The organism is Novosphingobium pokkalii (genome assembly GCF_014652855.1).
Lineage (GTDB): Bacteria > Pseudomonadota > Alphaproteobacteria > Sphingomonadales > Sphingomonadaceae > Novosphingobium > Novosphingobium pokkalii.
The window spans coordinates 145,140-201,805 of record NZ_BMZP01000001.1 but is presented as its reverse complement, the minus strand read 5'-3'; the positions used below and the strand labels follow the sequence as shown (position 1 = coordinate 201,805).

General features: G+C 67.0%; 50 protein-coding genes and 1 tRNA gene (1 of these 51 only partly in view). 14 read left to right on the top strand and 37 right to left on the bottom strand.

Annotated elements, in window-relative coordinates:
* A protein-coding gene (locus tag IE191_RS00935) for a bifunctional 2-C-methyl-D-erythritol 4-phosphate cytidylyltransferase/2-C-methyl-D-erythritol 2,4-cyclodiphosphate synthase (RefSeq protein ID WP_191322463.1) crosses the window boundary here: on the bottom strand, positions 1-946 show its 5' portion. Its footprint begins 245 nt before the window's first position; 946 of the gene's 1,191 nt are visible here — the first part of the coding sequence; its start codon is at positions 944-946; its stop codon lies off the left edge, out of view.
* 129 nt (positions 947-1,075) lie between these two features.
* Between IE191_RS00935 and dusB the strand changes: the two genes are divergently transcribed.
* From dusB to hflX, 7 genes are all read left to right on the top strand, one after another.
* Complete coding sequence (gene dusB / locus IE191_RS00930) at positions 1,076-2,092, top strand: tRNA dihydrouridine synthase DusB (RefSeq protein ID WP_191322462.1); 1,017 nt, start codon at positions 1,076-1,078, stop codon at positions 2,090-2,092.
* On the top strand, positions 2,089-3,207 hold the full coding sequence (locus IE191_RS00925; RefSeq protein WP_229815009.1) for a two-component system sensor histidine kinase NtrB: 1,119 nt from the start codon (positions 2,089-2,091) through the stop codon (positions 3,205-3,207). Before dusB ends, IE191_RS00925 begins: the two co-directional genes overlap by 4 nt.
* Before the next feature lie 4 nt (positions 3,208-3,211).
* Complete coding sequence (locus tag IE191_RS00920) at positions 3,212-4,657, top strand: sigma-54-dependent transcriptional regulator (RefSeq protein ID WP_191322461.1); 1,446 nt, start codon at positions 3,212-3,214, stop codon at positions 4,655-4,657.
* A 117-nt stretch (positions 4,658-4,774) separates the two neighbouring features.
* Positions 4,775-7,009: a sensor histidine kinase gene (locus IE191_RS00915; protein ID WP_229815008.1), complete on the top strand. Its 2,235-nt coding sequence runs from the start codon at positions 4,775-4,777 to the stop codon at positions 7,007-7,009.
* Positions 7,010-7,078: 69 nt separating this feature from the next.
* Positions 7,079-8,464, top strand: coding sequence for a nitrogen assimilation response regulator NtrX (gene ntrX, locus IE191_RS00910; protein WP_191322459.1), 1,386 nt, complete (start codon positions 7,079-7,081; stop codon positions 8,462-8,464).
* A 195-nt stretch (positions 8,465-8,659) separates the two neighbouring features.
* Complete coding sequence (gene hfq / locus IE191_RS00905; protein ID WP_191322458.1) at positions 8,660-9,244, top strand: RNA chaperone Hfq; 585 nt, start codon at positions 8,660-8,662, stop codon at positions 9,242-9,244.
* Positions 9,241-10,578, top strand: coding sequence for a GTPase HflX (gene hflX / locus IE191_RS00900; protein WP_191322675.1), 1,338 nt, complete (start codon positions 9,241-9,243; stop codon positions 10,576-10,578). The genes hfq and hflX overlap by 4 nt, the downstream gene beginning before the upstream one ends.
* Here hflX and mazG read toward each other — a convergent pair.
* On the bottom strand, positions 10,540-11,358 hold the full coding sequence (mazG, locus tag IE191_RS00895; protein ID WP_191322457.1) for a nucleoside triphosphate pyrophosphohydrolase: 819 nt from the start codon (positions 11,356-11,358) through the stop codon (positions 10,540-10,542). The two genes, hflX and mazG, sit on opposite strands and share 39 nt — an antisense overlap.
* A gap of 483 nt (positions 11,359-11,841) precedes the next feature.
* Between mazG and IE191_RS21230 the strand changes: the two genes are divergently transcribed.
* A complete protein-coding gene (locus tag IE191_RS21230) occupies positions 11,842-11,976 on the top strand; it encodes a hypothetical protein (RefSeq protein ID WP_268249406.1) in 135 nt (44 codons plus the stop codon).
* A 278-nt stretch (positions 11,977-12,254) separates the two neighbouring features.
* On the opposite strand, the gene IE191_RS00890 is transcribed toward IE191_RS21230, so the two are convergent.
* From IE191_RS00890 to IE191_RS00850, 9 genes are read right to left on the bottom strand one after another with little or no spacing between them, the layout of a single operon-like run.
* Positions 12,255-12,431: a hypothetical protein gene (locus tag IE191_RS00890; RefSeq protein ID WP_191322456.1), complete on the bottom strand. Its 177-nt coding sequence runs from the start codon at positions 12,429-12,431 to the stop codon at positions 12,255-12,257.
* A 24-nt stretch (positions 12,432-12,455) separates the two neighbouring features.
* A complete protein-coding gene (locus IE191_RS00885) occupies positions 12,456-13,223 on the bottom strand; it encodes an MBL fold metallo-hydrolase (protein WP_191322455.1) in 768 nt (255 codons plus the stop codon).
* Positions 13,220-14,005, bottom strand: coding sequence for a TatD family hydrolase (locus tag IE191_RS00880; protein WP_191322454.1), 786 nt, complete (start codon positions 14,003-14,005; stop codon positions 13,220-13,222). The genes IE191_RS00885 and IE191_RS00880 overlap by 4 nt, the downstream gene beginning before the upstream one ends.
* Positions 14,005-15,573, bottom strand: coding sequence for a methionine--tRNA ligase (metG, locus tag IE191_RS00875; RefSeq protein ID WP_191322453.1), 1,569 nt, complete (start codon positions 15,571-15,573; stop codon positions 14,005-14,007). The genes IE191_RS00880 and metG overlap by 1 nt, the downstream gene beginning before the upstream one ends.
* A 17-nt stretch (positions 15,574-15,590) precedes the next feature.
* Positions 15,591-16,556, bottom strand: coding sequence for a DNA polymerase III delta subunit-related protein (locus IE191_RS00870; RefSeq protein WP_191322452.1), 966 nt, complete (start codon positions 16,554-16,556; stop codon positions 15,591-15,593).
* Positions 16,550-17,188 (bottom strand): dTMP kinase, encoded by a 639-nt coding sequence (gene tmk / locus IE191_RS00865; RefSeq protein WP_191322674.1) that lies wholly within the window; start codon positions 17,186-17,188, stop codon positions 16,550-16,552. Before tmk ends, IE191_RS00870 begins: the two co-directional genes overlap by 7 nt.
* A gap of 8 nt (positions 17,189-17,196) precedes the next feature.
* Complete coding sequence (locus IE191_RS00860) at positions 17,197-18,375, bottom strand: D-alanyl-D-alanine carboxypeptidase family protein (RefSeq protein WP_229815007.1); 1,179 nt, start codon at positions 18,373-18,375, stop codon at positions 17,197-17,199.
* Positions 18,376-18,427: 52 nt separating this feature from the next.
* Positions 18,428-19,471: an SPOR domain-containing protein gene (locus IE191_RS00855; protein ID WP_191322451.1), complete on the bottom strand. Its 1,044-nt coding sequence runs from the start codon at positions 19,469-19,471 to the stop codon at positions 18,428-18,430.
* Positions 19,455-20,474 (bottom strand): lytic murein transglycosylase, encoded by a 1,020-nt coding sequence (locus IE191_RS00850; protein WP_191322450.1) that lies wholly within the window; start codon positions 20,472-20,474, stop codon positions 19,455-19,457. Before IE191_RS00850 ends, IE191_RS00855 begins: the two co-directional genes overlap by 17 nt.
* Positions 20,475-20,725: 251 nt before the next feature.
* Between IE191_RS00850 and IE191_RS00845 the strand changes: the two genes are divergently transcribed.
* Positions 20,726-20,815: transfer RNA gene (locus tag IE191_RS00845), tRNA-Ser, on the top strand.
* A 1-nt stretch (position 20,816) separates the two neighbouring features.
* Here the strand turns inward: IE191_RS00845 and IE191_RS00840 are convergent.
* The 7 genes from IE191_RS00840 to IE191_RS00810 form a co-directional block, all read right to left on the bottom strand.
* Positions 20,817-21,863 (bottom strand): Rieske 2Fe-2S domain-containing protein, encoded by a 1,047-nt coding sequence (locus IE191_RS00840; RefSeq protein WP_191322449.1) that lies wholly within the window; start codon positions 21,861-21,863, stop codon positions 20,817-20,819.
* Between the two features lie 116 nt (positions 21,864-21,979).
* The gene (locus tag IE191_RS00835) at positions 21,980-23,353 is read right to left on the bottom strand and encodes a uracil-xanthine permease family protein (RefSeq protein ID WP_191322448.1); all 1,374 of its coding nucleotides are present in this window, start codon (positions 23,351-23,353) and stop codon (positions 21,980-21,982) included.
* Positions 23,354-23,382: 29 nt separating this feature from the next.
* The gene (locus tag IE191_RS00830) at positions 23,383-24,735 is read right to left on the bottom strand and encodes an 8-oxoguanine deaminase (RefSeq protein ID WP_191322447.1); all 1,353 of its coding nucleotides are present in this window, start codon (positions 24,733-24,735) and stop codon (positions 23,383-23,385) included.
* Positions 24,732-25,856 carry a purine nucleoside permease gene (locus IE191_RS00825; protein ID WP_229815006.1) on the bottom strand — a complete coding sequence of 375 codons (1,125 nt, stop codon included), beginning with the start codon at positions 25,854-25,856 and terminating at the stop codon, positions 24,732-24,734. Before IE191_RS00825 ends, IE191_RS00830 begins: the two co-directional genes overlap by 4 nt.
* A 54-nt stretch (positions 25,857-25,910) precedes the next feature.
* Positions 25,911-28,343: a TonB-dependent siderophore receptor gene (locus IE191_RS00820; protein ID WP_229815005.1), complete on the bottom strand. Its 2,433-nt coding sequence runs from the start codon at positions 28,341-28,343 to the stop codon at positions 25,911-25,913.
* 161 nt (positions 28,344-28,504) lie between these two features.
* Positions 28,505-30,061, bottom strand: a complete 1,557-nt coding sequence (locus IE191_RS00815; protein ID WP_191322445.1) for an adenosine deaminase family protein — start codon at positions 30,059-30,061, stop codon at positions 28,505-28,507.
* Positions 30,058-31,134: a purine-nucleoside phosphorylase gene (locus tag IE191_RS00810; protein ID WP_229815004.1), complete on the bottom strand. Its 1,077-nt coding sequence runs from the start codon at positions 31,132-31,134 to the stop codon at positions 30,058-30,060. The genes IE191_RS00815 and IE191_RS00810 overlap by 4 nt, the downstream gene beginning before the upstream one ends.
* On the opposite strand from IE191_RS00810, the gene IE191_RS00805 reads away from it, so the two are divergent.
* The 3 genes from IE191_RS00805 to IE191_RS00795 all read left to right on the top strand — a co-directional run bounded on the left by IE191_RS00805 (position 31,133) and on the right by IE191_RS00795 (position 32,884).
* Positions 31,133-31,327, top strand: a complete 195-nt coding sequence (locus IE191_RS00805; protein WP_191322443.1) for a hypothetical protein — start codon at positions 31,133-31,135, stop codon at positions 31,325-31,327. The two genes, IE191_RS00810 and IE191_RS00805, sit on opposite strands and share 2 nt — an antisense overlap.
* A 15-nt stretch (positions 31,328-31,342) precedes the next feature.
* Positions 31,343-32,260 (top strand): LysR family transcriptional regulator, encoded by a 918-nt coding sequence (locus IE191_RS00800; RefSeq protein WP_191322442.1) that lies wholly within the window; start codon positions 31,343-31,345, stop codon positions 32,258-32,260.
* Positions 32,261-32,362: 102 nt separating this feature from the next.
* Positions 32,363-32,884, top strand: a complete 522-nt coding sequence (locus IE191_RS00795) for a phosphoribosyltransferase (protein ID WP_191322441.1) — start codon at positions 32,363-32,365, stop codon at positions 32,882-32,884.
* Positions 32,885-32,908: 24 nt separating this feature from the next.
* Here IE191_RS00795 and IE191_RS00790 read toward each other — a convergent pair whose 3' ends face one another.
* From IE191_RS00790 to IE191_RS00700, 19 genes are all read right to left on the bottom strand, one after another.
* Positions 32,909-34,006, bottom strand: a complete 1,098-nt coding sequence (locus tag IE191_RS00790; protein WP_229815003.1) for a nucleoside hydrolase — start codon at positions 34,004-34,006, stop codon at positions 32,909-32,911.
* On the bottom strand, positions 33,990-35,006 hold the full coding sequence (locus IE191_RS00785; RefSeq protein WP_373299212.1) for an adenosine deaminase: 1,017 nt from the start codon (positions 35,004-35,006) through the stop codon (positions 33,990-33,992). The genes IE191_RS00790 and IE191_RS00785 overlap by 17 nt, the downstream gene beginning before the upstream one ends.
* Positions 34,996-36,339, bottom strand: coding sequence for a guanine deaminase (gene guaD / locus IE191_RS00780; RefSeq protein WP_191322438.1), 1,344 nt, complete (start codon positions 36,337-36,339; stop codon positions 34,996-34,998). Before guaD ends, IE191_RS00785 begins: the two co-directional genes overlap by 11 nt.
* Positions 36,299-37,267: a xanthine dehydrogenase accessory protein XdhC gene (xdhC, locus tag IE191_RS00775; RefSeq protein WP_191322437.1), complete on the bottom strand. Its 969-nt coding sequence runs from the start codon at positions 37,265-37,267 to the stop codon at positions 36,299-36,301. The genes guaD and xdhC overlap by 41 nt, the downstream gene beginning before the upstream one ends.
* Positions 37,264-39,570: a xanthine dehydrogenase molybdopterin binding subunit gene (gene xdhB / locus IE191_RS00770; protein ID WP_191322436.1), complete on the bottom strand. Its 2,307-nt coding sequence runs from the start codon at positions 39,568-39,570 to the stop codon at positions 37,264-37,266. The genes xdhC and xdhB overlap by 4 nt, the downstream gene beginning before the upstream one ends.
* Positions 39,563-40,999, bottom strand: a complete 1,437-nt coding sequence (xdhA, locus tag IE191_RS00765; protein WP_191322435.1) for a xanthine dehydrogenase small subunit — start codon at positions 40,997-40,999, stop codon at positions 39,563-39,565. Before xdhA ends, xdhB begins: the two co-directional genes overlap by 8 nt.
* Before the next feature lies 1 nt (position 41,000).
* A complete protein-coding gene (gene uraH, locus IE191_RS00760) occupies positions 41,001-41,327 on the bottom strand; it encodes a hydroxyisourate hydrolase (protein ID WP_229815002.1) in 327 nt (108 codons plus the stop codon).
* Positions 41,324-42,772, bottom strand: a complete 1,449-nt coding sequence (locus IE191_RS00755; protein ID WP_191322433.1) for an NAD(P)-binding domain-containing protein — start codon at positions 42,770-42,772, stop codon at positions 41,324-41,326. Before IE191_RS00755 ends, uraH begins: the two co-directional genes overlap by 4 nt.
* Complete coding sequence (gene uraD / locus IE191_RS00750; RefSeq protein ID WP_191322432.1) at positions 42,769-43,209, bottom strand: 2-oxo-4-hydroxy-4-carboxy-5-ureidoimidazoline decarboxylase; 441 nt, start codon at positions 43,207-43,209, stop codon at positions 42,769-42,771. Before uraD ends, IE191_RS00755 begins: the two co-directional genes overlap by 4 nt.
* The gene (gene hpxZ, locus IE191_RS00745) at positions 43,206-43,586 is read right to left on the bottom strand and encodes an oxalurate catabolism protein HpxZ (protein WP_191322431.1); all 381 of its coding nucleotides are present in this window, start codon (positions 43,584-43,586) and stop codon (positions 43,206-43,208) included. The genes uraD and hpxZ overlap by 4 nt, the downstream gene beginning before the upstream one ends.
* Positions 43,583-44,479: an allantoinase PuuE gene (puuE, locus tag IE191_RS00740; protein ID WP_191322430.1), complete on the bottom strand. Its 897-nt coding sequence runs from the start codon at positions 44,477-44,479 to the stop codon at positions 43,583-43,585. The genes hpxZ and puuE overlap by 4 nt, the downstream gene beginning before the upstream one ends.
* Entirely contained in the window at positions 44,476-45,669 is a 1,194-nt protein-coding gene (locus IE191_RS00735) for a pyridoxal-phosphate-dependent aminotransferase family protein (RefSeq protein ID WP_191322671.1), read from the bottom strand. Before IE191_RS00735 ends, puuE begins: the two co-directional genes overlap by 4 nt.
* Before the next feature lie 43 nt (positions 45,670-45,712).
* Positions 45,713-46,945 (bottom strand): allantoate amidohydrolase, encoded by a 1,233-nt coding sequence (locus IE191_RS00730; protein ID WP_191322429.1) that lies wholly within the window; start codon positions 46,943-46,945, stop codon positions 45,713-45,715.
* Entirely contained in the window at positions 46,939-48,528 is a 1,590-nt protein-coding gene (locus IE191_RS00725) for a gamma-glutamyltransferase family protein (protein ID WP_191322428.1), read from the bottom strand. Before IE191_RS00725 ends, IE191_RS00730 begins: the two co-directional genes overlap by 7 nt.
* A 7-nt stretch (positions 48,529-48,535) precedes the next feature.
* Positions 48,536-49,471 carry a 5'-methylthioadenosine/S-adenosylhomocysteine nucleosidase gene (locus IE191_RS00720; protein WP_191322670.1) on the bottom strand — a complete coding sequence of 312 codons (936 nt, stop codon included), beginning with the start codon at positions 49,469-49,471 and terminating at the stop codon, positions 48,536-48,538.
* A gap of 8 nt (positions 49,472-49,479) precedes the next feature.
* Positions 49,480-50,805: an NCS2 family permease gene (locus IE191_RS00715; protein WP_191322427.1), complete on the bottom strand. Its 1,326-nt coding sequence runs from the start codon at positions 50,803-50,805 to the stop codon at positions 49,480-49,482.
* On the bottom strand, positions 50,802-52,139 hold the full coding sequence (locus IE191_RS00710; RefSeq protein WP_191322426.1) for an AtzE family amidohydrolase: 1,338 nt from the start codon (positions 52,137-52,139) through the stop codon (positions 50,802-50,804). The genes IE191_RS00715 and IE191_RS00710 overlap by 4 nt, the downstream gene beginning before the upstream one ends.
* Positions 52,136-52,324: a hypothetical protein gene (locus IE191_RS00705; protein ID WP_191322425.1), complete on the bottom strand. Its 189-nt coding sequence runs from the start codon at positions 52,322-52,324 to the stop codon at positions 52,136-52,138. The genes IE191_RS00710 and IE191_RS00705 overlap by 4 nt, the downstream gene beginning before the upstream one ends.
* Before the next feature lie 69 nt (positions 52,325-52,393).
* Positions 52,394-53,635, bottom strand: coding sequence for a dipeptidase (locus tag IE191_RS00700; RefSeq protein ID WP_191322424.1), 1,242 nt, complete (start codon positions 53,633-53,635; stop codon positions 52,394-52,396).
* Between the two features lie 54 nt (positions 53,636-53,689).
* Here IE191_RS00700 and IE191_RS00695 point away from each other — a divergent pair, with 54 nt between their 5' ends.
* Positions 53,690-55,327: an NAD(P)/FAD-dependent oxidoreductase gene (locus IE191_RS00695; protein ID WP_191322423.1), complete on the top strand. Its 1,638-nt coding sequence runs from the start codon at positions 53,690-53,692 to the stop codon at positions 55,325-55,327.
* 451 nt (positions 55,328-55,778) lie between these two features.
* On the top strand, positions 55,779-56,630 hold the full coding sequence (locus tag IE191_RS00690) for a bifunctional 5,10-methylenetetrahydrofolate dehydrogenase/5,10-methenyltetrahydrofolate cyclohydrolase (RefSeq protein WP_191322422.1): 852 nt from the start codon (positions 55,779-55,781) through the stop codon (positions 56,628-56,630).
* The last annotated feature ends 36 nt before the right edge of the window (positions 56,631-56,666 follow it).

Genomic DNA, 56,666 nt, shown 5'->3' with positions numbered 1-56,666 from the left:
GGAAGCGATCGGACGAGGCGCCTTTCCACTGCGGATCGGAGGGCGAGAAATGATCACCGATATCGCCGGCGGCAATCGCACCAAGCAGCGCGTCGACCAGCGCATGGATCGCCACGTCGGCATCGCTGTGCCCGGCCAGGCCCTTGCTGTGGTCGATCTTCACGCCGCACAGCCACAGCTCCTCTCCGGCCACCAGGCGGTGCACGTCAAACCCCATGCCGGTGCGAGGAAAGGTCGAAACAGGCATCGCGGCAGTCTCCAGATCGCTGGCAAAGGTCACCTTGCGCAAGGCCTCGTCGCCCGGCACCAGCGTCACGGGCAGGCCCGCTGCTTCGGCCACCTGGGCATCGTCACCCGCTTCGGCGCCGCCGGTCCAGCCCCTGTGGGCAGCAAGAATGGCGGCATAGTCAAAGGCCTGCGGGGTCTGCACGCGATAGAGACCGTCGCGCTCCACCGCGGCCCGGCGCAGGCCATCGCTGCCGCGCACCACGCTGTCCACCACCGGCAGCACCGGGATCGCGCCCGGCGCGGTTTCCAGCGCAGCCACCAGTCCCTCGATCACCGCGCGCGGCAGGATCGGGCGGGCGGCATCGTGAATCAGCACGTGCGCGGGGGCATCCTCGGCCAGTGCTTCCAGCGCCAGCGCTACCGATTCCCGCCGCGTCGCCCCGCCATGCACAAAGACGATGCCCGGCAGTTCCTGCAAGGCCGCCGCCGCCACCGTTTCCCAGCCTTGCGGAATGGCCACGACGATGGGTGCGATACCGGCGGAAATCAGCGATTCCACGCTATGGCGCACCAGCGGCTTGCCATGCCACAAGGCAAATTGCTTGGGCACCGTGCCGCCTGCGCGCAGGCCCTTGCCAGCGGCCACCACGATGGCGGCGACCGGAGTGTTGGCCGGAGGCTGGGCAGGATCGCAGGAAAGGGGAAGGGTGGGGGTCATTCGGGGTGCGCCTCTACCAGCAGGGCACGGGGAAGCCAAGCGGCGCCTTTTGGCAGGGCGACGGGCGGCTTGCTCCACCCGCGCGTTTGGACTAAGGGCTGCCTGTTTTTTAGGCAGTTTCACGCGATCATGACCCAGGTTCCCGTTCCCCCCGTTCTCGCCCCGCTCGACGTCGGCCCCGTGCGCATCGGCTGCCCGGTGGTTCTGGCGCCGATGACCGGCGTGTCCGATCTGCCGTTCCGCCTGATGGTACGGCGCTTTGGTTCGGGCCTCAACGTGACCGAGATGATCGCCAGCCCGGCCGCGATCCGCGAAACGCGCCAGTCGATCCAGAAGTGGGCCTGGCACCCCACCGAAGAGCCGGTGTCGATGCAGCTTGTCGGCTGCGACCCCGAACAGATGGGTGAAGCGGCCAAGCTTTCGGAAGATCGCGGCGCCGCAATCATCGACATCAACATGGGCTGCCCGGTGCGCAAGGTGGTCAACGGCTACGCCGGCTCGGCCCTGATGCGCGAAGTGCCGCTGGCCGCCCGCCTGATCGAAGCGACGGTCAAGGCGGTCAAGGTGCCGGTCACGGTCAAGATGCGCATGGGCTGGTGCCATGACAGTCTCAACGCCCCCGAACTGGCGCGGATCGCCCAGGATATCGGCGCGCAGATGATCACCGTGCACGGCCGCACCCGCAACCAGATGTACAAGGGCAGCGCCGACTGGGCGTTCGTCCGCAAGGTCAAGGATGCTGTCTCCATCCCCGTGATCGTCAACGGCGATATCTGCGGGATCGAGGACGTGGCCCAGGCCGTGGCGCAAAGCGGCGCCGATGGCGTGATGATTGGGCGCGGCGCGTATGGCCGGCCCTGGCTGCTGGGGCAGGTGATGCACTGGCTGCAAACTGGCGAGGTCCGCCCCGATCCCACGATCGAGGAGCAGTACCGCCTGATCGTGGAGCACTATCACGCCATGCTCGAACACTATGGGCCGGTTACCGGCGTCAACATGGCGCGCAAGCATCTGGGTTGGTACACCAAGGGCCTGCCCGGTTCGGCCGAATTCCGCAACCGCGTCAACTTCATCGACGATGCCGCCACGGTGCTCGACAATCTCGAAGCGTTCTACGCACCGCTGCACCACCGCGAAGCGGCATGACCCAAGGGCTGGACCGCGCCCGCGCCGAGCATCTGGTGCGGCCCGATCCCAAGCGCATGATTGCCAGCTTTCCGCTGGCGGTGCTGCTGCTGGCGCCCGACATGACCATTTCTGCCGTCAATCCGGCGGCCGAGCAATTGCTCGGCCAGGGTGCCCGGCGCCTGGTCGGCAAGACGCTGACCGATGTGCTCGCCTTTGAAGAGCCCTTGATCATGAGCCGCCTGGCCGATGCCGAAACGCATCTGGTGGCGCGGCGCGTGCGCGTGGCGCTGCCGGGCCGCAATGCCCGCGCGCTCGATGTGATGACTGCGCCGGTGCAGCATCATCCGGGCTGGCAGATGCTGGTGCTGCACGAAATGAGCGGGGTCGAGGGGCTCAGCGACGATGTGCCCGGCGCCGGGGCGGGCGAAACCGGCGCCCTGCGCGCGCCCGAAGTGCTGGCGCACGAGATCAAGAATCCGCTCGCCGGCATTCGCGGCGCCGCGCAACTGCTCGATCGCAAGCTGGGTGAGGCGGACCGCGCGCTCACCGGCCTGATCACGGCGGAAGTGGATCGCATTGCCAAGCTGATCGATCACATGCAGTCGCTCTCCCGCCGCATTCGCGAGCCGGCCTTGCCCTGCAACCTGCACGAGGCGGTGCGCCGCGCCCAGGCGGTGATCGCCGCCAGCGATCCGGGCGGGGTCATGGTGCGGGAGGAATTCGATCCCTCGCTGCCGCCGGTCACCGCCAATCCCGACGCGCTGGTTCAAGTGCTGCTCAACCTGATGACCAACGCGCGCGAGGCCTGCGAAGGGCAGGGCGACCGCCGCATCGTGGTGCGCACCCGCTTCGCCAGCGGTATCCAGGTCCATTCGCGCGCGGGCAAGCCGCTGCGTCTGCCGATCGAAGTGCGGGTCAGTGATAATGGCCCTGGCATCGATCCCGCCTTGCGCGACCACATTTTTGAACCGTTCGTCACCGCCAAGAAGAACGGGCAGGGGCTGGGCCTGGCATTGGTGCAGAAACTGGTGCGCGAAATGAACGGGCGCATCACCCACGATCGCGACGAGGCCGGGGGCTGGACGCATTTCCGCCTGCACCTGCCCGTGGCGGGCACGGTCCAGAACGATTGACGCCATGAAAGACTCCATTCTCCTCGTCGAGGACGATTCCTCGATCGCCATCGTCATCACAGCCGCGCTGGAGGCCGAAGGTTTCCACGTCGATCGTTGTGACAGCATCGCCGGGCGCGATTGCCTGCTGGCGTCCAAGGCCTATGGCCTGATGCTCACCGACGTGATGCTGACCGACGGCGATGGCATCGAGACTCTGCCGCCCGTGCGCGCGGCCTTTCCGCGCATGCAGGTGATCATCCTTTCGGCGCAGAACACGCTCGATACCGCCGTGCGGGCCAGCGACACCGGCGCTTTCGAATATTTCCCCAAGCCGTTCGATCTGGAAGAACTGGTGCGCACCGTGCGCCAGGCCGTGGGCAGCAGCGAAGGCAGCGACTTGCCCGACGCTGCCGAAGACCTGGGGCAGGGCCTGCCACTGGTTGGCCGCAGCCCGGCGATGCAGGCGGTCTACCGCATGATCACGCGCGTGTTGCGCAACGATCTGACCGTGCTGATCCTGGGCGAATCCGGCACCGGCAAGGAACTGGTGGCCGAAGCGATCCACCAGCTCGGCAACCGGCGCGAGGGTCCGTTCGTGGCGGTCAACACCGCCGCCATCCCGCACGAGCTGATCGAAAGCGAGCTGTTCGGCCACGAGAAAGGCGCTTTCACCGGCGCCGTGGCGCGCCAGATCGGCAAGTTCGAACAGGCCGCGCGCGGCACCCTGTTTCTCGACGAAATCGGCGACATGCCGCTCGAGGCGCAAACCCGCCTGCTGCGCGCGCTGCAATCAGGGCGTATCCGCCGCGTCGGCGGGACCGAGGAAATCGCGCTCGATTGCCGGATCATCGCGGCCACCAACCGCGATCTGGTGCCGATGATCGCCGCCGGTACGTTCCGCGAAGACCTCTATTACCGCCTCGCCGTGGTGCCGATCGAACTGCCGCCGCTGCGCGACCGGGCCGACGACGTGGAAGCGCTCTCGCGCCACTTCCTCGCCCGCGCCGCCACCGAGGGGCTTCCGCGCCGCCAGTTGTCGGCTTCCGGCGCGGCGCTGCTCGCGCGCCAGCCCTGGCGCGGCAACGTGCGCGAATTGCGCAATTTCATCTTCCGCCTGGCCCTGCTCGCGCGCGACGACGTGATCGACGAGGCCACGATCGAGCCGCTGCTGGCCGGCGACGGCGCCGGGCAGCGCCCCAGCGAAAGCGATGTCGGTGCAGCAGCGCCCATGCCGGCGGACTTCGCCTCTGCGCTTGAGGCGTTCCTGGCGCAGGCGCGGCCCGAGCCGGGCACGCTCTATGACGCTGCCCTGGCGGCGTTCGAGCGACCGCTGTTCCTCCATGCCCTGGCCCAGACCGGGGGCAACCAGCTTCGCGCCGCGCAAGTGCTGGGCATCAACCGCAACACCTTGCGCAAGCGCCTGGTCGAACTGGGCATCGCGCCAGAGGATGCGCTGGGTGCGCGCTAGCGGCTGCGGGGCGGCGAAAGCGTGCCCCGGTTTGTCATAAAAGCACTTGCAATTCTGCAACAGCGGCGTTGTAAAGGTGCCACGATGGTCGCAAATGCAACACGTTCGGGCAAGCGAATGCCCCGCTGGTGGCGGCGGCTGCTGGTGGCCCTGCGTCGCGCCAATGTGTTCCTGCTGCTGGAAATGACCGCCGGCACGGCGCTGATCACCATGCTCGCGGTGTCGTGGCAGACGGTGAGTGCCAACAGCGCCGCCAACCAGTTGCTGCCCGCGCGGCTCACCTCGGTGCTGCTGATCGGCTCGCTGGTTCCGGCCATGGCGCTGATCGTGCTGGCCGGGCGCCGCCTCGCCCTGGCCCGCGCCGCGCGCAGTGGCCTGGGCACCAGCGGGCGGCTGCATGTGCGCCTCGTCTGGCTGTTCTCGCTGATCGCGGCGATCCCCACGCTGCTGGTGGTGATCTTTGCCTCGCTGCTGTTCCAGTCCGGCGTGGAATTCTGGTTTTCCAACGATTCCCGTGGCATGCTGGAAAACGCCAGCAGCCTGGCGCGCGGCTATTATGCCGACAAGCTGCGCGATGTCGGCCGCGAAAGCGTCGCCATGGCCGGCGACGTGCGCGGCTATTTCGACCAGGCGCCGATCACCAGCCAGGATTTCCTCGCCGGCTATTCCTGGCAGGTCTACAGCCGCAAGATGGACGAGAGCGCGATCATCGAACGCGCCCGCGACGGCACCTTGCGCACGGCCGCCATCGTCGATCCCAACGTCAAGGACGATCGCGAGCGGATCACGCCCGACGAGTTGAAGAAGCTCGACGCCGGCGAACAGGTCGTGGTCAAGGCTTCGGCCGAGCGGATCGAGGCGGTTACCAGCATCGACCACCAGCGCGGCATCTATCTCTATGTCGCGCGCAATTCCGACAAGCTCGCGCTCAGCCAGTTCGAGCGGGCCAAGAGCGTGCTCTCGGCCTATGACGTGCTCAGCCGCAGCGCGCGCGCGATCCAGTTGCGCTTCAACATCGCGCTGTTCATCATCAGCCTGGCCTTGGTCGTGCTCGCCGTCTGGGTCGCGCTGCGCTTTGCCGATCGGCAGGTTGCGCCGCTGGCCGAACTGGTCAAGGCCGCGCGCAGCGTGGGCAGCGGCAACTTTGCCATGCGCGTGGCGCCGGTCAAGAACATCGACGAAGTCGGCATGCTGACCCGCGCGTTCAACCGCATGACCGCCCAGCTTGAAGGGCAGACCCAGGCGCTGGTCAATGCCAATGCCCAGCTCGACGTGCGCCGCGTGTTCATCGAAACCGTGCTGGAATCGATCACCGCCGGCATCGTCTCGGTCGGGCCGGACGGCACGATCCAGTTGATGAACTCGTCGGCGCAAAAGCTGCTGCTCGAAGACCCCGGCGTCTCCGCCGACGGGCGCACATTGGCGGAAATCGCGCCGCAGATTGCACAACTCGTCGCCAGCGGGGAAAGCAGCGGCATCGTGCAATATGCCCGCCAGGGCGAGTTGCTGACGCTTGCGGTCAAGGCCCGCGCCGATCGCCATGGCCACGTGATTACTTTCGAGGATATCACCCGCCAGTTGATCACCCAGCGCCGCGCCGCCTGGTCCGACGTCGCCCGCCGCATCGCGCACGAGATCAAGAATCCGCTCACCCCGATCCAGCTTGCCACCGAACGGCTCAAGCGGCGCTATCGCCGCCAGATTCTCACCGATCCCGAACTGTTTGAGGAACTGACCGCCACGATCATTCGCCAGGTGGGCGATCTGCGCAAGATGGTCGACGAATTCTCGTCATTCGCGCGCCTGCCCAAGCCGGTATTCCGCAGCGAGGATGCCAACGACCTGGTACGCCAGGCGCTGTTCCTCCAGGAAGTGGCACATTCCGATGTCAGCTTCAGCTTCACCAGCGAAGCGCCGTCGTTGCCGTTCCAGTGCGATCGCCATCAGTTCGGCCAGGTGATGACCAACGTGCTCAAGAACGCGGTCGAAGCGATCGAGCAGCAGCGCGCCAAGGTGTCCGACCTCGATTATCGCGGTCGCATCGCCGTGCTGCTGGAAGCCGATGCCGCCGTGGTGACGGTGACCGTGATCGACAATGGCGTGGGGCTGCCCGCAGACCGCGAGCGCATTCTCGAACCCTATGTCACCACGCGCGAAAAGGGTACCGGCCTGGGGCTCGCGATCGTCAACAAGATCGTCGAGGAACATGGTGGCGACATGGCTTTCGCCGGCGAGCCCGATGGCGGCACCCGCGTGACCATGCGCTTTGCCCGCGATCCCATCGCCCAGGCCGGTTTGGGCGTGCCTGCGATCACCCCGGCCAGCGAAAGCGTGATCGCGGTTCCGCATTGACATGCCCGATTGATCCCCAGTCACCCCACAGGATTCCACCAGGTTTTTCCACAGGACGCACACTCTCCCATGGCTCTCGATATCCTGATCGTCGACGATGAACGTGACATCCGCGAACTCGTTGCGGGCGTGCTCAGCGACGAAGGCTATGGCTGCCGCCTGGCCGCCGACAGCACTTCGGCCCTGGCCGCCGTGGACGAGCGACGGCCCAGCCTGGTGCTGCTCGATGTCTGGCTCCACGGCAGCCCGATGGATGGCCTGGAAGTGCTGGACGAGATCAAGAAGCGCGAACCGGAACTTCCGGTGATCATCTTCTCGGGCCACGGCAACATCGATACGGCGGTTTCGGCAATCAGCCGCGGCGCCATGGATTTCCTGGAAAAGCCGTTCGAGGCCGAGCGCCTGCTGCTGCTGGTCGAACGCGCGACCGAAACCGAGCGCCTGCGTCGCGAGAACCAGCGCCTGCGTCAGGGCTTTGTCGCTTCGGAAGAGTTCACCGGCAATTCCGCCGCGATCAACCAGGTGCGCGCCACGCTCAAGCGCGTGGCCAACACCGGCAGCCGCCTGCTGATCACCGGGCCGGCCGGATCGGGCAAGGAAGTGGCCGCGCGCCTGCTGCACAGTTGGAGCCCGCGCGCCCAGAACGCCTTCATCACCGTCAATTCCGCGCGTATCACCCCGGAACGGTTCGAGCAGGAACTGTTCGGCGAGGAAGCCGATGGCAAACTGGTGCGCGCCGGCCTTCTGGAAATGGCCGACGGCGGCACGCTGTTCCTCGATGAAGTGGCCGACATGCCGCCATCAAGCCAGGCCCGCATCCTGCGCGTGTTGACCGAGCAGGCCTTTGTGCGCGTGGGCGGCCATCGTCAGATCCGCGTCGATGTGCGGGTCGTCTCGTCCTCGTCGCGCCCGCTCGAAAAGGAAATCGCCGAGCGCCGCTTCCGCGAAGACCTGTTCTATCGCCTCAACGTGGTGCCCGTGGCGATCCCGCCGCTGACCGACCGGCGCGACGACATTCCCGCCCTCGCCGACCATTTCTTTGCCCGCCACGCCAGCGAGCAGGGCATCCCGCCGCCGGGCATCACGCCCGAAGCGATGGCCGCGCTGCAAAGCTATGACTGGCCGGGCAACGTGCGCCAGTTGCGCAACGTGGTCGAACGCACGATCATCCTGACCCCGCGCGAACGCCTCGCGCGTATCGAGGCGGACATGCTCCCGGCCGAGATCGTCTCCACCCGCCTGGGCGCGGACACCGGCACATCGGCGCTGATGGGCGTCCCCCTGCGCGAGGCGCGCGAGAATTTCGAGCGGGAATACCTCAAGGTGCAGATCCGCCGGTTCTCCGGCAACATTTCCAAGACCGCCAGCTTCATCGGCATGGAACGCTCGGCCCTCCATCGCAAACTCAAGCTGCTCGGCATGGCCGAACGGCGCGAGGACGAGGACGAGGACTGATCGCCCATTCGCCGGCTCTTTTGCGCAGACGCGAAGGTTTGCGACAAAAACCCGGTTTACGCGGAGGCGAAGCAGCCATAAGACAGGCTTTGAAGCCGGCCCATGGCCATCGCGGTGTCATCTTGCACCGCAATGATCGTGGGCCAGATCGCGCCGCCCCACCACGGGGGGCGCCAATACAACGGAGTCACGCGAATGACCGGAAAGACTTTGTCCGCCCGCCCTCGGGCCAAGGCTGAAACCGCCGCCCCTGTAGAGGCGGCTGCACCTGCTGCCACGCCGGCCCCCACGGGCGGAGCGGTGAAGGGCCAGAACCTTCAGGACGTGTTCCTTAACCACCTGCGCAAGAACAAGATTCCCGTCACCATGTTCCTGGTGAAGGGCGTCAAGTTGCAGGGCATCGTCACCTGGTTCGACAACTTCTCGATCCTGCTGCGTCGCGACGGCCAGTCGCAGCTTGTCTACAAGCATGCGATCTCCACGATCATGCCCGGCCAGCAGCTTTCGGTTGCGCATTTCCAGGGCGGCGGGGACGACAACGGCAAGAAGCGCCTGTTGCAGGAAGTGTTCTTGTCGAGCGTGCGCGATGCCGGCGTGCAGGTTACCATGTTCCTGGTCAACGGCGTGATGTTGCAGGGCAAGGTTGCGGCCTATGATCTTTTCTGCATGCTGCTGGAACGCGAAGGCTATGTGCAGCTTGCCTACAAGCATGCCGTGTCGACGATCCAGCCTGCGGGCCATGTCGACCTGACCGGCGATTGGGAAGGCGAAGCGAACTGAGCACGTTTGAATTCGGCCGCAACGCGGGTGACATCGAAGGCGAAGTCACCCGTGGCGCGCGCGCCATTGTCGTATTGCCCGATATTCGCCAGCGCGGTGGCCTGGGCGAAGACGCAGAAGCGCGCCTGGAAGAAGGGCAGGGCCTGGCCCGCGCCATCGGTATCGAGGTGGTCGATGCGTTCATCGTCCCGATCCGGGCGGTGCGGCCGGGCACACTGTTCGGTGAAGGCCAGGTGGAGCGCCTGGCCGTCAGCGCCACGCAGAACGAGGCCGAACTGGTCATCGTCGATGGTTCGCTGTCCGCGATCCAGCAGCGCAATCTGGAAGACAAGCTCAAGCGCAAGGTGATCGACCGCACCGGGCTGATCCTCGAAATTTTCGGGGAACGCGCGGCGACGGCCGAAGGGCGGCTCCAGGTCGAACTCGCCCATCTCGATTACCAGGCCGGGCGCCTGGTCCGCTCGTGGACCCACCTCGAGCGCCAGCGCGGCGGCTTCGGCTTCCTCGGCGGCCCGGGGGAAACCCAGATCGAGGCCGACCGGCGGATGATCCGCAACCGCATGGGCCGCCTGCGCCGCGAACTGGAGCAAGTGCGCCGCACGCGCGGGCTGCACCGTGAGCGGCGCCAGCGCGCGCCCTGGCCGGTGATTGCCTTGGTCGGCTATACCAACGCCGGCAAATCCACCCTGTTCAACCGCCTGACCGGCGCCGGCGTGATGGCCGAAGACCTGCTTTTCGCCACGCTCGATCCCACGATGCGCGCGATCCGCCTGCCCAGCGTGGAAAAGGCGATCCTGTCCGACACGGTGGGCTTCATTTCCGACCTGCCGACGCAACTCGTCGCTGCCTTCCGTGCCACGCTGGAGGAAGTGACCGCCGCCGACGTGATCGTCCACGTGCGCGACATTTCCAACCCCGCCACCACCCAGCAAAAGACCGAGGTGGAGGAAATCCTCGCCGATCTCGGCGTGATCGGGGAAGGGGGCAGCGCGATCCCCATCGTCGAGGCGTGGAACAAGTGGGATCTGCTGTCTGCCGAAGACCGCGCAATGCGCGAAGCGATGATCGCGCAAGGCGTGCCCGAGGAGAAAGTCGTGCCGATCTCGGCCATGACCGGGGAGGGCACCGACACGCTGCTCAACCTGCTCAACGACATTCTGACCGGCGGCGCGCAGATTCTTGAACTCACCGTGCCGGTCAGCGATGGCCAACGCCTTGCCTGGCTTCACGCCCATGGCGAAGTGCTGCGCGAGGAACCCAGCGACGACGGCGCTGCGCTGCGGCTCAGCGTGCGGTTAAGCCTTGCCGATATCGGCCGTTTCACCACGCTCTGACCGCTTCACCGCCTGCCACAGCGCTTCCTGGCTAGCGAGGTCGAGCGAGGCGAAAGCCCCGCCGGCCAGTGCTTCCATAGCGCGAAAGCGGCGCTCGAACTTGGCATTGCCGTGGCGCAGCGCGTCTTCCGGGGCGATGCCATAGGCCCGTACGGCATTGACGGCGGCGAACAGCAGGTCGCCCGCTTCGTCGAGCCGGGCGGCGGCATCGTCGGCCCTGGCCAGCTCGTCCAGTTCCTCGATCACTTTGGCGACCGGCCCGGCGGTGTCGGGCCAATCGAAGCCGACGCGCGCGGCGCGCTTCTGTAGCTTTTCCGCGCGCATCAACGCGGGCAGGGCGAGCGCCACCCCGTCCAGCGCGCTCTGTGCGCCCTTCGCGGTCCGCTCGGCCTCCTTGCGGTTTTCCCAGCGCTCCTCGCGTGACTGGCCGTGGTCATCCTCGCCGCCAAAGATATGCGGATGGCGATCCTCCATCTTGTCGGCAATCGCGGCGGCCACGTCGTCGAACGCAAAATGCCCGGCTTCCTCGGCCATGCGGCTGTGGAACACCACCTGTAGCAGCAGATCGCCCAGTTCCTCGCGCAAAGCGGCCAGGTCGTTACGCTCGATCGCATCGGCCACTTCATAGGCTTCCTCGATGGTATAGGGCGCGATCGAGGCGAAATCCTGTGCCAGATCCCATTCGCAGCCACCGTGCGGATCGCGCAGGCGGGCCATGATCGCCAGCAGGCGGGCAAGGGATGGCGATGAGGCGGCGAGGGCGGTGTTCTGCTCGGTCATTCTGCCGATCTAGGCGGCAGGCCCATGCTCTGGCAAGACGCCTCGTTGTCAGCAATCAACCGTGAAACAGCGCTTGAAATAACTATAAGTGACTGGTATAGTTGAATTTATTTACATAATACTTATTATGAACAGAGTTGAAATCAAACTGATTCCGCAAATATCATGGCAGTAATTCGTTTTGTATAGGATCGATTTAATTGATGATCGGCTATTCAGTAAATTCCCCGCAATGCATCACCTGACATTTCACACGGTTTGAGCGGACAGACGAAAACACCAACAGGCCGGGCAGGGGAAGGGCGCAGGGAAGGGGAAGGGCGGACCATCCCGAGGCAACTTTCCAGGCTGGAAAGCCATCACTTGCCACTATGGAAAGTGAGGAACCCTCATAACCGCAATCGCACAGGATGAAGCGCGCGCTGCCCTTGGTGCCATTGCCTCTGCAAAACGCGATCTGAGCGACTTGCCGCTGTCTATGGCATGAGCGTCTGGACCAGAATGCATGGCGGCCATCCTGCGATCAACGTAGCCTTGGGGATCTTGACCTTTGCGTTGAGCTATTGGGGCAGCGTGGTTTGGCAGCGCATCTTCGTGCGCGAAATGCGCGAGGCTTGATCGTGGCCACGACCACGATCGACGCACTCGAACCTTTGCTGCAAGCGCCGCGCGGCTTCAGGTCATGACCGTGCTCAGGCAGGCCCGGTCAGCGATACTCGATGGCGGCAACGGACCTGGGCCAGGATCACGAGCAAGGGGCGCGTGCGCTTTGCCGAGCACGTGGCGGCGCTGAAGCAGATTCTGGACGGCACGGCGGTGTAGCAGCCACCGCCGCTGGCGCCATCCTTAAGGATCATAATAAGTATTATGTAAAATGAGTTTTGGAGGGAGCGCGCTCAGCGCTGTGCCAACCAGCTATAGACCAACGCGGTCAACACGATGATCACGGCCCAGATGAACACCATCTGCAAACGCGCGCTCCAGCGCACGCCGCGTAGTGCGCTATTCCGCAAAACCAACACCAGCGCCATGATCAGTCCGATCAGCGCAGCAATGCGGTCCGGCGTGATCATGGCGCTATTCTCACAGGCTGATGCTCACAGCGTTATTTCCAGGCCGTCGTAGCCCGGCTGCACGTGATCGGGCGTTTCGCTGCACAGCGCCCGGTAATCCATGGACTTGTCCAGATGCGTCAGCACGGCCTGGCTCGCGCGGCAGGCTTCGACCAGTTCCAGCGCCATGCCCAGATGCGCGTGCGTGGGATGCGGTTGCCGGCGCAAGGCATCGACCACCAGCACGTCAACCCGATAGAACAGGTTGATCATGTCGGCGTTTATTTCAGAAAAATCGGTGGCATAGCCAATGGACTTGCCATTCTGGTCGAACCGGAACGCGGTCGATTGCGCCGGGCCATGGGCCATCTGGCAATGGCTGATGCCGATCCCGGCAACCATCCGGACGCGGTCGAGATTATCGAGATTGCAGATCGTGTGATAGCCGTGCTGCCCGGCGAAGACATAGCCGAACCGCTGGCGCAGGCGCCGCACCGTTTCATCGGCGGCATAGCCCGGGATCGGCGCGCCACGGCCCATGCGCAGCGGGCGCAGATCGTCGATGCCATGGGTGTGGTCGGCGTGGTCGTGAGTCCAGACCACGCCGTCGATGCGGTCGATTTCGGTGGCCAGCAACTGCTGGCGCAAGTCCGTCGGTGTATCGACCAGGATGCGCGAGCCATCGGCGCCTTCCACCACGATCGCCACGCGGGTACGCCGGTTGCGCGGTTCGGCCGGGTCGCAATCGCCCCAGTCGTTGCCGATGCGCGGCACGCCCGTCGACGTGCCGGAACCCAGCATGACCAGCTTCATGGCGCGGGCCTTTCCGCCTTGGTAAACAGGCGGAAGAAGTTGTCGGTCGTCACGGCGCCCAACTGCTCCAGCGAGACCCCGCGCAAGCCCGCCACGAAGGCGGCCGTATCGGCCACGAAGGCTGGCTCGCACTTCTTGCCCCGGTGCGGGATCGGCGCCAGGAACGGCGCATCGGTTTCCACCAGCAGGCGATCATCGGGAATGCCGGCAACAAAGGCCTGCAAGTCCTTGGCGTTCTTGAAGGTGACGATGCCCGAAATGGAAATCGTCAGCCCCAGGTCGAGTACGCCACGGCCGAACTCTGCACTCGCGGTGAAGCAATGGATCAGGGCTGGGAAGGCCCCCTTCCCCATTTCCTCGGTCAGGATGCGCAGCGTGTCATCCTCCGCATCGCGGGTGTGGATGATCAGCGGCAGCCCGGTCTCGCGGGCCACGGCAATGTGCACACGGAACAAGTCCTGCTGCACCTGGCGATCCGAATGATCGTAATAGTAATCGAGCCCGGTTTCCCCGATGCCGATCACGCGCGGATCGGCGGTGGCAGCAGCCAGCACCGCTGCGCCCAGATCGGCGTGCCCATCGGCCTCATGGGGGTGAATGCCGACGCTGGCCCAGACGTCCGGCTCGCGATAGGCGACGGCGACCACATCCTCCCACTCGCGCTGGCGCGTGGAAATGTTGAGGAAGCCGCGCACACCGCGCGCCCGCGCAGCCGCGAGCGCTTCGGCCTGCCGGTCCACCAGTCCTTCATAGATGAGGTGGCAATGGGAATCGATCAGCATCAGGCGCTTGCGCCTTCCTCGGCCGGCAGTTCAAGGCGCGGGAATGCGCCGACCGGCTGCGCCAGGGCTTCGCCGGTGGCGACGCGCTCCATGTACCAACCGGCATGGGCAAACGCGGTATAGCCGCGCTGGTCCGCGGGAATGCCCAACTGGTCCAGCACCTTGCCCGCCGCCGTGGGCACGATCGGGGCAATGGCAATGGTGAGATCGCGAATGGCCATGAACAGAGTAAGCAACACGGCGCGCATCCGTTCCGGATCGGTCTTGCGCAGCGTCCACGGCGCCTGCTCGTCGATATAGGCGTTGCAGGCAAAGACGGCACGCATCCACGCATCGATCCCGCCTGAAAAGTTCAAGGATGCGAATTCGCGGGGCAGTTCGACCGAACAGGCGTCGTGAACGTGCGCGAGCAGCGCGTCATCCGCCTCGACGCTCGAAAAGGTCTCCAGCTTACCATCCATGTTCTTGAAAATCATGGACAGCACGCGCTGGACCAGGTTGCCATAGCTGTTGGCCAGCTCAGCATTGCAGCGCGTGACGATCGCTTCGGGCGACCACGAGCCGTCCTGGCCGAATGCCACTTCGCGCATGAAGAAATAGCGCACGGCATCCACGCCAAAGGTTTCGGCCAGCGCGATAGGATCGGTGACATTGCCGAGCGACTTCGACTCCTTCTGCCCGCGATTGAGCAGGAAGCCGTGGCCGAACACCTGGTGCGGCACCGGCAGGTTCGCGCTCATCAGGAAGGCGGGCCAATAGATCGTGTGGAACCGCACGATGTCCTTGCCGATGAGATGCAGGTTCGCCGGCCAATACTTTGCAAAGGCATCGGTTTCTTCCGGCCAGCCCAGCCCGGTGAGATAGTTGGTCAGCGCATCGACCCACACGTACATCACGTGGTTGTCACTGCCCGGAACCTTCACGCCCCAATCGAAGCTGGTGCGCGAAACCGAAAGATCACGCAGGCCCTGCGAGACGAACGCCACCATTTCATTGCGGCGCGCCTCGGGGCGGATGAAATCGGGGTTTTCGCTGTAGAGCGCGAGCAGCTTGTCCTGATACTTCGACAGGCGGAAGAACCAGCTTTCCTCCACGGTCCATTCCACCGGGGTGCCCTGGGGCGAAAGCTTGACGCCCCCTTCCCCCTCGACCAGCTCGCTCTCGTCGTAATAGGCCTCGTCGCGGACCGAGTACCAGCCTTCGTAGCGATCGAGATAGAGATCGCCATTGGCTTCCATCCGCTTCCAGATTTCCTGGCTGGCGGCGTGGTGGCGCTGTTCGGTGGTGCGCAGGAACACGTCATAATTGACATTCAGGGCCTGGGCCATGTCGATGAAATGCTGCGACATCTGGTCGCTCAGCTCGGCCGGCGTCAGCCCCAGCTCGCGCGCCTTCTGGGCCATTTTCAGGCCGTGCTCGTCGGTCCCGGTCTGGAACCGCACGTCGCGGCCCATCGCCTTGTGGAACCGCGCGATCACGTCGGCGGCAATCGCTTCATAGGCGTGGCCGATGTGCGGCTTGCCGTTGGGATAGGAAATGGCAGTGGTGATGTAATAAGGTTCGCCCATGGCGACAGTCGCTTCCTTCAGCGGGATGTTGCCCCCGCTCTAGTCCGCGCGGCGCGCGCCAGCAACCCGCCGATTTCCATAACCAGCAACGCGGGCTCGAAGTTGTGCGTCGGCACTTCGCGCGCCAGGTCCACCAGATGCTGATGCGCTGCGATGATCTTCAGGCGGTTGTCCGCGCCGGCCTGCGCCAAAGCCTCGGTCAGCACGGTGCGTGCGGCCTCGATCGTGGCCAGCAACCGCTCGCGATCGGGCCGGGCGCCCAGCGCGTTGCCCAGTTCGGCGCGCAGCGAGAGATCAGGATCGCCGCTGCCCAGAATCTGCCGCAGCAGCGCGAGCGGACGCCCGAGATCGTGGGCGGCAAACATTAGCGCGGCCCCGGGCGAACCATGCGCCACGGCAATCGCCGCGCTGCGTGTCTCTGCATCCAGTTCCGGCGCGGCCAATGAAACGGCCCGGTCCATTTCCTGCGGCTCCAGCGGGCGGAAGCGCAGCACCTGGCAGCGCGATCGCACCGTGGGCAGCAGGCGGCCAAGCTGGTGGACGACGAGCAGGAAAAACGTGCCCTGCGGCGGCTCTTCCAGACCCTTGAGCAGTGCGTTGACCGCGCCCTTTTCCAGGTGGTCGGCGGCGTCGACGATCACCGCGCGCCGCGCGCCCAGGGTCGGCCGGGTGTGCAGGCGATGCAGCATCGTGCGGATCTGTTCCACATTGATGTTGCGCTTGCGGGCATAGGGGCGGCCGTCGTCGCGCTTCTTGGCTTCGTCGTCGTTGGCGGGCAGCGGTTCGAGCACGAGGATGTCGGGATGCTGCTGCGCCGGCGGTTGCGGCACACCGGCTTCCGCGACCAGCGCCGCTGCGGCTTCCAGCGCGAAGCTCGCCTTGCCCAGCCCCTCGCGCCCGGCCAGCAGCCAGCCATGGTGCATCCGCTGGCCCGCCATCGCTGCACGCCAAGTTTCCCACGGCTGCTCGTGCCCGATCAGCATGCCGGCGGCATCCAGCTCGCCAGCACGTCTTCGATCCGCGCCGAAACCTCTTCCGGCGTCCCCAGCGCAGAGACCCGGGCGAAGCGCGCCGGATCGGCCTGGGCAAAGCCGGCGAACGCGGCGGCGACGCGGGCGTGATAGGCTGCGTCCCGGCCACCGATCCGGTCGGCCTGGCCCTGGTCCCGCACGGCGCAGCGCGCAGCGGCTTCTTCGGCGGGAAGCTCCAGCAGGATCGTGCAATCGGGCAGCAGGCCTTCGCTGCCGATGGCATGCAGGGTCATGACCTCGGCATCGGACAGGCCATTGCCGCCGCCCTGGTAGGCGCGGCTGCTGTCGATGAAGCGGTCGCAGATCACCCAGTCGCCGCGCGCCAGGGCGGGGCGGATCAACCGCTCCACATGGTCCGCCCGTGCGGCGGCAAACAGCAGGGCTTCGGCCCGCGCGCCCCAACCGGCGCCCTCGGTGCTGAGCAGCAAGTTGCGGATCGCCTCGGCGCCCGGCGTGCCGCCCGGCTCGCGCGTGAGCACGGCGCCGATGCCGCGCGCGGCCAGCGCCTGGGCCAAGCGGCGGGCCTGGGTGGACTTGCCGGCCCCTTCCCCGCCTTCAAACACGATAAAACGGCCGTTGGGCAGCGATCCGCTCATTGCCCCACCATCGCGGCAAAGCCATTGCGCAGACGGTCAAGCACACCACCGGCCGGCACGGCCTCGGCCGCAGCCAGCGGCAGGCGTGCTTCGGGCTGGCCCGGCGCGCGCACCACCAGCACGGCCACATCCTGCCCCTTGGCAATCGGCGCGCGCAGCGGTCCCTTGTAGCGGATCGAGAGCGTGGGCCGCACCTTTTGCCCATGCGGCACGAGTAGGGCGAGCGGCCGGGGCGCGACCAGGCCCACGCTCGTTGCCGTGCCGCCCTGCACCCGCGCGCTGCCGATATGGGCGCCGGCGGCAAACAGCGGCGTCTCGTCAAACGCGGCAAAACCCCATTCGAGCAGCGCGGCGCCATCGCGGGCGCGGTCCTGCGGCCGATCATAGCCGCCGATCACCATCATCAGCCGCCGCCCGCCGCGCTGGGCCGAGCCGACCAGGCCATAGCCCGCCTCGTTGGTGAAGCCGGTCTTCACGCCGTCGGCCCCGGCCACCACGCCATAGAGCGGGTTGTGGTTGCGCTGCTCGATGCCGTTCCAGATCATCGTTTCGTGGCCATAGAAGCGGCGATAGAAATCGGGATGGCGGGTGATCAGCGCGGTGCTCAGCGTGGCGAGGTCTGCCGCCGAAACATAGGTGCGGCCTTCATCCATCCAGCCATTGGGCGTGTTGTAATGCGTGTCGCGCATGCCCAGCGCGCGGGCCTGCGCGTTCATCAGCGCGGTAAAGCCCGGCACGTTGCCCGAAACGCCTTCAGCCAGAACCACGCAGGCATCGTTGGCCGACACCGTCACGATCCCTTCCAGCAGGTCTGCCACCCGCGTCTGGCTGTTGTTTTCCAGGAACATCGTGCTGCCCACGCCGTGCCACTGGCGGAACGTTTCCGGCCGCATCGGGAACACCGCATCCAGCTTGAGCTTGCCCTGCGACGCCAGCTCGAACGCGACATAGCTGGTCATGATCTTGGTCAGCGACGCGGGCACGAAGCGGCGGTGCGATTGCCGCTCGAACAGCACGCGGCCGGAATTGACGTCAATCAGCAGCGCGATCGGCGCGACCACTTCGGGCGGGCGCGCCGGATCGGCCGAAACCACCACGTGCGGAGACTTCATGCCATGGGCAGGCACGGCGACAAGCGCCGCAGCGGCAACGGCAATGGAAAGCAGACGGCGCAAGCAAAACCCCGAATTGAGCCCTGAATTGAGCGGCAGACCGGCGCCAATCGCCCTAGGGCGCGCGCTGGATCCGCGCATCGGCATAGCCCGCCCGCTTCGCCTTGCCCAGAGCCGCCTTGGCATCATCCTGTGAACCCGCCGCGATCCGCACGCGGAAGAACTTGCCCGCCGGGGTGACCGAGCCGCCCACCTCGCGCGCGGCCTTTTCGGCATTGGCGCGGGTGGAAAAGGCGCCAACCTGAACGAGATAGCTGCCGTGGCTGGCGGCCGGTGCAGGTTTTGGTTCCGGCTTGGGCTGGAGCTTGGGTTGGGGCTTTGCCACCGGTTGCGGGGCAGGCTTGGCGGCAGGTGCCTTGGCAACAGGCGCGCTCGGTGCCGGCACCGACGGGCGCGGCGCGGGCATCGGCGTTGTGTTGCGCACGATCGGCCTGGCGCTCGGCGCCGGGGCAGCCGCAATGGGCTTGGCCTGGGGCATCGCCGCCGGTGCTGCCTGCCCGGCCAGCGCCGCCGCCAGCGTTTCCGGGCGCGGATCGGCCGGGGGCAGGATGCCGAGCTTGCGCTTGAGCGCGGTCAGCAGCCCCGGCGGCGTGTCCATGCGCGCGGGCGCCTGCTGGCCACTGCGCAGCAGGGCGCGTTCGCCTTCGGGGGGATTGACGCGGCGCACGCGCACCGGGGCATGGGCTCCGCTCAGCCCGAGTTGCGCCACGGCGCCCGGCGACAGCGCCACCAGCCCATCGCCCTGAATCGGCCCGCGCCGCTCCAGGCGCACCAGGATGGTCCGCCCGCTGTCCAGCGAGGTCACTTCGACATAGCAGGGCAAAGGCAGCGTGCGGTGCGATCCGCTGATCCCGCCACCGCCTTCAGCATCGGGCACGGCATAGCCAACGGCATCATAGTTCAGCGTGTCAGCGGGGGTATAGGTCACCCCATCCACCGCGAACGGCGCGCCCAGGACCATCGGATAATCCGCTGCCGGACCAGTGACCGGTCCGCTTGCGGTCGGTGGCGCGGCCGCCAGGGCAAGGCCGCCGCCCGCTGCCGGAAAAAGGGCCAGAGCGGCGGCGGTCAGCAACAAGCGGCTAGCGGCTGATTTCATCGGCGAGCAATCCAACGGAAAGGGCATAGAAGTTCGAACAGTTGTAATCGAGGATGACTCGATAATTTCCGGTTAGCAAATAGGCGGTGCGGCCCGGCCCGTCCGGCTCGAAAAACGTGGCGAGGGTATCGTCACCGGCGGGCCACACACCGGCTTGGGGCGTGATTCCCAAGGCACGCCATTCGCGCAGCGTGCGCCAGCGGCTGTGACGGGCGAACACCTGGGGGCAGCGCGGGCTGGCCAGCGTGGTGCCCAGGCGGCTGCGGTCCAGCCCGGCCGGCGCGGTCACGGCAAAGCCCCAGGGCTCGCCCGGCCGCCAGCCGGCATCGCGGAAATAGTTGGCGATCGAGGCCAGGGTATCGGCCCGGTTGGACCAGATATCGGCCAGCCCATCGCCATCGGCATCCTGCGCCACGCGCAGATAGACGCTGGGCAGGAACTGTGGGTTGCCAAAGGCGCCGGCCCAGCTTCCCACCAGCTTCTGCCGGGGCACGCCCCGGTCGATCATCTTGAGCACTGCAATGAATTCATCGGCAAACAACTCGCGCCGGCGGCCTTCATAGGCCAGCGAGGCCAGCGAGCGCGGCAGATCGAAATCGCCGGTGTAGCTGCCGAAATTGCTTTCGTGCCCCCAGATCGCCAGAATCACCGGGCCGGGCACGCCATAGCGGCGGGTTATATCGCCGATCTGCCCCATCGATTCGGCATAGATGCGGCGGCCCTTGGCAATGCGCCCGGCATCGACATGGCGGCGGCGATAGGGCTCGAACGCAGGCGTACCGCCCGACGATCCGGCGCCCGGCTGGCTGCGATCGAACGCGATCACGCGCGGATTGAACGTCAACCCCGGCAGGACGCTGGCAATCGTCTGCTCCCGCACCCCGGCCCCGCGCGCCTTCGCGGCGAGCAGTTGCAGATAGCCCTGGAAGCCCGCTTCCTCGCTATCCTGCGCCACGGCCGGCCCACCCAGCGCGGCCAGCGCCAGGGCGGCCGCCGTGGCCATGCGCCGCCACGCCGTCGCGCGCCGCGGCCTTGCCGCCGGGCCCGAGTGGTTAACAGTTGAAACGAAAGGGATCAGCTTGGCCATCATCGCAGGCTGTCTTGCACGCCTTGCCCGACAATGGAACACCCCCGCGCCAAGGCGAGCCGCCCAGGCTGCCGAAAAAACGCCACCAGGCACGATTTCCCCACCCCCGCGCGCAAACCCTCTTCCCGCCAGCCGCCGCAGACGCTATCGGCACCGCTTCCAGATGTGGAAGTGTGGCCGAGTGGTTTAAGGCACTGGTCTTGAAAACCAGCGAGGGTGCAAGCTCTCCGTGGGTTCGAATCCCACCGCTTCCGCCAGTCACCCCCCGCCCAGCCCCATGTCGCGCAGCGCGCGGCGGTAGAACATCGAGCTCATGTCGGCGGCAAGGTGCGCTTCGGCGGTGGGTTCCAGCGGCAGGGCGGCGGGCCATTGTGCCTCCACCATGGCGCGGTCTTCCTCGAAGACCTGGCGGTTGAAATCGTAGACGCCCTGGACTGGCTGGTCGGTGTCGAAATTTCGTGCGATCGGCACGAACAGGCGGGTTTCCCCGGCCGACACCGGCGAGGCGGCGTTGAGGATCACCAGGCGGTCCTCGCCGGGAAAATGCACTTCCAGCGTGGCCGTGAATGGCACGTGGCAGCGGAAGTGGCGCAGCCAGCGAAAGCCCGGCGGGGCCTTGTCCACGCCCTTGGGGTAATTGGCCACGTTGCTCCAGTATTCCGCCTCGAACCCCTGCGCGGTGCGGCGCGGGCGATAGTCGGGCACCTGGGCATTGTCGGGATCGGCAAAGCTTTCGGCGTGGATGAAGGCGAAGTGGGCGACGTCGAGAAAGCCTTCCATCTGCCGCCCGGCCGAGCCGGCGATGTCGATCCATGGGCAGACGATCTGTTGGAATCCGGGCTCATCCCAATGCGGCATGGCGATGATGTCATCACTGCCCGGCGTGCCTGACACGGGATCGAGGCAGGTCCAGACCAGGCCATAGCGCTCCACCGCCGGATAAGTGGCGAGGTGGAACTGCGCCGGGATCGATCGCTGCGGTTGCGCCGGAATATGCACGCAGCGCCCGCCCGCGCCGAACGTGAGCCCGTGGTAGGGGCATTCCACCCCGCGCCCGTTGTCGCGCCCCATGCTGAGCGGCACGCCGCGATGCGGGCAGCGATCGGGCGCGATCACGATTTCGCCCTGCGCGCGATAGAGCACCAGCGGCTGATCCAGCAGCTTGGCCTTGAGCGGCGTGGCGGAAACCTCGCGCGCCAGGGCCACCGGATACCAATGCCGCGCCAGGATCGCCCAATCCGCAGCCGCAAAGGTGCAGCCGTGTGGCAGCGCGGGTTCGAGGGGCGCAAGCGGGGCCGTGGCCATGAACATTTCCCTGTCGAGTGAAGACGATGGGCCAATGATGGCGGCCCGAGGCCGTTCCATCAAACGCAATGATTCAGACGCGGCGTTGCAAAAAAGCGAGCGGTATCGGGCCGGCGTCAGATGTCCTTGGGCAGCACCAGATTGAGCACCACGGCGATCACCGCCACCGGCAGCACGCCGGAAGACAGCAGGATGCGCGCCGTTTCGGGCAGGTGGCCCAGCGCTTCCGGCTCCAGTTGCAAGCCCAGCGCAACCGACAGCGCCGTGCCCGCCACCAGCATGTTGCGCTGGTTCCACGTCACGCCCGAAAGCATTGCCAGCGCCGAGGATGCGACCATGCCGAACATGACGATGACGCCACCGCCCAGCACTTCGATCGGCACGGTGGTGATCACCGCGCCGATCTTGGGCAAGAGGCCGCACAGGATCAGGAACAGCGCACCGAGCGTGACGACAAAGCGGCTCATCAGCCCCGACATTGCGATCAGGCCCACGTTCTGGCTGAACGTCGTGTTGGGCATGGCGCCGAACAGGGCCGAGAGCGCAGTGCCGACGCCATCGGCCGCGACCGCGCCCATCACTTCGCGATCGCTGGCGCGGCGACCGGCACCGTTTTCGCAGATCGCCTCGACATCGCCGATCGATTCGATCGAGGAGACGAAGCCGATCAGGCAGAATCCGAGGATGGCGGACGGCGAAAGCTCCCAGCCAAAGGCCAGGAAACGCGGCAGCATCAGCCAGTGCGCCTGCGCCACGGGGGCGAAATCCACGCGGCCCATCACCAGCGCGACGCCATAGCCGGCCAGCAGGCCGAGCAGCACGGCGGCCGTGGACAGCACGCCGCGTCCGAAGAACTTGAGGCCAAGCGTGACGAAAACCACCACGCCCGCCAGAAACCAGCTCGCACCCGCGCCATAGGCGGGCAAGCCGCGCAAGGTCACCCCGCCCGCTGCATATTCGATGCCGACCCGCACCAGCGAGAGCCCGATCATCAGCACGACCAGCCCGGTGACCAGGGGCGGCAGGGCAAAGCGGATCGGCCCGACCAGGCGGCTGAGCCCGGCGTGGAGCAGGCCGGCGAGGAACGCGGCCGTGGTCAGCGCCGCCATGCCTTCTACGCCCTTGCCCGCCACGATCGGGATCATCACCGAGATGAACGCAAAGCTTGTGCCCTGCACCAGCGGCAGGCGCGCGCCGATCGGGCCGAGACCCACGGTCTGGAGCAGCGTTGCCACCCCGGCGAACAGCATGGCGGCCTGGATCATGTAGATCAGGGCGGAAGGATCGGCCGAACCGAAGCCGATCCCGGCCGCGCCGGCCACGATGATCGGCGGGGTGATGTTGGAAACGAACATCGCCAGCACGTGCTGCACGCCCAGCGCCAGGGCCATGGGCAGTGGCGGCACATAGGCCGGATCGCGGCGCTGTTCCTCGCTTGGCCCACTGCCGGCCGCTACCGATGTAGTTTGAGGTAGTGCTGCTGTTGCCATGGTGGCCTCCGTCGTGCCCATGATCGTTGCTATGCCATCAGCCGGACGAGCGCGGCCTGCGCGCCGGAGATGACGTCTGCCCGCCGCGTTCGCACCAGGTCGCCATCGCGGACTACGGCCTGTCCTTCGACAAAGACATCGCGCGGCCCCCGCGGCGGCGCCAGGACCAGCGCGGCAAGCGCGTCCCAACTGCCGGAGGAGGCGACATCGTTGACCGGCCAGACCGCGAAATCGGCGCGCTTGCCCGGTTCGATCCGGCCGCAATCGGGCCGGCCGAGAATATCGGCCCCGCCGCGCGTGGCCATGCGCAACGCCTCCCGCGCAGACAGGGCCGCCGCCCCGCCCTGCACGCGCTGGAGCAGCAGCGCCTGTCGCGCTTCGGCCAAAAGGTTGCCGCTGTCGCTTGAAGCCGAACCATCGACGCCCAGCCCGAGCGGCACGCCGGCATCGAGCATCGCGCGCACCGGCGCGATCCCTGATCCCAGGCGGCAGTTGGAGCACGGGCAATGCGCGACGCCGGTGCCCGTCCGGGCGAACAGGGCGATTTCGGCGGTGTCGAGCTGCACGCAATGCGCGTGCCACACGTCCGGCCCGGTCCAGCCAAGATCCTGCGCATATTCGCCGGGGCGGCAGCCGAATTTCTCCAGGCTGTAGCGCACGTCGTCGGCGTCTTCGGCGAGGTGGGTGTGCATCATCACGCCCTTGTCGCGCGCCAACAGGGCCGCGTCGCGCATCAGTTCGCGGCTGACCGAAAACGGCGAACAGGGTGCCACGCCGACGCGCACCATCGCGCCATCGGCCGGATCGTGGAACGCATCGATCACGCGGATCATGTCGCCAAGGATCGCGTCCTCGGCTTCCACCAGGCTGTCGGGCGGCAGGCCGCCAAGGCTTTCGCCCACGCTCATCGCGCCGCGCGTGGGGTGAAAACGGATGCCGATATCCTGCGCGGCGGCAATCGTGTCTTCCAGCCGCACGCCGTTGGGAAACAGATAGAGATGGTCCGACGACAGCGTGCAACCCGACAGCGCCAGTTCGGCCAGTCCCAGCCGCGTCGCGGCAAAGACATCGTCGGGCGTGTAGCGCGCCCAGATCGGATAGAGCGTCTTGAGCCAGCCGAACAGCGAGGTGTCCTGGCACCCCGGCACGGCGCGGGTCAACGACTGGTAGAGATGGTGGTGGGTGTTAACCAGGCCGGGCGTGACGACGCAGCCGCTGGCATCGATCGCGTCGATCCCGGCAAGCAGCGGCGCCAGATCGGTGCTGGTGCCGCAGGCCACGATCACGCCATCGCGCCAGATCAGCGCAGCGTCACGGATTTCGGTGCTGGCATCGTCCATCGTTGCCAGCACATCGGCATGGACCAGCGCGCCGCCGCTCATTTAGGCGGCGCCTTGGCATAGCGCGGCCAATCGGCGAGCAGGGTGTCCACCACCTTGGAACCGACGGTATAGAGCGCTTCGAGCGAGGCGCGCATGCCAGAATAGTTCTGGTTTTCCTTGAGCAGGTAATCCGCCGGGGCCACGCCGGGGGGCGGCATGGTGAAGTTGGAAGCCCCGCGCAGCACCATCACGCGGTTGCGATCGGCGCGGCCGATGCGCGAGAGGTATTCCAGCGACTGGAACGTGCCGGTCTCCTCCATCGCGGAGGTGACGAACACGCCCTTCCCCCCGGTCCAGAAATCGACCCAGTCGTGCGCCCACTCGGTCATTTTCGCGCCGTGCCAGAAGGTCATCGCCGCGAGGTTGTCGCCGGTCATCACCTTGGGCGGCGATTGCGCAGGCGCCATGCCGGTGTAGGGCGCGCGGGCGGCGGCCAATTGCGGGCTGTCGGGCAGCGCGATGGCCTTGGTCAGGCCATAGGCCCAATCGGCCAGCGCGGGATTGAGCGCGAACATCTCGCCCTCGTCCGCCTGCTGCGGGCGCTTGTCTCCGGGCCCGTTGGAATGGAGCGCGAAATAGCCGCTCTTCCAGTCGGCCGGAATCTCGCGTGCGTCGATTTCGTGCGCCAGGTCGCCATCGACCAGATAGTGCGCCCAGACTGCTGAACCGATCGTGGCCTGGTGCGGATCGACCCCGGCAATGCCGGCCACCAGCCAATAGGCGTGGGACAAGTCGAACCGCTGGTCCAGCCCCAGCGCCAGCGTGGCGGTGGCCGAGCGGATCGAGCCCATGCCGGTGACCATGCCCAGGATCTGGCTTTGCGGATTGTAATAGAGATCATGGTGCGATTGCGGGAACGGGATGCGCACATCAAGCTTGCGCCGCTCGCGCCAGAACTGGAATTCGCCCGGCACGTCTCCGGTGTCCTGCCCCACTTCAAACATGGTGACGATCACCACCTTGACCGGAATCTTCGCCGCACAGGCAGCGCCCGGCGTACAACGAAGCGCTTGGGCCACGGCGGGCGGCACGGCCGGTGTGGCGGCACGGGCACCGGCAGCACCGCTGCACAGGGCCAAGGCAATGGCCGCTTGGCGCAAGCCCTTCATAGAAAGCATCATCAATATCCATCAAGAAATTGGCCGGACAGGGAAATCCCTGCCCGGCCGGAAGGATCAGAACTTGTACTGGATGGTCGCCTGGAAATTGCGCGGCACCTGCGGCAGGGCAATATCGGCCCCGAACAGATCCTGACCACCCGCGCGGAAGTAACGCGCGTTGTTCAGGTTCTTGACCACCGCGCGGAACATCCACGGACCCGTGGTGAACGATGCGCCGGCATTGACCAGCCAATAGGCCGGAAGACGCACGTTCTGGCTGTAGCTCGAGAACACCGAATCCACATGGCTGACGTCCGCATTCAGAGCGAGGCCGTTATCAAAGGCATACGTGCCGGTGGCCGAGACCACGTTGTGGGGGATGCCGGGGCGACGCGCCTGGGCATTTGTCTTCGGATAAAGCGCCCCAAACTGGCTGCCGCCGAGATAGAGCGACGGATCACTGACGTTCACCAGGTCGGCGATACCGAAGTAGTTGAAATAGCCCCCGCTGGTGAGCGCGGAAATGTTCACCACGTCGATATAGGTGTAATTCGCGGTGACCAGCGCATGCTTGTCGATCGCCCAGCGCAGTTCGGCTTCCACGCCCTTGGTGCGGATCGACTGGTTGGTCAGCGGGCTGTCCGAAACCAGGTCGGTGCGTTCCTGCTTGTAGACCGAAACGGCTGCATAGAGGCGCTTGTCGAGGAATTCACCCTTGATCCCGGCTTCATAGAGGCGCGAGGCGGAGAGGAACGTGCCCCCGGAAATCGCGCCGGGCTCAATCTCGGCGCCCTCGCCCGCCACGACCGTGCTTTGGCGCGACGCCGTGAAATAGGGGATCAGGCCAATCGGCGTGCGATAGGAAATGCTGCCATTCCAGGACAAGCCGCTGTCATTGCCAGTAGCCTGAGTGGTTCCAGCGGTGGTCGGCCGATCCACCGGATCATATTTGTCCAGGATCGCTCTCGATGTGGCATGGACATGATCCCAGCGCAGGCCGCCGATCACATCAAGCCCGAAATCGAAATCGACATCGACGAGGCCTGCCAAGCCCACATCGAGATAGTGGCCCTTTACGTAATCGGAATAGTTGCAATCGCAGTCGGTCGAAAGCTGACGGGTCGATGCAGCGGTATAGCCAGTCGTGATGTCGACGCGGTTCCACAGCTCCACGCCAAAGTCATCGGCAAAGTTGAACTTGGTATAGCGCAGCGACGGCGCGGCCTGGACCGAGATTTTTGCGGCGGATGTCGTGAAGCTGTCGCTGAGAACGATCTTGTCTTCGAGGACGTAGGAATCGATCTTTTGCGAGAACCCGTAGTAGTTCTCGTTCAGATTCTTGGTGCCATCGTAGAAGAGCTGATTCTTGATCTCCAGCTTGCCCGGACCGGTCCAGATCAGGTCGAAGTAGAACGTCTTCTGGTCGTTGTTGAGCTTGTCGTTGGGGCCGGTCAGCGTGTCCCGCTTGCTCAGCGTGGTCTTGCCGGGATTGACCAGCGCCAGATCGGGATAATTGGCCTTGAGGCAGGCGTCGGTGATGCCCGAAGCCCCAGCCGTGCCACCACCGCAGGCGAACGAACCATACATGGTCAGCCCGCGCCCGCCGTTTGCGGCATAGGCTTCGGAACGGGAAATCTGCCCGTCACCGTTGGTGTCGATCGAACTGCTGGCATTGCCGGTGATATAGGTACCGTTGTCCACCAGATCCTGGGTCAGGCGGTTCCAGCCGCCGTTCTGCTGGCCGCGGAACTTCTGGTACATGCCGCCGAATTCGGTCCGCAGGTTGCTGGTGATGTCGGTGTCGAACGCGGCCGACAGCACCAGGTTGCGCGGGTGGATGTTGCGGTAATAGCTGCCGGAATCCTCGCTTTCGGCATAGAGGCTATAGCCGAACTGGTGGTCGCCGATCTTGCCCGGCCCAGTGATGCTGCCCTTGAGCACGCTGCGCGCCCAGCTGCCGGTGTCATAGCTGATGAAGCCATGCGGATCGGGCGCATAGGTGCCATTCGCCGCGCGCGCGGTCTTGGGCACGAAGTTCATGTAGCCGCCGGTCTTGGACGGGCCATAGATCGGCGAGGCCGGGCCGCGCACGATGTCGATGCGGTCGGCCGCGGCAATCGGGGTGGGATAGTTGCCGGGGTTTTCCAGGCGGAGCATGCCGCGGAAATAGACTTCGCCGGGGGTGCCGCGAATGTCGAGCGCGCCGCCGGTGCCGAAGAACGAGCTGGTGAAAGTGCCCGGCACCTGGCTGACCAGGTCATAGATCTGGGTGATGCCAAAGCGTTCGAGCTGTTCGGAGCTGACCGACGAGGCCGCGCGCGGCGTTTCGGCCAGCGTCTTGTCGAAGCCGAAGACCGAGCCGACGTCCTTAAGCGGCAGCGCGCCGAGCGAGCCGGACACGACGATTTCGGGCTTGTCGCCATCGGTTTCCGGCGCCGGGGCCGGAGCGGCCTGATCGGCCAGGGCGGGATGCGCCAGGGCCGCGCCGGCGAGCAGCGCGAAGGCCATCAAGGCCCGGCGCGTGCCGCGATTGGATTGGGGCTTTGCGCCCCGTGCTTGCATTGTCCTCATTGACTGTAACCCCCATGATCGGGCCACGCCCCCCGGGGAGCGTGCCGTCCGTTGCTGTTTTTGCGCCTTCACGCCCCTCCCTGGGCATGGCATTGTTATTATGTATTTTTCTTGGAACTCGCGGTGGCTGCGAGCGCGTCTTCCTCGAACCGCGCAAAGCGCTGTTCCAGATCCAGTTGCAGCCGGGCCTTCTCGCTGCCGGCCAGGAACGAACGGCAGGCCGGCGTCGTCACCACGCCGCCCGCGCAGGGCTTGGCCCACTGGTCGGCATGGTGATCGCGCCACAGGCTGGCGCCCGGTGCAAAGCTGTATTCCAGCGAAGCGCGCGATACGGCCTTGAGATCGGCGTAGCCGAGGCCATGCTCCTGCACCGCGCGCTGGTATTCACGGGTCAGGTCGGTGCGCAGCACGCCTTCATCGTCGGTGGCCAGCACCACCGGCACACCATGGCGGCGATAGAGCGCGAGCGGATGCTCCGCGCCTTTCACCCCCAGGATCACGGCATTGCTGGTGAGGTTGATTTCCACGGCGACACCTTCGCGCGCCATGCGCGCCAGGGTTTCGCGGCCCTGGTCTTCATAGGCAATGTCCACGCCATGGCCGATGCGCCGCGCGCCCGATGCCACGGCCTTGGCGATGTGGTCGCGCAAGTCTGCCGGTGGCACCTGGCCAAAGGCGAGTTCGCCCGCGTGCATCGACATGGCCACGCCCGGATGGCGCTGCGCCAGGAAGCGGAACATGGCCATGTGCAGATCGTAATCGGCGCGCGCCACTGGCCAGTCTTCGGGCTGGACGATGTTGACTCCGACAAAGCGCGGATCCTGCTCGGCCAGGGCAAAGGCCAGGATCAGTGCGCGGAACACCGCCGCCGGGGGCACATCGCGCAGGGCCCACGCGAGATAGTGCACCGCGATGGCGCAGCCCGGCTCCGCCTTTGCCGTGCCGCAGGCCATGCCCTGGCGCGCGGTGGCTTCCTCGGCATCGATCTGCGCCCGCATCGCCGGAACGCGCGCGACAAGGCCGGGCGCTTCACGGCTGTAGAAATCGCCCAGGCCCGCCACATCGAGCGCCACGGCCGGCGCGCCGAGCGCGGTTTCCAGCAGTGCGGGGGGATTGTGGTCCAGCTCCAGATAGAGCACCCCGTCGCCCGCTGCCTGGCGGCGCGCGGCGATCATCGCATCGGCATCGCGCCCGATCAGCGCCGGGGCAAAGCGTTCGAACGTGGCGAAGAACTGGTCATGGCCGCTGCTCGCACCCGTGCCCACGCCAACTTGCCAGCCGCGCGTCGAGAGGCTGTCGACCAAGGCGCCGTACAGAGCGGGCCGGTCTTTCGCGACATCGGCCACGGCCGCGCCGGGCGCGCAGGGCGGGGCCACGAAGCCTGCGCCATCGGGCGCCAGGCACAGCCCCTTCTCGCCGGCCCAGGCGATCATGTCTTCGGCATAGAGCGCGCCGGACAAGTGGTTGTGCAAGTCGCCGCCCTTGGGCAGGCGGTGCAGGAACAGACGCAACTCGTTGGGATCGCGTGCCGCCTCGGCCAAGATGGCGCCCACCGCAGCCTCGCGGCCAACCACGGGAGCAGCCGCGAGCGGAGTGGCCGTCGCCAGGCTCAGCGCAGCGGGCAAAGCAAGCAGGCAGGCGCGCGTCCGGCTCATGGTTGGGGCGCGTCCGGCACGCTGTCGCGATAGCGGGGCCAGTCGGCCAACAGGCGATGGATCACCACCGCGCCCACGCGATAGTTCGCTTCATAGGCAGCAACCTGCCCCGGCCCCTCGTCGCCCACGCTCGCCAGCGGCGATTGCCCCGGCGGTGGCATCGAGGCATTGCTGGCGCTGCGCAGCACCATGACGCGCTTCATGTCCACCAGCCCGGCCTGCGCGGCGGACAGCATGGTGCCGGCCATGAGCTGGCTTTCCATGTTGGTCATCACGAAGCGGCCCTGGCCATGGGTCCACAGCTTGACCCAGTCGCGCGCCCATTGGGTGCGGCCGGCGCCATGCCAATAGCGCAAGGCCCCCAGCGTCTCGCCCATCAGCACGAAGGGCGGGCGCTGCGCCTGGGGAAAGCCCTTCCACCGCGCCCGCGCCGCCTGGAGCGCCGGGGTATCGGGGATCGGCGTATCCTTGCTCAGCGCGAAAGCCCAGCGGGCAAGGCCCTGGTTGAGCGGCACCGCCATGCCCAGCGATCCGGTATCGGTCATCCCGGCAAAGCTGTCGGCCGCCTGCGGCAACTCGCCGGGCGCCTTCGCCCCGATCGCGAACAGGCCATAGGGCCAGCCCTTGGGCACTTCGCTTTCGGCAAATTCGCGCAATGCGTCGCCGCTCACCACCCAGCGCGCCCAGGCGGCACTACCGACCGAGGCGGCTTGCGGATCGGCGCCCGAAATGCCGGTGAACAGCCAGTAGGTGTGGGAGAAATCGAACCGCGGATCGAGCAGCAGTGCCATGAGCTGCACTTCAGGCGTGACCACCAGCGAATGGGCGTCACCCCACACCATGCCGTAAAGGCCATCGACATTGCGGCGCAGGGGATGGAGCGTGCCGCGCACGGGGATCACTTCGTCCAGATGCTCGCGCTCGGCCCAAAGCTGGAATTCGCCCGGCGCATCGCCGGTGTCCGCGCCAGGTTCGAAATTGGCGATGACCATGACCTTGACCGGGATCGCCTGCACCGCCGGGACCACCGGCAAGGCGGGCTCGGCCGCGCGCACCGGCAGGGAAAGGGCCATGGCCAGCGCCGCGGCCATCACGCCGCTGCTGGCCACAAGCCTGCCGATGGCCCCTGGCTTTTTGCCGGGCCTTGCCGCCGTGATGCGCCCCAAAACACGTTCCCTGAATGATATTTTGTGTCTGAAGCTTGCTAAAAGACTTGTGGCGTTGCAATCAATCACAATGAATTTGACAGAGCGTTGCAAAAAATAGAGAGCCCCCTGCCCGATGCCCGCCTTCTCCCGCTTTCTGCGCTATTTCATGACCGTCGGCCGGCTCGGCTCGATCCGCAAGGCGGCCGATGAATTGAACGTCTCTGCCTCGGCCATCGATCGCCAGATCCTCAATGCCGAGGCCGAACTTGGCATGCCGCTGTTCGAGCGCCTGCCCACCGGCCTGCGCCTGACGGCAGCGGGCGAGATCGTGATGGCGGCGGGCACGCGCTGGCAGAAGGGCCTGGTCGACGTGCGCGCCCAGATCGAGGACTTGCGCGGCCTCAAGCGCGGGCATGTAACGCTGGCGATCATGGACGCGCTGACCAAGGGCTATATTCCGGCGCGCATCCGGGCGATCCAGAACCGCTATCCCGGCATTTCGGTGGACGTGCGGGTGATGGCCAACGAACACATTCGCGGCGCCATTGCCAGTGGCGAGGTCGATTTCGGCATCTGCTTCGATCCGCAGACGTTCCGCGACCTGACCGTGCTGGCCTATGCCAATATCCGCCTCGGTTTCGTGGTGCCGGGTGACCACCCCTTTGCCCGGCGCACCAGCGCGCGCTTTTCGGCCTGTGCCGGCTTGCCGATGATCCTGCCCGCCCCACCGCTCGCCGTGGCGCAGCAAGTGCAGGTTCTGGCCGGCACGTCCAAGATGCCGCTGGAGCGCAAGGCTTCGTCGGACAATATCCAGATGATCACCTCGCTGGTGCTCGAAGGCGTCGGCATCGGCCTGCTGACCTCGCTCGACGTGGCCAATGAAGTGCGCTCGGGCCAGCTTGCCTTCGTGCCGCTCACCGATCCGGTGCTCAAGCCGATGACCCTGGCGCTGTGCACCGCCACTTCGCGCGCCACGTCCTATGCCGCCGATGTCGTGCTTCAGGAAATCCAGCACAGCTTTGCCGCGCTGGACTATATGGACCCCAGTTGAGCAAGCCTGTAAGGGCGGCCCTTTCCACGAATCGGGAACGGCCATAAGCAGAGCCTGCCGGCCTATTTCCTTTGCCAGCCCATCTCGTTGCGGACCCACCCGATGACCCAGCCCGTTTTCGACTACATCGCCTATGACGATTTCCTCGCCGTGGTCCGTTCCCTGGCGCAGACCGTGGGCCAGGATGCCTGGCAACCCGATTTCGTGGTCGGCATCGGTCGCGGCGGCCTGGTGCCGGCGGTCTACATGAGCCAGATCCTGAGCGTGCCGATGCTCTCGATCGACCAGTCGGCCAAGGTACCCGGCTTTGCCGACGAACTGCTGGTCAAGCTGGCGACGATGACCAAGGCCGGGCAGCGCATCCTGATCATCGACGATATCAACGATTCCGGCCGCACCATCGCCCAGGTCCGCCGCCTGCTGCGCGCGCATGAAACGGTGGAAGACCACTTGCGCTTTGCCGTGATGATCAACAATGCGGTGTCGCAGGAAACGGTCGACTATGCCGTGCAGACGATCGATCGCACCACTGACAAGCGCTGGTTCGTGTTCCCGTGGGAAGCGGTTGCCACCACCGACGTGCTGACCGACCAGGCCAACGAAGTGCCCGAACGCCTGGGCTGATCGGCCGGGCTGGCGGTGGGCGTCTTACTTGCCCACCAGCCGCGTCAGCATCGTTTCCAGGCCCGGCACGTCGATCGCCAGGACCACGTCCTGCGCCTGCTCGCCCATGCCGGGGTGATAGGCCTGGTCCCAGCTCAGCGTATCGCCATAGCCGGCGCCCTGCTGGCTGTCGAAATCGATCCACAGCCGGCGCTGCGTTTTCACCAGCGCCGGATCGAGCCATACGGCAGCGGCAATCTCGTCCCACAGCGGAAAGCCGGGCGCCAGCGCCTTGACGAAGCGGTCCACTCCTGGCCGCGCGGCCTTGGCCAGGCGGGCAATGAGCGCGGGCGAAAGTTGCGTGGCGGTGGAGGGATCGACCGGCACCATGGTGATCTTGCGCCAGGGTGCGCGGGCCATGATGCTCGCCGCTTCGGGATCGAAGCGGATGTTGAATTCGCGGCGCGGATTGTTGACGAATTCCCGCGCGAAGTCTGCCGCCGCGCGGTTATCGAGCACCTGGCGCGGATTGAGGCTGCCGCCCATGTAGACCAGTTCGCGCGCCAGGCCGGCAAAGGCCGGGTCCAGCCGCTGCGCCAGGGCCAGGTTGGTCATCGGCCCGCAGGCGACGATGGTGATCTGGCCGGGATACTTGTGCACCATGCGGATCAGGAAATTGGCGGCAATCTCGTCCGCCGGGTGCGTGGTCGGATTGCCGCCGGGCAAGTCCACCGCGTCGAACGGGCCGTGATAGGGCGGCGGCGCCTGCTGCGTGTCTTCCACCCAGCGCTTCATGAACGCGCCCTTGAACACCAGAGGGCCGTGCTGTTGTTCCCAGCGCTCGGTCGCCACCTCGGAATTGAGCAGCGGGAACGTGGCGCCGGGCACGACCGGCACATCGCTGCGGCCGATCCATTCCAGCCCGCGCAGCGCCTGCGCCGTGTTGCGGTTGGCCCAGGCATTGCCCGAAACGGTCGTCAGCCCCAGCACCTCGACCTCGGGCGAAGACAGCAGCATGACCTGCATCAGGCCAAAGCCATCGTCATCGATGATCACTTTGCGCTTTTCTGGCGCGGCATGGGCGGACTGTGCCAGCAGCGCGGCGGCAACCAGCGCGAACAGGGCCTTAAGACGCGGCAGCATAGGCATCGATCTCTTCGAGATGGCGGGCGATGGCATCGGTGGGCAGGAACGAACCGGCAAAACTGTTGCGTGCCAGTTGCACCAGGTCTGCGCGCGACAGGCTGCGGGCCTTGGCCACGGCGAGATAGTTGTCGGCCACATAGCCGCCAAAATAGGCCGGATCGTCGGAATTGACCGTGGCCTTGAGCCCCAGTGCTAGCATGCGATCGAGCGGATGGTCGGCTAGATCGCCGACCACGCAGAGCTTGTGGTTGGACAGCGGGCAGACGGTCAGCGTCATGCCCTGTTCCACCAGCCGCGCCACCAGGCCCGCGTCTTCCAGCGCGCGGTTGCCGTGGTCGATGCGGTCCACGTCGAGCAGGTCGAGCGCTTCGTGCACATAGGCAGGCGGGCCTTCCTCCCCGGCATGAGCCACGCGCCGCAGGCCCTTGGCGGCGGCGGCGGCAAAGACCTCTGCAAACTTGCTGGGCGGATGGCCCACTTCCGAGGAATCGAGGCCTACCGCCGCGATGCGATCGAGCCAGGGTTCGGCCATGGCCAGCGTGGCAAAGGCGGCATCCTGCGACAGATGGCGCAGAAAGCTCATGATCAGGGCGCTGCTCAGCCCATGGCGCGCCTGCGCCTCGGCCATGGCCGAAAGCAGCCCCTCGATCACTTCGGCAAAAGGCACGCCGCGATCGGTGTGGGTCTGCGGGTCGAACATGATCTCGGCATGACGCACGCCATCGGCCGCAGCGCGATCGAAATAGGCCATGGCCAGGTCATGGAAATCCTGCCGGGTCTGCAACACCCCCGCCCCGGCATAATAGATGTCGAGGAAATCCTGGAGGTTGGAAAAGGCATAGGCCGCGCGCACCGCCTCCACGCTGTCATAGGGCAGCGCCACGCCATTGCGCCGGGCGAGCGCAAACATCAGTTCCGGCTCCAGGCTGCCTTCGATGTGCAGGTGCAGCTCGGCCTTGGGCAGGCCACGCACAAAGGCTTCGAGTTCAACCACAATTCGCTCCTTTGGCGCTGTTCTTGTCCCACGCGCATTCGCCCATGATCCAGGTTTGCGCAACCACCCTGTCATCGCCCAGGATCTGCATGGCAAAGAGCCGTTCGGCGAGACTCGCCCCGGCGCAGCGCCGCGCCAGCAGCGTCGTGGCGGCCTGGTCCAGCACCACGAAATCGGCTTCCTGCCCCACCGCGAGCGCGCCCACCTTGTCGGCGATATGCAGCAGGCGCGCGCTGCCGGTGGTGGCGAGATAGAGCGCGCGGAACGGATCGAGCCGTTCCTCGCGCGCCAGTGCCGCCTGGTAGGCCTGCCCCTGGGTGTAAAGCATCGAAAAGCTGGTGCCCGCGCCGATATCGGTGCCCAGCCCCAGCTTGACGCCATGGCGATCCGCCTGGCCGAAATGGAAGAAGCCCGAGCCGAGGAACAGGTTGGAGGATGGGCACACGGCAATCCCCGCGCCGCTCTGCGCCAGACGCGCGCACATCCGCTCGCTCAGATGAATGCCGTGGGCGAACACGCTGCGCTCTCCCACCAGGCCAAAGCGATCGTAGACGTCGAGATAGTCCGCCGCCTCGGGAAAGCGCGCGGCAACGGCGGCGCATTCGTGGCGGTTTTCCGCAAGGTGCGTGTGCAGCAGCACGTCGCCGTGCGTGGCCAGCAACTCTCCGGCCAGCGCCAGTTGTTCATCGGAGGAGGTCAGCGCGAAGCGCGGCGTGATCGCGTAGGACAAGCGCCCCCGGCCATGCCAGCGCGCAATCAGCGCCTCGGTCTCTGCCCGCGCCGTGGCCAGGCTGTCGCGCAGGCCCTCCGGCCCCAGGTCCATCAGCACTTTGCCCGATGCCAGGCGCAGGTTGCGGGCCAGGGCCGCCTCGAACAGGGCATCGACCGAGCCTTCGTGCACCGTGGCAAACACCAGGGCAGACGTGGTCCCGTGGCGCAGCAGTTCGGCAAGGAATGCCTGCGCCAGGGCATCGGCATGGCTGCGATCGGCAAAGGCCTTTTCGGCGGGGAATATGTGCCGCTCCAGCCAGTCGAGCAACTGCTCCCCGTGCGAGGCGATGCGATCCATCTGCGGATAATGGACATGAGCGTCGATGAAGCCGGGCACGATCAGGCCGTGGATCGGCGTGACCGGCACATGGGCAAAGCAGTGGGCCAGGTCGGCATGATCGCCGCGCGCGACAACGATGCCGTCTTCCACCACCAGCAGGCCATCGGCCTGGTGGGACACGGCATCGGGCGCGTGGAGTGGATCATCGCTCACGCTGAGAATTTCGCCACGAAAGGCGTGAAGCTTACCCAAGTACTGAAACTTTCTCTGGTTTTTCGGTGACATGCTGCGGCAACCGGAGAAGTTGTGCGAGCACCGCGATTGCAATCACGTCCGGTTCCTTGCCGGTGATGCCGTCCACGCCGATCGGGCAGGTCAGCCGGCCCGGCGCGGCGCCATCCAGCCCGTCGGCGGCCAGGCGCGAGACGAAGCGGGCGCGCTTGGTGGCCGATCCGATCAGGCCGATGAAGCCTGCCCCCGGCCGTTGCAGCGCCGCCCGCGTCAGGCGGTAATCGAGCGCATGATCGTGAGTCAGGATCACGATGGCGGCTTCGTCCGGCGCTTGCGCAACACAGGTGACGATGTCCTCCTCGGGCACCACGGTCACCCCGTCGAGGCTGGCGAACATTGGGCGCGTGTCGAACCAGCACAGCCGCAGCGGCAGGCCGGGCAGATGCCGGGCAATCGCCTGGCCGACATGGCCGGCGCCGAACAGATAGACCGGGCGGCGCCACTGCCCCACCGGCTCGATCACCCGCGTTCCCGCCTCGGGCTTTTCCCCCCGCGCCGAAAGCGGGGTCGGCTGGCCCTGGGCAATCCAGTGCCGATCGATGCGCGTGGCGCCGAAATGGCTGACCAGCAGCGCCCCATCAGCCCCGCCCCTTTCAGACAGGCCTTGCAGCGGCGCCAGGCTCTGCGCATCGAGATGCTCGACCAGCAGGCGCACCCGCCCGCCGCAGCATTGGCCCAGCAGCGGGCCAAGCGGATAGTCCTGGATGCGCCAGGTGCCCGGCGGCAGATCGAGCACGCGGCGTGCCTGTTCCACCGCCTGGAATTCCAGCGCGCCGCCGCCGATCGTGCCCCAGGTCCGCGCCGCGCTCACCAGCATGCGGGTGCCCGGCCCGCGCGGGGCAGAGCCTTCGCAGGCCAGCACCGAAAGCATGGCCAACGGCTCTTCCTGCGCCCAGCCGCGCGCCACGTCCCACCACATCATGCCCGCACACCATCACGTTGCCGCGCTAAGGCGGCCAGGATGCGCTCGGGCGTGGCCGGGGCATCAAGCATGGGCCAGCCTGCCTCGGGACAGGTGGCGGCAATTGCCGCGCCAAGTGCCGAAAACACCGCATTGGCCAGCATGAACGGCGGCTCCCCCACGGCTTTCGAGCGATGGATCGTGGGCCGGTGGTTGGCGCCGTCCCACAGGGTGACGTGCAAGTGATCGGGGCGGTCGTTGGCGGTGGGGATCTTGTAGGTGGACGGCGCGTGGGTGAGCAGGCGGCCCGCCGCGTCCCACACCAGTTCCTCGCTGGTCAGCCAGCCCTGCCCCTGGAGGAAGCCGCCCTCGATCTGCCCCTTGTCGATCGCCGGGTTCAGCGATCGGCCGCAGTCGTGCAGGATATCGGCGGCCAGCACGCGATGTTCGCCAGTCAGCGTGTCGATCACCACTTCGGCCAGCGCCGCACCATAGGCGAAGTAATAGAACGGCTGGCCCTGGTGCGCGGCGCGGTCGTAATGCAGATCGGGCGTGGCATAAAAGCCGGTGGCGGACAGCGAAATCCGCGCCATGTGCGCCCTGCGGCACAGCGTGGCCCAGGGCATCCGCTCCCCGCCGGCCTGCACTTCGCCCCCGGCAAAGACCACCGCGTCGATCTCGCAACCAAAGGTGCGGGCACAGAAATCTGCCAAGCGCGCGCGGATCGTTTCCGCCGCATCGAGCGCGGCCATGCCGTTGAGATCGGCGCCGGAAGAGGCCGCCGTGGCCGAGGTGTTGGGCACTTTGTCGGTGCGCGTGGCGGTGATCCGCACTTGGTCCAGGCCCACGCCAAAGGCCTGCGCCACCACTTGCGCCACCTTGGTATAGAGGCCCTGGCCCATCTCGGTGCCGCCGTGGTTGATCTGGATCGACCCGTCGGCATAGACGTGCAGCAACGCGCCCGCCTGGTTGAGGTGGGTGGTGGTAAAGCTGATGCCGAATTTCACCGGAGTGAGCGCCAGTCCTTTCTTGAGAATGGCACTTTCCGCATTGAACCGCGCCACGGCGGCCTGCCGCTCGTCATAGCGGGCATCGCTGCGCAGCCGGGCAATCAGGTCGGGCGCGATATTGTCGGCCACCACCATGCCATAAGGCGTCACATCGCGACCCGGACCATAGAGATTGGCCACGCGAACGGCCAGCGGATCGCGGCCGAGGTGGCCCGCCACGGCATCCATCACCCGCTCGATCGCCAGCATCCCCTGCGGCCCGCCAAAGCCGCGAAAGGCCGTGGCGGACACCATGTTGGTCTTCAGCCGCTCCGACACGATTTCCACGTCGCCCAGGAAATAGGCATTGTCGGCATGGAACATCGCGCGGTCGTTGATCGCGGGGGACAGGTCCACCGTGGCGCCGCAGCGCGAGGCAAGGCGCAGGCACAACCCCGCGATCCGCCCCTCGGCATCGAAGCCGACCTCGTAATCCACCACGAAATCGTGGCGCTTGCCGGTCTGCACCATGTCGTCGTCGCGGTCGGCGCGAAACTTGGCCGGGCGCCCGGTGTGATGCACCACCAGCGCGGCGGCGGCGGCATAGAGCGCGGCCTGGCTTTCCTTGCCGCCAAAGGCCCCGCCCATGCGCCGCACTTCCACCGTCACGTCGGCACTGCTGCGGCCCAGCATGTGCGCAACCAGGTGCTGCACTTCGCTGGGATGCTGGGTAGAGGACAGCACATGGACCTGCCCGTCTTCCAGCGGGCGGGCGAGCGCGATCTGCCCTTCGAGGTAGAAATGATCCTGTCCGCCCATGGCGAGTTGGCCAGACAGGCGATGCGGCGCGGCGGCAAGGGCAGCGACGGCATCACCGCGCGCCATGCGCTGGGTCGGCTCGATCAGGCTTTGCGCGGCGCGGGCCTGTTCCACCGTCAGGATCGGTTCCTGCGCGTCATAGTCGATCCGGCCGAGCCGGGCCGCCTGGCGCGCGGCGCGGCGGCTGGTCGCCGCCACCAGGAACAGCGGCTGGCCCAGCCAGACCACTTCGCCGTCGGCCAGCAGACGATCATCGCCGGCCACCGGCGAGACATCGTTGGCGCCGGGAACATCGGCGGCGGTATAGACGGCCACCACGCCCGGCGCGGCGCGCACGGCGTCAAGGTCCATCGCCACGATCCGGGCGCGGGCGTGGGTGGAGGTGCCGAAAGCGAGGTGGAGCAAGTCCGGCGTTTCGGGCTCGTCGTCGATATAGCGCGCCTGGCCCGCCACATGCAGGTGGGCGCTATCATGGCGCAGCGGCGCGCCGACCACGGAGAGCGAAGCATCAGCCATGGACCACCTCCTGCACGCGCACGGCCTGGCCCTGCGCCTGGTGCCACAGGCGCCAGACCAGATTGCCCGCCGCCTCCAGGCGATAGGCAGCGCTGCCGCGCACGTCGCTGAGCGGCGCGAAATCGGCCCGGATCGCCGCAGCCGCCGCCGCCATCGTGGCTTCGTCAAACGGCGCGCCGATCAGCGCCGCTTCGGTCTGCGCCGCGCGGCGCGGGGTTGCCGCCATGCCACCGAACGCCACGCGCGCCGCCGTGATCGTGCCCTGTTCCACCCGCAGCCAAAACGCGCCGCAAACGGCCGAGATATCGCTGTCGAAACGCTTGGAAAGCTTGGACATATGCACGATGTCCGGGCCTTGCGGACGCGGCACGAACAGGCATTCGACGAATTCGTCGCTCGCCCGGTCCTGCTTGCCATAGGCCAGGAAGAAGTCTTCCAGCGGCATCGTCCGCCGCCCGCGCGCCGAACGCAGGGTGAGCGTGGCGCCCAGCGCGATCAGCGCGGGCGGCCCATCGCCGATGGGAGAGCCATTGGCGATATTGCCACCGATGGTGCCGGCATTGCGCACCTGCAAGCCGCCGATGCGCCGCACCAGCTCGCCCAGCTCAGGGCTGAGGCGCGAAAGCGCGGCATGGGCATCGGCATAGCGCACCGCGCCGCCGATGGTCAGACCGTCCGGGCTTTCGGCCAGCGCATTCAGTTCGGGCACGTCGCCCACGAAAATCACCGTGTCGAGATCGACCAGCTTCTTGGTCACCCACAGGCCCACGTCGGTCGCTCCTGCGACGATCCGCGCGCCGGGGTATTGGGCCAGCAGCGTGGCCAGGGCATCGGCATTGTCGGGGATGAACCAGCGCGCCGTGCTGCCACCGGGCAGCGTGGCATGGCCGCAGGCCGGGCCAGCCGTGGCCGCCTGGCGCAACAGGTCGAGCGTGGCGCGGTCGTCATGGGGCAGCGCCGGGTGGCGTTCGCCCGCTTCGAGCAGCGGGCCATAGCCGGTGCAGCGGCACAAGTTTCCGGCCAGCACGTCGCCCACCGGCAAATCGGCACCAACGGCGCCGATTGCCCGCCCGTGCAGCGACATGACGAAGCCCGGCGTGCAGAACCCGCATTGCGACGCGCCGTTGCAGGCCATGGTCTGTTGCAGCGGAGTGAGCTGGTCACCCAGGCCATTGACCGTGAGCACCGCCTTGCCATGCAGCATCGGCAGAAACTGGATGCAGGCATTCACCGCGCGCCAGACCAGCCGCTCCTCGCCCGCCACCGGCGTTCCCACCAGCACGGTGCAGGCCCCGCAATCGCCTTCGCCGCAGCCTTCCTTGGTCCCGGTCCTGCCGGGCCGCGCGCGCAGGAAATCGAGCACGGTGTCCCCCGGCGCCACACTGTCCAGCGCCACCAGCTCCCCGTCGCAGACAAACCGCAAGGCCACGTCAGCTCCCCCGATAGGTGGAATAGGCCCAGGGCGATGCCAGCAGCGGCACGTGGTAATGCCCCTCTGCCACCACGCCGAAATGGATCGGCACCACGTCGAGGAACGGCGGATCGGGCAGGTCCGCCCCTTGCTCGCGGAAATAGTCGGCGACATGGAACGCCAGGGTATAGGCCCCCGCCGCCAGCGCCGGAAAATCGCGCAACCGGCCATCGCCATCGGTCTCGCCTTCGGCCAGCAGGCTGTCGGCCGACCACAGCATGATCCGCATGCCCGCTGCCGGGCGGCCGCTCACGGTGTCGAGCACATGGGTGGAGAGGCTGCTCATGCCGCTTCTCCCACCGGGGCCGGGCGCGGCCACTGGCCGACGAATTCTTCCTCGTCATAGGCCAGGAACTGATCGAGCAGCGCCTCGCGATCATCGAGGAACAACTGGTCGGCAATTCCGCGCACCAGGCGCGGCAGGGCGTTCTTCATGCCCGAGAGCGCCGAGGCGGAGAGGCCCAGGCTGATCAGCGCGGAATAGTTGAACGCGAACAGGCCGTGCAGCAGCGCCGCACCTTCCGGCGTGCGCGGCAGGAACTCGAACGCCGGACCCAGATAGGGATGCGCGTCGATCAGGGCGTTGCGTTCTGTTTCGGGCATGGCCACGCGATCCCCCCAAAGCGCAATATGCGGGGCCAGCGCGGCCAGTTCGGGCCGCAGGCGCGGATCGGAAACGAGGCCGGTCGAGAGGATCACGAAATCGAAGGCAAAGCGATCGTGCGGCGTGGTGACGATCACTTGCCCGTCTTCATGCGCCACGCTTTCCCACGGGCTGCCCAGATGCAGGGCAAAGCCTGGCCAGCTTGCCGCGCGGTTGAACGTGTCGTTGGTCGGTGGCTGGTTGTGCGACAGGAACGCGGCCATGGCGCGATACTTTTCCGCGTCGGCCAGCGCCGGATAGCGCGCGGTAAAGCCCACCCGCTCCATGAAGCGGATCGGATTGATGCGCGGCAGCACCTTGCGCCGCATGAACACGTGCACTTCGCCCACGCCCTGCGCCAGCGCGTGGTTGGCATTGTCAAAGGCGCTGGCCCCGCCGCCCAGGATGCCGATGCGCTTGCCCTTGAGCGCGGCAAAATCCACCGGCTCGCTGGTGTGGGCGTAAAGCGTTCGGGGCAGGTTGTCCCGGATCATCGCCGGGGTGTGCCATTCGCCGCCGCCCTGGATGCCGGTGGCCAGCACGACCTTGCGCGCCAGCACGGTATCGCCATCGGCCAGGGCCACGCGATAGATTCCGTCAGCGGCGGGAGTGATGGCCGTGACCTTCGCCTCGTTGCGCACCGGCAGGTTCAGCACACGGCGATACCAGCGCAAGTATTCCATCCAGACCCCGCGCGGGATCTTGTCGAGCGCCTGCCACGCCGCCGCGCCGAAGCAGGCTTCGTACCAGGCCTGCGGAGTCAGTGCGGGAATACCGTAGTCGATCGGCGTCAGCCCCTTGGGCGTGCGCAGCGTGATCATCCGGGCATAGGTTTCCCACGGCCCTTCGTAACCGGCGGGATTTTCATCCAGCACCAGGATATTGTTGATCCGCTCGCGCTTGAGGCCGAACGCGGTGGCGAGGCCACTCTGCCCGCCGCCCACGATCACCACGTCATGGACGTGGCCTTCGGGATGGCTGCGCGGGCGCGTCCAGTCCGGGCCAAAGCTGTCCACCAGCGCCAGTTGCCGCGCCAGCTCGGCCTCCAGCGCAGCAAGTGCTTGGGTATCAATAGCCATGTCGCTCATGCCATATCCTCCAGACGAAGCCGGGTGATCTTGCCGATTTCGGCAAGCGCCGTGGCGATTTCGGTTTCGGTGTCATTGCCCGCGCGCGCCGCCATCGCGGCCAGGATGCCGGCCTTGTCGGTCAGCCGCACACAGATGATGAAGGGCATGGCATGCGCCGCGCGATAGGCATCATTGAGCGCATGGAACCGCGCGAATTCCTCCGGCGTCAGGCGGTCGAGACCGGCCGAGGCCTGTTCGGCGGCCGAAGCCTGGGTGAGGGTGCCATCGATCGCCGCCTTGCCGGCTAGTTCCGGGTGGGCGCGGATCAGGGCAAGCTGCTCCTCCCGCGTGGCGGCGTAAACCACTGCCATCAGGTCGGCATGGCGATCGCCCGAAGACGGTGCGGCATCGGCGCGTTCCTCAACCCAGGGGGAATGCTCGAACAGGGCGGTCAATGGCTGTCCCCTTCCAGGCTGACATGGGCCGAAACGACTTTCCAGCCATCGGCGAATTTCACCCAGGCCTGGCTTTGCCGACCGCGCCGTGCCGAACCTTCGCGAAAGAATTCGGCGTCGGCGGTGGCAAAGCGCTCGCCATAGACCGTGATCGCCACGCGGCCCAGGCGCCGCTGCGGCGAACCGCCGCGTCCTTTCCGAAATTCGCGGATCGCCTCGATGCCATAGAGCACTTCGCCCACGCCAAAGCGGTTGGTGGTCGGCGCATCGTGAAACAGCGCGTCCATTGCCGGAATGTCGTCGGCCATCAGCGCGCGCTCGTATGCGGCAAAGGCGGCTTCCATTTCGGCAAGCAGCACGGGATCGTCGATGGTCATGCCGCCTGCTCCCCGCAATGATGCGTGGCGATCCAGTGCCGCGCGATGTCCAGCCGCGTCGCCAGCCAGCCGCGCCCATCGGCCAACACGTGATCGACAAACCGCGCCACGGCCCGCGCCCGGCCCGGCCGCCCGGCAATGCGGCCATGCAGGCCCACGCTCATCATGCGCCCGCCTTCCTCGGCCAAATGGTCATAGGTGTCGCGCAGATAGCGGAAGAACTGCTCACCCTCGGTAAAGCCGTTGAGCGCCACCATCTTCATGTCGTTGGCATCGAGGCTGTAGGGCACGATCAGTTGCGCGCGGCCATGCTGCCTGTCCCAATAGGGCACGTCGTCGGCATAGCTGTCGGCGTCATAGACAAAGCCGCCCTCCTGCGCGACGAGGCGCGCAGTCTGGGGGCTGGTGCGGCCCTGATACCAGCCCAGCGGGCGGTTGCCGGTCAACTGCGTGTGCAGGGCAATTGCCTGGGCGATATGCTCGGCTTCCACCGCTTCGGGCACGTATTGATAATCGATCCAGCGCAAGCCGTGGCTAGCCACTTCCCAACCGGCCTTGAGCATCGCGTCCACCGCCGCCGGGTTCATCGCCATGGCGCTCGCCACGCCGAACACCGTCACCGGCACGCCGCGTTCGGTAAACAAGCGGTGCAGCCGCCAGAAGCCGGCGCGGCTGCCATATTCATAGAGGCTTTCCATCGCCATGGCCCGCGCCGGATGGCGCGCGGCGCCGACCATGTCGGACAGGAACCCCTCGGACAGTTCGTCGCCATTCAAGACGCAGTTTTCGGCGCCTTCTTCGTAATTGATCACGAAGTTCACCGCCACGCGCGCGCCGCCGGGCCACTGCGCCTCGGGTGGCTCCGCGCCATAGCCGACAAGGTCGCGCGTCATGCCGCCATCTCCGCGTCCCACGCTGCCAGCGCAGCGGGCACAGCCGCACCCAGCGGCAGCGACACGCCTTCCGCCGCGAGGCAGGCTTCCAACGCGCCGAGCGTGAGCAAGACCTTGTGCTTCATGGCGTTGTAGCCCATCGCGCCCAGGCGCCAGATCTTGCCAATCAGCGGGCCGAACGCGGTGCCGATCTCGATCTCGAAATGCTCGCGCATTGCCCGGCGCACCGCTTCGCCATCCACAACCTGCGGAATATAGACGCCGGTCACATTGGTCATGCGGTGGGCATCATCGCCAAACAGCGTCAGCCCCATGGCGCGCAGGCCCGCGCTCATCGCTGCGCCGGCGGCCTTGTGGCGGCGGAAGCGCGCCTCCAGCCCCTCGCCCAGCGCCACCCGCGCGCATTCCCGCGCGCCATAGAGCATGGTTGTCGCCTCGGTATGGTGATTGAGGCGCTTCTCGCTCCAGTAATCCATGATCATCGCAAGGTCGAAATAATTCGACGGAATGCGCGGGCCACTGCCGTCCACGGCATCGGCGGCGCGAATGCCTTTCTCGTCATGGCGGCGGGCAAAGATCGCCTCGGCCGCCGCATCGGAAACGGTGATCGGCGCGCTGCCCGATGGCCCGCCCAGGCATTTCTGCAAGCCGCCGGTCACCACGTCCACGCCCCAGCGATCGGCCGCGATCTCCATGCCACCCAACGTTGCCGTGGCATCGACATAGACCAGCGCGCCCACTTCACGCGCCACCGCGCCGATCCCGTCGAGCGGCTGCGCCATGGTGGTGGAGGTATCGCCGTGCACGGTGCAGATCAGGCGCGGCTGCACGCGCAGGGCAGCTTCGCGGATCGCCTCCATCGGCACGACTTCACCCCAGGGCGCATCGACGGTTTCGAACCGGGCGCCGATCCGCGTAAGAATTTCCTGCAAGAGCAGGCCAAAGCGGCCGAAATTGACCACCAGCGCCACTTCGCCGGGCTGGATCAGGCTGACCAGCGAAGCCTCGATCGCGGCCCGCGCGGTGCCGTCGATCAGCATGGTCCACTGGTTCTGCGTGCCGAACACCGGGCGATAGAGCGCCATGACCTGGTTCATGTAGCCGGTCATTTCCGGGTCGAACTGGCCCAGCAGATCGGCGCTCATCGCGCGCAGCACGCGAGGATGGGCATTGACCGGCCCCGGCCCCATCAACAGGCGCTGGGGGGGATCGATTTCGCCAAACAGCAGCGGATCAAGCACAGGACGCTCCCAGGTTCTCGATAAAGCCGAGCATCACCGCCAGCGCGGCCTGCGCATCGGCGGGTTCGACATGCTCGGCCGGATTGTGGCTCACGCCATCGCGGCAACGGATGAACAGCATCGCGGTGGGGCACAGTGCAGCCATGATCATGGCGTCATGCCCGGCCCCGGAAACAAGCCGGCGTGGCGGATGGCCCGTGGCAACCAGCGCGGCCTCCAGCAGGTCCATCAGCGCCGGATCGCAAGGCGACGGGGGCAGATCGTGAATCAGGCGATGGTTCAGCACCAGTCCGCGCCGGGCGGCGATGGCGGCGATTTCGGCCAGGATCGCCTTGGCGGCCCGGTCGCGCCGTGCGGCCTCTCCGGCGCGCACGTCGATGGTGAAGCGCACTTCGCCGGGGATCACGTTGGCCGCGCCGGGCAGAGCCTCGATCCGGCCCACGGTGGCCACCAGGTCGCTGGCGTCGGCGCCGGCGATGCGCTCGATCGCCAGGATCATCTCGGCCGTGCCGGCCAGGGCATCGCGGCGCAGCGGCATGGCGCACGTGCCGGCGTGGCCGGCCAGCCCCTGCACCACCACTTCATAACGCAGTTGCGCGGCAATGCCGGTGACCACGCCCAGCGCCAGCCCCTCGGCTTCCAGCACCGGCCCCTGCTCGATATGCGCTTCGAGATAGGCCAGCGCGCCGGGGTGGCGCGCGGCGAGCAGGCCCTCGGGCGCCAGGCTCCACTCCGCCATGGCCGCGCGCAGCGAAACGCCGCTGGCGTCGGCCATCTCCGGCACCTGGTCCAGCACACCGGCCAGGGCCTTGCTGGTCAGCATCGCGGCGGGAAAGCGGCTGCCTTCCTCGTCGCCAAAGGCAATGACCTCGATGGGGAACGGCATGCGCCGCCCGGCCTCATGCAGCGCCGCCACGCATTCGACGCCCAGCATCACGCCCAGCGGGCCATCGTAAAACCCGCCATCGCGCACGCTGTCGATATGGCTGGCGATGAGCAGCGGCGGGCCATCGCCCGTGCCTTCATAGCGCCCGATCAGGTTGCCCGCGCCGTCGATGCGCGTCGCCATCCCGGCGTCGGCCATCCACGCCGCCACTTGCGCCACGCTGGCGCGGTGTGCCGGGGAAAGCCAGCCGCGATAGAGCCCGCCGTCCATGTCGGAATAGGGCGCACGGCCCAACGCCTCGCAGCGCGCCACGGCGCGATGTCCACCACCGCTCACCATGCCGCCACGCCCCCGTCGCTGCGCGGATCGGTCGCGCCATCCAGGCGGCCATCGGCATGGCGCACGATCGCCCCGGCATGGCCCATCATCGCGGTCAACGGCCCGACGCGCTCGACCTGATGCCCTGCTGCGGCCAGCGCGGCATAGGTTTCGGGCGCAAAGCCATCCTCGATCTTGAGCGTTGTGCTGTCCTCGCCCCAGGTGCGGCCCAGGAGCCAGCGCGGTGCGCTGATTGCGTCTTGCAGGTCCATCCCGTGCCACACATGGCGGCTGAATACAGCGGCCTGCGTCTGTGGCTGGCCTTCCCCGCCCATCGTGCCATAGGCCATCACCCGCCCGTCGTTCAGCTCCGCCAGCGCGGGATTGAGCGTGTGGAACGGCTTGCGCCCGGGCTTGAGCGCGTTCCACCCGCTTTCGGCCAGGCGGAACGAGGCGCCCCGGTTTTGCCAGGTAATGCCGGTCTTGGGCAGCACCAGCCCCGAACCGAACTCGAAATAAGTGCTCTGAATCGCCGAGACGACTTGCCCCTGCGCATCGGCCGCGCCGAACCAGCAGGTATCGCCCCATTGCGAGGGCTGTGGCCAGGGCAGCGCGCGCGCCGGATCGATCCGCGCGGCCATGGCATCGAGCGTGACGCCATCGCTCAGCAAATCCTGCGCCGCCACCGTCATGTAGGCCGGATCGCCGCAATGCGCGTCGCGCCACAGGAACGCCTGTTTGGTTGCCTCGACCAGGCGGTGGACATGGTCGAACCCTTCGCCTTCGCTGATACCGGCGCATTCGGCCAGCGCCAGGATCAGCAGCGACGCGACCCCCTGCGTGGGTGGCGCGGCGTTATAGAGCGTGCCGGCCCCAGTCTGCACCTGCAACGGCGTAGGCCGCGTGGCGCGGTGGGCGGCAAGGTCGGCGGCGCTGACCGGGCTGCCCAGCACGGCGAGATCGGCCGCCACCTCGGCCGCCAGCGCGCCGGTGTAGAAATCGGCAAGGCCCGCCTCACCCAAGCGCGCCAACGTGGCCGCCAGCGCGGGCTGGCGCAGCACATCGCCCTCGCACAAGGGCCGCCCTTCCGGCTCGAACACCTGGGCATAGGCACCCGGCTGCGCGCGCAGTTCCGGTCCCTTGGCCGCCGCCAGAGCGGCATGCCCAGCCGTCACCGCCACGCCTGCCTCGGCATGGGCAATGGCCGGAGCCAGCAGGCGGACAAGCGGCAGGGACGAAGGCTCGGTGGCCAGCACCGCATCCCAAGCCGAAAGCGTGCCCGCCACGGTATTGGCTGCCAGCGGCCCGCGCCAGGGCACCGCCGCATGGCCGCTGTAGAGGTCCAACGTCGCCGCCTGCGCCGCGCCGCCCACGCCATGGACGGAATGCACGCGCCCGTCCGCTTCGCGGATCAGCCAGAAGCCATCGCCGCCAATCCCGGTCATGTGCGGATAGACCACGGCCAGCGCGGCGGCCACGGCGATCGTCGCCTGGGCCGCGCTGCCGCCATCCTTGAGCACGTCGAGCCCGGCCTGCGCGGCCAGGTGATGCGGCGCGGTGACGATCCCGCTCCGGCCGCTCACGGTATGAAGCACCCGCGCCATGGCCGTCTCAGTTCGGCAGCGCGGTGACGAACGCGCGCACCACCGTAGCCGCGTTCACCGACGCGACGTGATCGAAGACATATTCCATGTTGTGATCGGCATCCCCGCCGGCGAGGTCGGACAGCGAGCGGAACACGATCGCCGGCACCCGGTTGGCATAGGCTACCTGGATCACCGCCGCGCTTTCCATGTCGAGCAGGCGGGCATGCCAGGCGCGGAACAGATATTCGCGAAACTGCGCATTGTCGGCATAGACGCCCGCCGAAACCCCGGTGCCGCCCACTTCCACCTTGGGATCGTGCGGCAGGCAAAGCTGGCTTTGCGCGCTCTGCCCGGCACCCGGCGCGGCGCAGCGCTTGAGCACCAGGCCCGCCGCCACCTTGCGCGCCAGGGCCACCAGCGCCGGATCGGCGGCAAGCAGGATGTGGTTCTTCGCCGGCTCGGCCGCATTGCCCACGCGGGTGCCGTTGGGGAAGATGAACTGCCAGTTTTCCGGCGCGCCCACCGGGCTGGGCGACGGCGTCTGCCAGCCCTTGTCGGTCTGGCGGGCAAACATCACTTCCAGATATTGCCCCCATTGTTCGGGCACGGACACGTCGCCGATGCTCAGCGCGGGGTCCACGCCACCGGCCACGCCGGAAAAGACGATGCGCTTCACCCGGAAATGGTCGATGGCAAGCTGCGTGTTCATCGCGGCGTTGACCATCGACACCCCGCTCGACATCAGGATCACCGGCCGGCCCGCGAGGGTGCCCAGCACGATCTCCCGATCGTTGACTTTCACCCGACGGCCATGGGTGATCACCGCCGCCATGGCCTCCCATTCCGGGGCATAGGCGGTCAGCACCAAGGTGCGCGGCACGGGATCGAGCAGGCGCGCCGTGGCATGGGCCGCTTGCGGGGCGGCCAGCAAAGCGGCGGCAGCGGCCAGCAGGGACTTCATCTTGCGCATCAGGCTGCTCCCATCCACACGAACCGCGCGACGAACAGCGCCGCCAACACGAACAGGAACCAGTCGCTGGTGCGCGCGCGGCCGCGCAGCAGGGTGAGCACGGCATGGGCGGTGATGCCCAGCGCCAGACCATTGGCGATCGAGAAGGTCAGCGGGATCATCGCCACGGTCAGGAACGCGGGGATCGCCGCCATCGGGTCTTCCCACTCCACCTCGGTCAGCGGCAGCAGCATCAGCCCGCCCACAATGATCAGCGCCGGGGCCGTGGCCGCCAGCGGCACGAGCTGGGCATAGGGCGCCACGAACATCGTCGCAAAGAACAGCACGCCGGTGACGATCGCGGTCAACCCGGTGCGCCCGCCAGCCTGCACCCCCGCCGCGCTTTCCACGTAGGAGGTCACGGTGCTGGTGCCCGCCAGCGCGCCGACCATCGTCGCCACCGCGTCGGTAATGAGGATGCGGTTGAGGCCCGAAATGCGCCCGGCCTTGTCCATCAGCCCGGCGCGCTTGGTCACGGCCACCAAGGTGCCGATATTGTCGAACAGATCGACGAACAGGAAGACGAAGACGATCTCCACCACTCCGCCCGACAGCTTGAGCACGCCGGGCAGATCGAGCTTGAAGGCCGTGGCGGTCAGCGCGTCGAGCGAATAGGGCTGCGGCGCAACGTGCACCATGCCGGAAAACCAGCCCACCAGCGTGGTGGCGACAATGCCCAGCAGCATGGCGCCGCGGACGTTCCACACCGAAAGCACGCCGATGATCAAAAGGCCCAGCAGCGCCAGCGCCGGCCCCGCGCTCTTGAGGTTGCCCAGCGCCACCAGCGTGGCCGGGTTGCCCACCACGATGCCGGCATCCTTCAACCCGATGAAGCCGATGAAGAGGCCGATACCCCCGGCGACGGCGGCAAACAGATAGTTGGGAATGACCGAGACGATCAACTGGCGCACACCCGTGAGCGTCAGGATCAGGAACACCAGCCCCGAAATCATCACGCAGCCCAGCCCCACCGGCCAGGGCACGTGCATCTGCCCGACCACGGTGAACGCGAAATAGGCGTTAAGGCCCATGCCCGGCGCCAGGGCCAGCGGCGTATTGGCCGCCACGCCCATCAGCACGGAAGCAAAGGCTGCGGCAAAGCAGGTCGCCGCCGCCACGGCCGCCACCGGCATCCCCGCCTGGCCGAGGATGGAGGGGTTGACCAGCACGATATAGGCCATGGTCAGGAACGTGGTGGCCCCCGCCACCACTTCGGTGCGCAGCGTGGTGCCTCGCCCGGAAAAATCGAAATAAGCGCCGATCTTCTGCGCCACGCTGTCCGTCATTGCCATTCCCCTGAAATTTCCCCCGGCGCAGTGGCGCCCGTCACGCCCCGCTCTTCCAGCATTTGTGCACATGCGAACAGGGCTGTCTCGCCAAAACGGCGTCCGATCAGTTGCAGGCCCAGCGGCAATTGCCCCGGCCGGTGCAGCGGCACGCACAGCGACGGCAGGCCCAGGAACGTGATCGGCTGGGTATGAATGCCAAGATCGGCCCGAGCCGGCACCATGGCCCCGTCGATCACGATGCGCGGATCGGCGATCGGCGGCGCCACGCAGGGCGTGGCCGGGGCCAGCAGCACGTCCACCCCGGCCGCTTCCATCAGCGCATCGACATGGTCACGCGCCTGCGCCCGCAGGGCTTGCGCCGCTTCATAGAGCGCGGGGGGCAGCAGGCTGCCGGCGGTCAGCCGATCGCGCACCGCCGGGTCATAGCCCATCGCCGCGCGCGCCAGATCGGCGCGGTGCAGCGCGCCGCCTTCATAGGCGGTAATCAGGAACGCGGCAGAGCGATAGCGCGCCAGATCGGGCAGCACGACGCAAGGCCCTTCGCCCGCCACAGCGGCAATCGCCGCCGCCTGCGCCGGATCGCGGTTTTCGGCAAAGCGCCCGCCCAGCCAGCCCAGGCGCGGCGCGTCGGTTGGCGCAGCATCGATCCGGCCGGACAGCACAGCCCACACCGCGCGCAGATCGGCCAGATCGCTGGTGAACGGGCCGATATCGTCAAAGCTGTGGGCAAAGGGAAACGTGCCGTCGAGCGGCAGGTCGGCATGGGTCGGCTTCAGGCCATAGAGCCCGCAAAGGCTCGCCGGCACGCGGATCGAGCCGTTCGTGTCAGACCCCAGCGCAAAGGCGAGATGCCCGGCGGCGACCACCGCCGCAGACCCACCGGACGATCCGCCAGCCAGGCGCGCCGGATCGTGCGGATTGCGCGTCGTGCCGTGCCGCGCATTGATCGTGGCAAAGCCATAGGCGAACTCGTCCATGTTGAGCGTCGCCACCAGCACCGCGCCGGCCTGCGCCAGGCGCCGCACGCTTTCCGCGTCGGCACTGGCCGGAGCCGCCCCGGCGCGCACGGCAGAGCCGGCCGTGGTCACTTCCCCGGCGACGTCGAACAGATCTTTCACGCCATAGGGCACCCCGGCCAACGGCCCCGGATCGCGCCCCTGCGCCACCAGTGCATCGACGCGGGCCGCTTCGTCCAGCGCGCGGGCGGGCAGCAGGCGCGTGACCGCCACATGCCGGTCGGCGGCCAGGCGGGCCAGCGCCGCCTGCGCCAGATCGACCGCGCGCACCTGGCCGCTGCGCACGGCGGCGGCCTGCTCCAGCGCGCCGATCACGCCGGCTTTCCGGCAAAGATCGCGGCGTGGCGGGCCAGCAGGTCCAGGTTGGCGACCACCCCCGGCAGGCATGGCGCGGGAATGGTCCAGCCATGGCGGGCAGCGCAGGCCTGCGCTTCGGCTTCGCTGCGCGGCAGCTTCGGAACAGTGTTTTCGGGCGTGTCGGCCATGGTGTCGACCGTCATAGCCGCCACCCCCCTATCGATCCAACGCAATGATCGGAACGGATCGTTGCAAAAATTAGCGCGGGTCGATCACTGCGCCGTTGCAGCACCCGCCCGCTCGCGCGCGCTTTCGGCTTCCGCCGCCGTCAGCACGCGCAGCACGTTGCCGGACCAGATCTTGTCCACATCCGCCTCGCTATAGCCCGCGCGCAGCAGCGCGGCGGTAACCTTGGGCAGGTCGGCCACGTCTTCCAGCCCGGCCACCCCGCCGCCGCCATCCCAATCCATGCCGATGCCGACATGATCGACACCGGCCACGGTCAGCGCATGGCGCAGATTGGCCATGAAATCGTCGAAGCCCGCGCGCGCTTCGGGCCATTGCCGGTCGATCGCGTGGCGCTGCGCGAGGTAATCCGCCCGCTCGGCCGCGCTCAGGGTGCGATGTTCGGGATAGCGCTGCTCCAGCGCATCGAGCGCGGCCTTGCGCTGCGGATCCTGCACCAGCTTCTTCACATAGACCGAATTGATCTGGATGACCCCGCCCTGTGCCGCCAGCGCGCGCAGATGGGCGTCGTCGATGTTGCGCGGATGATCATAGACCGCCTTGCAGCCCGAATGGCTGAGCAGGATCGGCGCTTTCGACAGGCGCAGCGCATCGTCGAGCGCGGCATCGGAACTGTGCGAAAGATCGGCCACCACGCCCAGCCGGTTCATTTCCGCCAGAAGCTGGACGCCCGCCGGGCTCAGGCCATCCCACTTGGGCGCATCGGTGCTGCTGTCGGCAAACTGGTTGGTGCGGAAATGGGCAAAGCCGGAAATCCGCACGCCCAAGGCATGGAAAGCCTGGAGCAACGTTGGGTCATCGCCCAGCGGCCAGGCGTTCTCGATGGACAGATAGACCACCCGGCGCCCGCTCGCGGCAATCGGCGCGGCGTCGGCGGCCTTGTCGGCCAGGGCAAAGGCCTCGGGATGGGCGGCAACCATGGCGTGGATCGCCACCGCGCGGGCAAAGGCATAGTCGCGCGCCGCCCGCGTGCTGGCCGGATCGAGCGGGCCTTGCGGGGTATAGATCGCCCAGAACCCGCCATCGAGGCCGCCGGCGATCATGCGCGGCACGTCTACCTGCGTATAATCGTCGCGCACGCTGTGGCGCTGGGTGATCGACCAGCCCGGCAGCACGAGCGAAGCCGGGGTGTCGAGATGGGTGTCGAGCGTCAGCGCGCGCTCGTGCACCGCGCGCTCGGCCTTGGTCGGCAGCGGCACATCGGCCAGGGCCGGCGATGCCAGGGACATGGCGACGAGCGCGGCGATGGCGGGACGGGGGAAACGCATGGTCCCTTTCATCCGGCTTTCCCTTCGGCAGCGCAAGGGGTAGAGGCGCACCCCATGTTGCGCCTTACCGAACTCAAGCTGCCGCTCGATCACGCCCCCGAAGCCATGCTGCCGGCCATTGCCGCGCGACTGGGCGTGAGCGAAGCGCAGATCCTGCGCCATGCCGTGGCCAAGCGCGGCAACGATGCGCGCCGCAAGAACGCGATCCAGCTCGTCTACGCCGTGGACGTGACCCTGTCCGACGCCGACGAAGCCGAAGTGCTGGCCCGCCTGGCAGGCGACACCCACGTGCGCCCCGCGCCCGACACCAGCTACCGCTTTCCCGTGCGCGCGCCCGAAGGCTGGACAGCGCGCGAGGGCGACCGCCCGGTGGTCATCGGCGCTGGTCCCTGCGGCTTGCTCGCCGGCCTGATCCTGGCGCAGATGGGCCTCAAGCCGATCATCATCGAGCGTGGCAAGGCGGTGCGCGAACGCACCAAGGACACCTGGGCACTGTGGCGCAAGTCGGTGCTGACGCCGGAATCCAACGTGCAGTTCGGCGAAGGCGGTGCCGGCACCTTTTCCGACGGCAAGCTCTACAGCCGGATCAAGGACCCGCGCCATCTCGGCCGCAAGGTGCTGGTCGAATTCGTCAAGGCCGGCGCGCCCGACGATATCCTGACCGAAGCCCACCCCCACATCGGCACATTCCGCCTCGTCACCATGGTGATGTCGATGCGCGAAACCATAGAGAAGCTGGGCGGCGAATACCGTTTCGGCACGCGGGTGGACGATTTCGCGGTGGAAACCGATGCGCAAGGCGAGCGCCGCCTGGCCGGGCTGCACTTGTCCAACGGAGAATACCTGCCCGCGCGCCGCGTGATCATGGCCGTCGGCCATTCCGCGCGCGACACCTTCGAAGTGCTCTACAACCGCGGCGTGCATATCGAGGCCAAGCCCTTTGCCATCGGCGTGCGCATCGAGCATCCGCAGAGCCTGATCGACCAGGCCCGCTATGGCGCCTGCGCCAAGCATCCGATCCTGGGGCCGGCGGCCTATGCCCTGGCGCACCAGTGCAGCAACGGCCGCTCGGTCTACAGCTTCTGCATGTGTCCGGGCGGGCGCGTGGTCGCCGCTGCCAGCGAGGAAGGCCGCGTCGTCACCAACGGGATGAGCCAGTATTCCCGTGCCGAATTCAACGCCAATTCCGGCCTGGTGGTGGATATCACGCCGGAACGCGATTTTCCCGGGCATCCGCTGGCCGGCATTGCCCTGCAACGCCACTGGGAAGAACGCGCGTTCGTGGCCGGCGGGTCGAACTACCAGGCGCCGGGCCAGAAAGTGGGCGATTTCCTCGCCCGCCGGCCCAGCACCGAATTGGGCAGCATCGTGCCCAGCTACCAGCCTGGCGTGCACCTGACGGAGCTGGAAACCTGCCTGCCCGATTTCGTCACCGATGCCCTGCGCGAAGCCCTGCCCGTGTTCGGGCGCCAGATGGCGGGCTATGACCACCCGGACGTGGTGATGACCGGCGTGGAAACCCGCACGTCGTCGCCGGTACGGATCACGCGCGGCAAGGATCTGCAAAGCCTCAATACGCGCGGGCTCTATCCGGCGGGCGAAGGCGCCGGCTATGCCGGGGGGATTCTTTCGGCCGCTGTCGACGGCATTCGGGTGGCCGAGGCCCTGGCGGCAGAGCTTCTCGCAGCCTGATTCGCGGGCAACGATGCCTTGTCCGCCGCCGGCAGCAAGGCATCGTGCAAGAAAATCGGCGATGCGCATACCAATGCAGTCTCAGATTGGTATCGTCGCAGGAAAGATTAGCGCTATCATGGCGCACCATGCAAATTCATAAAATCGTTTGCATTTTTCCCGAGACGTGCTGACCGCCGCTGTCAATCCAGCGTTTCCGGGACTTACGATTGCAAAAAATGCATCTTTCCTTGCAAGAAACGCATTTGCCTCTGCGCGGCGGTTGCGTCATCCCAATAAGGCCTTTCAGGCATCCTCTCCCAAAACTTCCAGAGCCGATCGGATTTCCGACCGGCTCTTTTTTTGTCCGCGTGATCCGCCCAGACGCAAAATTAGTATGCAACACATACAATATTTGCGATATGGCGCGGCGCAGGCAAAAGCCGATTTCACACCTGCCTGGGGAGAGAACATGGCAACGCTTATCGATGGCAAGGCGATCGCCCGCGCCCTTTCGCAAACAACGGCCCAGGCTGTCGCCGGGATGGTGGCGCAGGGCCGTGGCGCACCGGGCCTGGCCGTCGTGCTGGTGGGCAACGATCCGGCCAGCGAAGTCTATGTCGGCCGCAAGATCAGCCAATGCGCCAAGGTCGGCATCCATTCGATCGAGCACCGCCTGCCGGCCGACACTGCGCAAGCCGATCTGCTCGCGCTGATCGCCGCGCTCAATGCCGATCCCGGCGTGCACGGCATTCTGGTGCAGTTGCCGCTGCCGGCGCAGATCGACGCGGGCAAGGTGCTCGATGCGATCGATCCGGCCAAGGATGTCGACGGATTCCACCCGGTCAACGTCGGCCGCCTGTCCACCGGCACGGGCGGGCTGGTGCCCTGCACGCCGCTCGGCTGCATGATGCTGCTCGACACGGTGATCGACAACTATCGCGGGCTCGATGCCGTGGTGATCGGCAAGTCCAACATCGTCGGCAAGCCGGTGGCCATGCTGCTGCTGGAACGCGAATGCACCGTCACCGTCACCCACATTGCTACGCAGGGCCTGCCCGATATCGTGCGCAAGGCCGATATCGTGGTCGCCGCCGCCGGTGCGCCCGAACTGGTCAAGGGCGACTGGATCAAGCCCGGCGCCGTGGTGATCGACGTGGGGATCACCCGCGTGACGCAGCCCGACGGCACCACCCGCCTGGTCGGCGATTGCGCGGCGGCGGAAATGGACCACGCCCGCGCCGTCACCCCGGTGCCCGGCGGCGTTGGCCCGATGACCATCGCCTGCCTGCTGGCCAACACGGTACAAGCCGCGCAAGCCTGACCCACAAAAAGCCCCCTCCTCTTCAGAGGAGGGGGT

What these genes read in the sequence shown, in the direction of transcription:
- dusB (WP_191322462.1), top strand. Translation starts at nt 1,076, where the DNA reads ATGACCCAGGTTCCCGTTCCCCCCGTTCTCGCCCCGCTCGACGTCGGC.
- IE191_RS00925 (WP_229815009.1), top strand. Translation starts at nt 2,089, where the DNA reads ATGACCCAAGGGCTGGACCGCGCCCGCGCCGAGCATCTGGTGCGGCCC.
- IE191_RS00920 (WP_191322461.1), top strand. Translation starts at nt 3,212, where the DNA reads ATGAAAGACTCCATTCTCCTCGTCGAGGACGATTCCTCGATCGCCATC.
- IE191_RS00915 (WP_229815008.1), top strand. Translation starts at nt 4,775, where the DNA reads ATGCCCCGCTGGTGGCGGCGGCTGCTGGTGGCCCTGCGTCGCGCCAAT.
- ntrX (WP_191322459.1), top strand. Translation starts at nt 7,079, where the DNA reads ATGGCTCTCGATATCCTGATCGTCGACGATGAACGTGACATCCGCGAA.
- hfq (WP_191322458.1), top strand. Translation starts at nt 8,660, where the DNA reads ATGACCGGAAAGACTTTGTCCGCCCGCCCTCGGGCCAAGGCTGAAACC.
- mazG (WP_191322457.1), bottom strand. Translation starts at nt 11,358, where the DNA reads ATGACCGAGCAGAACACCGCCCTCGCCGCCTCATCGCCATCCCTTGCC.
- IE191_RS21230 (WP_268249406.1), top strand. Translation starts at nt 11,842, where the DNA reads ATGAGCGTCTGGACCAGAATGCATGGCGGCCATCCTGCGATCAACGTA.
- IE191_RS00890 (WP_191322456.1), bottom strand. Translation starts at nt 12,431, where the DNA reads ATGATCACGCCGGACCGCATTGCTGCGCTGATCGGACTGATCATGGCG.
- IE191_RS00885 (WP_191322455.1), bottom strand. Translation starts at nt 13,223, where the DNA reads ATGAAGCTGGTCATGCTGGGTTCCGGCACGTCGACGGGCGTGCCGCGC.
- IE191_RS00880 (WP_191322454.1), bottom strand. Translation starts at nt 14,005, where the DNA reads ATGCTGATCGATTCCCATTGCCACCTCATCTATGAAGGACTGGTGGAC.
- metG (WP_191322453.1), bottom strand. Translation starts at nt 15,573, where the DNA reads ATGGGCGAACCTTATTACATCACCACTGCCATTTCCTATCCCAACGGC.
- IE191_RS00870 (WP_191322452.1), bottom strand. Translation starts at nt 16,556, where the DNA reads ATGCTGATCGGGCACGAGCAGCCGTGGGAAACTTGGCGTGCAGCGATG.
- IE191_RS00855 (WP_191322451.1), bottom strand. Translation starts at nt 19,471, where the DNA reads ATGAAATCAGCCGCTAGCCGCTTGTTGCTGACCGCCGCCGCTCTGGCC.
- IE191_RS00850 (WP_191322450.1), bottom strand. Translation starts at nt 20,474, where the DNA reads ATGGCCACGGCGGCCGCCCTGGCGCTGGCCGCGCTGGGTGGGCCGGCC.
- IE191_RS00840 (WP_191322449.1), bottom strand. Translation starts at nt 21,863, where the DNA reads ATGGCCACGGCCCCGCTTGCGCCCCTCGAACCCGCGCTGCCACACGGC.
- IE191_RS00835 (WP_191322448.1), bottom strand. Translation starts at nt 23,353, where the DNA reads ATGGCAACAGCAGCACTACCTCAAACTACATCGGTAGCGGCCGGCAGT.
- IE191_RS00830 (WP_191322447.1), bottom strand. Translation starts at nt 24,735, where the DNA reads ATGAGCGGCGGCGCGCTGGTCCATGCCGATGTGCTGGCAACGATGGAC.
- IE191_RS00825 (WP_229815006.1), bottom strand. Translation starts at nt 25,856, where the DNA reads ATGATGCTTTCTATGAAGGGCTTGCGCCAAGCGGCCATTGCCTTGGCC.
- IE191_RS00820 (WP_229815005.1), bottom strand. Translation starts at nt 28,343, where the DNA reads ATGGCCTTCGCGCTGCTCGCCGGCGCGGCCCTGGCGCATCCCGCCCTG.
- IE191_RS00815 (WP_191322445.1), bottom strand. Translation starts at nt 30,061, where the DNA reads ATGAGCCGGACGCGCGCCTGCCTGCTTGCTTTGCCCGCTGCGCTGAGC.
- IE191_RS00805 (WP_191322443.1), top strand. Translation starts at nt 31,133, where the DNA reads ATGGCCAGCGCCGCGGCCATCACGCCGCTGCTGGCCACAAGCCTGCCG.
- IE191_RS00810 (WP_229815004.1), bottom strand. Translation starts at nt 31,134, where the DNA reads ATGGCCCTTTCCCTGCCGGTGCGCGCGGCCGAGCCCGCCTTGCCGGTG.
- IE191_RS00800 (WP_191322442.1), top strand. Translation starts at nt 31,343, where the DNA reads ATGCCCGCCTTCTCCCGCTTTCTGCGCTATTTCATGACCGTCGGCCGG.
- IE191_RS00795 (WP_191322441.1), top strand. Translation starts at nt 32,363, where the DNA reads ATGACCCAGCCCGTTTTCGACTACATCGCCTATGACGATTTCCTCGCC.
- IE191_RS00790 (WP_229815003.1), bottom strand. Translation starts at nt 34,006, where the DNA reads ATGCTGCCGCGTCTTAAGGCCCTGTTCGCGCTGGTTGCCGCCGCGCTG.
- guaD (WP_191322438.1), bottom strand. Translation starts at nt 36,339, where the DNA reads ATGTCACCGAAAAACCAGAGAAAGTTTCAGTACTTGGGTAAGCTTCAC.
- xdhC (WP_191322437.1), bottom strand. Translation starts at nt 37,267, where the DNA reads ATGATGTGGTGGGACGTGGCGCGCGGCTGGGCGCAGGAAGAGCCGTTG.
- xdhB (WP_191322436.1), bottom strand. Translation starts at nt 39,570, where the DNA reads ATGGCTGATGCTTCGCTCTCCGTGGTCGGCGCGCCGCTGCGCCATGAT.
- uraH (WP_229815002.1), bottom strand. Translation starts at nt 41,327, where the DNA reads ATGAGCAGCCTCTCCACCCATGTGCTCGACACCGTGAGCGGCCGCCCG.
- IE191_RS00755 (WP_191322433.1), bottom strand. Translation starts at nt 42,772, where the DNA reads ATGAGCGACATGGCTATTGATACCCAAGCACTTGCTGCGCTGGAGGCC.
- hpxZ (WP_191322431.1), bottom strand. Translation starts at nt 43,586, where the DNA reads ATGACCATCGACGATCCCGTGCTGCTTGCCGAAATGGAAGCCGCCTTT.
- puuE (WP_191322430.1), bottom strand. Translation starts at nt 44,479, where the DNA reads ATGACGCGCGACCTTGTCGGCTATGGCGCGGAGCCACCCGAGGCGCAG.
- IE191_RS00735 (WP_191322671.1), bottom strand. Translation starts at nt 45,669, where the DNA reads ATGGGGCCGGGGCCGGTCAATGCCCATCCTCGCGTGCTGCGCGCGATG.
- IE191_RS00730 (WP_191322429.1), bottom strand. Translation starts at nt 46,945, where the DNA reads ATGGTGAGCGGTGGTGGACATCGCGCCGTGGCGCGCTGCGAGGCGTTG.
- IE191_RS00725 (WP_191322428.1), bottom strand. Translation starts at nt 48,528, where the DNA reads ATGGCGCGGGTGCTTCATACCGTGAGCGGCCGGAGCGGGATCGTCACC.
- IE191_RS00720 (WP_191322670.1), bottom strand. Translation starts at nt 49,471, where the DNA reads ATGAAGTCCCTGCTGGCCGCTGCCGCCGCTTTGCTGGCCGCCCCGCAA.
- IE191_RS00715 (WP_191322427.1), bottom strand. Translation starts at nt 50,805, where the DNA reads ATGACGGACAGCGTGGCGCAGAAGATCGGCGCTTATTTCGATTTTTCC.
- IE191_RS00705 (WP_191322425.1), bottom strand. Translation starts at nt 52,324, where the DNA reads ATGACGGTCGACACCATGGCCGACACGCCCGAAAACACTGTTCCGAAG.
- IE191_RS00700 (WP_191322424.1), bottom strand. Translation starts at nt 53,635, where the DNA reads ATGCGTTTCCCCCGTCCCGCCATCGCCGCGCTCGTCGCCATGTCCCTG.
- IE191_RS00695 (WP_191322423.1), top strand. Translation starts at nt 53,690, where the DNA reads ATGTTGCGCCTTACCGAACTCAAGCTGCCGCTCGATCACGCCCCCGAA.
- IE191_RS00690 (WP_191322422.1), top strand. Translation starts at nt 55,779, where the DNA reads ATGGCAACGCTTATCGATGGCAAGGCGATCGCCCGCGCCCTTTCGCAA.